Here is a 57237-nt window from a genome sequence, read left to right as displayed (position 1 = left end):
GCCTAGGTACGCCCTCTTTCTAACTTCAAGCAGGGGATAACCACTATATTCGCACCCTACCGCTCATTTGGAGTAGATCGCAATGGTCCTTTGAGAATAACCACCCGCTTACCCCCTCGACAGAGGCTTATTAAGCCGAGTACAGTGTTACATGCAGTAAAATTATAGTTGTATTAGCCCCCCCCCACTTTTATACAATAAGGCGTTGCATCGTGAACATTGTCTTTAATGTAAATGGGAAGAAAGTTCCGCTCAAATCCTTAAGGTTCATAAGTAAAGAAAATCAGCTGGAGGTAATGCGGGGTTGGTTCTTTGATAACTTCGAGGATCCCGTAGAGTCATGTCCTTATAATGGGCGTGAAGGAGGCTATGCTTATATTTATGGTGGACCATATGATGCAAGCGACGAGCTGCAAGAGATGTTTGGACAGTATGTAAAAGAAAACTACATTGATGAGTTAACAGAAGAGCTTCAAGATCAATGCTACGAATGGTCAGGTAACTCTAATAATATTGATGATTGGTACGATGAAGACTTGTATGATGCAGTGACGTCTTCTGGAGAACCTTTTGTTAAATTCGTTGATAATATTGAAAGTATAAAAGCACTAGCAAAAGATAAAAACGAACAGCAGCAGAAAAATCATCTACTTAGTATTCTGTACACAAATGTCATTACAGCCTTAGAAACGCTTTATGTTGAGTTATTCATCAACTCTATAGAGAAAGATGACTCCTATATAGCTGATTGTATCGAAAAAGGTAAGACGGAGTTCAAAGTAAGCAAAGAGATCGCTGCTTTACCTTTCAAGGGGGAGCCTATTGAAAGGATAAGGGAGGAGCTCATTAAGGCAATTAAAGAACACTTGATTAGTGCAAGCTGGCATAGCACAAGCAAAGTTATTAGTCGTTACAAAGCAACGTTCAATATTGAAGTTAAGAAAGACTGGCCAATTGACGAGATTGAACTGGCAACAATTAATCGAAACCATTTAGTGCATAGGGGTGGAAAGGATAAAGAGGGCAACCCTGTAATAATTACGGAGCAGGACCTTGCAACACTAGTAGAGAGTGCAACAAGTCTTGCAAATTCACTCTACAATAGCTTGAATACAGCTATTGGAAAAAACAACACTCTACAGCTAGATGAAAGACCATTTATGCTTGAGCTTTAATATAATAAAAATGCCGCCCTCGGGCGGCATTTTCAATTAGAGATAACGGGCTAAGCAGAATTACCAGCCGGTCACTTCACGCAGAGCTTTGCCGATATCGGCCAGGGAGCGCACGGTTTTTACGCCGGCATCTTCCAGGGCGGCAAATTTCTCGGCCGCGGTGCCTTTACCACCGGCGATGATGGCGCCCGCATGACCCATGCGCTTGCCAGCCGGGGCGGTGACGCCCGCGATGTAGGAGACCACCGGCTTGGTGACATGGGCCTTGATGTAGGCCGCCGCGTCTTCCTCGGCGTTGCCGCCGATCTCGCCGATCATCACGATGGCTTCGGTCTGCGGATCGTTCTGGAACATCTCCAGGATGTCGATGAAGTTGGAACCCGGGATGGGGTCACCACCGATACCGACGCAGGTGGACTGGCCGAAGCCCTCGTCCGTGGTCTGCTTGACCGCTTCGTAGGTCAGGGTGCCGGAGCGGGAGACGATGCCCACCTTGCCAGGCTTGTGGATGTGGCCAGGCATGATACCGATCTTGCACTCACCCGGGGTGATGACGCCCGGGCAGTTCGGGCCGATCATCCGCACGCCGGTTTCCTGCAGCTTCACCTTGACGTCCAGCATGTCCAGGGTCGGGATGCCTTCGGTGATGGTGACGATGAGCTTGATGCCGGCATCGATGGCTTCCAGGATGGCGTCCTTGCAGAACGGGGCCGGTACATAGATGACGGAGGCGGTGGCGCCGGTGGCTTCCACGGCGTCACGGACGGTGTTGAACACCGGCAGGCCCAGGTGAGTGGTGCCGCCCTTGCCCGGCGACACGCCGCCGACCATCTGGGTACCGTAGGCAATCGCCTGTTCGGAGTGGAAGGTACCCTGACCGCCGGTAAAGCCCTGGCAGATCACCTTGGTGTCTTTGTTGATCAGAACGCTCATTATTTGGCCTCCGCTGCTTTTACCACTTGCTGAGCTGCGTCAGTCAGACTCGTTGCGGCGATGATATTGAGGCCGCTGTCGGCCAGTTTACGGGCACCCAGTTCGGCATTGTTGCCTTCCAGACGCACCACCACGGGCACTTTCACCCCGACTTCCTTCACGGCACCGATGATGCCTTCCGCGATCATGTCGCAGCGCACGATGCCACCGAAGATGTTGACCAGCACGGCTTGTACCTTGCTGTCGGACAGGATGATCTTGAAGGCCTCGGTCACGCGCTCCTTGGTGGCGCCGCCGCCGACGTCCAGGAAGTTGGCAGGGGAACCACCGTGCAGGTTGACGATGTCCATGGTACCCATGGCCAGGCCCGCGCCGTTGACCATGCAGCCGATGTTGCCATCGAGCGCCACGTAGTTCAGCTCCCACTGGGCGGCGTGCGCTTCACGGGGGTCATCCTGAGACGGGTCGTGCATCTCGCGCAGCTTGGGCTGGCGATACAGGGCGTTGGCGTCGATGTTGATCTTGCCGTCCAGGCAGTGCAGGTTGCCCTTGTCGGTGATGACCAGGGGGTTGATCTCCAGCAGGGCGAAGTCGCAGTCCAGGAACATCTGGCCCAGGCCCATGAAGATCTTGGTGAACTGCTTGATCTGATCGCCGACCAGACCCAGCTTGAAGGCCAGCTCGCGCGCTTGGTAAGGCTGCGGACCCACCAGGGGATCGATGGCGGCCTTGTGAATGAGTTCCGGGGTCTCGTGGGCGACTTTCTCGATCTCCACGCCACCTTCGGTAGAGGCCATGAAGACCACGCGGCGAGAGCCACGGTCAACCACGGCGCCCAGGTAAAGCTCCTTGGCGATGTCGGTGCAGGATTCAACCAGGATCTTGGTGACAGGCTGACCGTTGGCGTCAGTCTGGTAGGTTACCAGGTTCTTGCCGAGCCACTGCTGGGCAAAGGCGCGGATCTCGTCCTTGCTCTTGGCCAGCTTGACGCCGCCCGCTTTACCACGGCCACCGGCGTGGACCTGGCACTTGACGACCCAGGTGTTGCCGCCAATCTTGTCGGCCGCTTCGGCCGCTTCCTGCGGAGTGGCGCAGGCATAACCTTCGGAGACCGGCAGGCCATACTCGGCAAACAGCTGTTTTGCCTGATATTCATGCAGATTCATAGATGCTCTATCCGTGTTGTAGGTATTTCCGTCCGGGGCTCGTGTTTCTCAATCCCCTGTGAATGGGGGCCTGGGCGGCCCCTCGTTATCTTTCAGTCAGTCGCTCAGACATCCAGCAGCAGACGGGTCGGGTCTTCCAGCAGCTCCTTGACGGAAACCAGGAAGCCCACGGACTCGCGGCCGTCGATGATGCGGTGATCGTAGGAGAGCGCCAGGTACATCATCGGCAGGATCTCGACCTTGCCGTCGACGGCCATGGGGCGGTCCTGGATCTTGTGCATGCCCAGAATGGCGCTCTGGGGCGGGTTGATGATGGGGGTGGACATCAGGGAGCCGAACACGCCACCGTTGGTGATGGTGAAGTTGCCACCGGTCAGTTCGTCCACGGTCAGCTTGCCGTCACGGCCCTTGCCGGCCAGATCCTTGATGGCCTTCTCGATGTCCGCCAGGCTCATGCTGTCGCAGTCGCGCAGGACCGGGGTCACCAGACCACGGGGGGTGGAGACGGCGATGCTGACGTCGAAGTAGTTGTGGTAGACGATGTCGTCACCGTCCAGCGCCGCGTTCACTTCCGGGTAGCGCTTGAGGGATTCGACAACGGCCTTCACGTAGAAGGACATGAAGCCGAGCTTGATGCCGTGCTTCTTCTCGAAGATCTCGCCGTACTGCTTGCGCAGCTTCATGATGGGCGCCATGTTGATCTCGTTGAAGGTAGTCAGCATGGCGGTGGTGTTCTTGGCCTCCAGCAGACGCTCGGCGATGCGCTTGCGCAGACGGGTCATGGGCACGCGCTTGTCGGTACGACCGGCCAGGGTCGCCACGGGAGCGGCAGCTACAGGGGCGGCGGCAACCGGAGCAGCCACGGGGGCCTTGCCCAGGTTCTTGATGAAGGCATCCACGTCTTCCTTGGTGACGCGACCACCCTTGCCGGTGCCGGTCAGCTTGGCGACGTCGATGTCGTGCTCAGCCACCAGGCGGCGCACTGAGGGGCTCAGGCCCTCGGTCGCGTCATCGGCCACAACCTCTGCCGGCTTCTCGCTGGTCGCTTCACCGGCCACGGGAGCCGGCTTGAGCATGGCGATCAGCTGACGGGAGAGCACGGTCGCCCCTTCGCTTTGCAGGATGTCGCCAAGCACGCCGGCTTCCGGCGCCGGCACTTCCAGCACGACTTTATCGGTTTCGATGTCAACCAGTACTTCGTCACGGGCAACCAGATCACCCGGTTTCTTGTGCCAGGTCGCGATGGTGGCGTCCGCCACGGATTCCGGCAGGTCCGGTACCTTGATCTCGATAGTCATGTAATCAGTTCCTTGTTACTTCTTGGCCAGCGGGCTGGTTCCAGGTCAGAGAGGGCCCGCCATCCGGCGCCCCTCTCATCCACAACTCGTTTATTCCAGGGTAAGCGCGTCTTCCACCAGGGCTTTTTGCTGCTTGGTGTGGACGGACATGTAACCGACGGCGGGTGACGCCGAGGCCGGACGGCCGGCATAACGCAGGCGGGCATGGCTCGGCAGCACGCTGTCATAGTGGTGACGGGTGCTGTACCAGGCGCCCTGGTTCTGCGGCTCTTCCTGACACCAGACGAAGTCGGTGACATGGCTGTAATCGGCCAGGATGGCGCGCACTTCCTCTTCCGGGAAGGGATAGAGCTGCTCGATCCGCACCAGGGCCACGTCCTGCTGCTCCGCCTTGCGGCGGGCATCGAGCAGGTCGTAGTAGACCTTGCCGGAGCAGAAGACCACGCGCTTGACGCCCTTCGGATCCAGCGCATCGATCTCGCCGATGGCGTTCTGGAAGGTGCCTTCCGCCAGCTCTTCGAGCTTGCTCACCGCCAGCGGGTGGCGCAGCAGGGACTTGGGCGTCATCACGATGAGCGGACGGCGCATCGGACGCACCACCTGACGGCGCAGCATGTGGAACACCTGGGCCGGAGTGGAAGGCACGCACACCTGCATGTTGTGCTGGGCGCACATCTGCAGATAACGCTCCAGACGGGCGGAGGAGTGCTCCGGACCCTGCCCCTCGTAACCGTGAGGCAGCAGCATGGTCAGGCCGCACATCCGGCCCCACTTCTGCTCGCCGGAGGAGAGGAACTGGTCGACCACGACCTGGGCACAGTTGGCAAAATCGCCGAACTGGGCTTCCCAGATGGTGAGGCCGGCAGGCTCCGCGGTGGCGTAGCCGTATTCAAACGCCAGCACCGCGTTCTCGGTCAGCACGGAGTCGTAGACTTCAAACGGACCTTGCTCGTCGTGCAGGTTGCACAGCGGGGTGTAGGTGCTGGCATCGCTCTGGTTGTGCAGCACGGCGTGGCGGTGGAAGAAGGTGCCACGGCCGGAGTCTTCCCCGGTGAAGCGGATGCGGGAACCCTTGTCCACCAGGGTGGCGTAGGCCAGGGTCTCGGCAAAGCCCCAGTCCACCAGCTTCTCGCCGGCGGCCATCAGGCGGCGGTCTTCGTAGATCTTCTCGACCTGGCGCTGCAGCACGTGGGTAGCCGGGTACTGGCTCACCCGCTCGCCCAGGGCCTTCAGGTGATCCATCGGCACTGTGCTGTCATAGGGCATGGCCCAGTCGTGGCCCAGATACGGAGTCCAGTCGACGGAGTGCAGCTCCATCGGGCGCCACTCCTTGCTCACGCGCTCGCCCCGATCCAGGGTGTCGCGGTAGTCGTTGACTAGCGTGGTGGCCAGCTCCGGTGTGATGGTGCCTTCGGCGATCAGCTGATCGGCGTAGATCTTGCGCGGGGTCGGGTGCTGCTTGATCTTCTGGTACATCAGCGGCTGGGTGGCGCTCGGCTCGTCGGCCTCGTTGTGGCCGTGACGGCGGTAGCAGACCAGTTCGATCACCACGTCGCGCTTGAAGGTGTTGCGGTAATCCAGGGCAATCTGGGTTACCAGCACCACGGCTTCCGGGTCGTCCCCGTTGACGTGCAGCACGGGCGCCTGCACCGCCTTGGCGATGTCGGTGCAATATTCGGTGGAGCGCAGGTCACGGATGTAGGAGGTGGTGAAACCGACCTGGTTGTTGATGACGATGCGCACCGTCCCGCCCACGCCATAGGCACGGGTCTGGGACATGTTGAAGGTCTCGGCAACGACCCCTTGCCCCGCGATGGCGGAGTCACCGTGGATGGTGATGGGCAGGACGCTGGAGCCGTCCTTGTCGCCACGGCGGTCCATACGGGCACGCACGGAGCCGATCACCACGGGGTTGACGATCTCGAGGTGAGACGGGTTGAAGGCGAGCGCCAGGTGGACGTTGCCGCCCGGGGTGGCGAAGTCGGAGGAGAAGCCCATGTGGTACTTCACGTCACCCGTGCCCCAGGACTCGCCGTGCTTGCCGGCAAACTCGTCGAACAGGTCCTGGGCGCGTTTGCCCAGCACGTTGATGAGCACGTTCAGGCGACCGCGGTGGGCCATCCCGATGACGGCCTCCTTGCAGCCCTGCTCACCGGCGCGGCGGATCAGCTCCTTGAGCATGGGCACCATGGCATCGCCCCCTTCCAGGGAGAAACGCTTGGCCCCCGGGAACTTGGCACCCAGGTATTTTTCCAGCCCTTCGGCGGCGGTCAGGCTCTCGAGGAAGCGGGTCTTCTCTTCGAGGGTGTAGGTCCCCTTCCCTTCGATGGATTCGAGCCTGTCTTGCAGCCAGCGCTTCTCCTCGGTGGAGGTGAGGTGCATGTAGTCGGCACCTATGCTGCTGCAGTAGGTCTTCTTCAGGGAGGTGTAGAGATCGGAGAGCACCATGGTCTCGCGACCGATGGCATAGGAGCCCACGTTGAAGGTGGCCTCCATGTCGGCCCCCTGCAGATTGTGAAACGCGGGGTCGAGCTCGGCGACCGGTTCACGCTGCCACAGGCCCAGAGGGTCGAGGTTGGCATTCTGGTGGCCACGGAAGCGGAAGGCGTTGATCAGTTGCAGTACGCGAACCTGCTTGGCATCCACCTGGGGATCGGAAACGGGGGCGCTGTAACGGGAGGGGTCCTTGGCCAGGCGGCGGAAATAGTCGCGAACCTGGGAATGGGGTTGTTCTACTGCATGTCCATTGACCTGGGGCAGCGACTGGAACAGATTGCGCCATTCGTCGGCCACGGACTCGGGGTTTTCCAGGAAGGATTCGTACAAATCCTCAATGTAGCTTGCATTCGCACCAGCCAGGTGAGATGACTCCAACCAGGCCTTCATCACGCCGTTATGCATTTCTATCCCTTTGTACATCTTGTTCGCTGCAGTGCAGCTTGTAGGGTCATAGCCATCCCACCAGAGACGGGATGGCTATCCAGAGGTCGGGCCCGGCGCGAGGCGTCCTGGCCCTGATACTAAACAGCCCGGTTGAGCAGCATCGACTTGATCTGGCCGATGGCCTTGGTCGGGTTCAAGCCCTTGGGACAGACGTTCACGCAGTTCATGATGCCGTGGCAACGGAACACGCTGAAGGCGTCGTCCAGGTTACCCAGGCGTTCGGCAGCCGCAGTGTCGCGGCTGTCCGCCAGCCAGCGGTAGGCGGCGAGCAGACCGGCAGGGCCGATGAACTTGTCCGGGTTCCACCAGAAGGAGGGGCAAGAGGTGGAGCAGCAGGCACAGAGTATGCACTCGTACAGGCCATCCAGCTTGGCGCGCTCTTCGGGGGATTGCAGGTGCTCACGCACGGGCGGCAGTTTTTCTTCGTTGATGAGGAAGGGTTTGACCTTCTCCCACTGGGTGTAGAACTGGGTCATGTCGATCACCAGATCGCGGATCACCGGCAGACCGGGCAAGGGTCGAATGACGACCTTGCTGCCCTTCTTCAGCAGATCGGAGAGCGGGGTGATGCAGGCCAGACCGTTCTTGCCATTCATGTTGAGACCGTCGGATCCACAGACCCCTTCGCGGCAGGAGCGGCGGAAGGCGAGCGTGGGATCCAGCTCCTTGAGCTGGATCAGTGCATCGAGCACCATCATGTCGGAACCTTCAGGAATATCAAGACGATAATCCTTCATATACGGGACGTTATCAACGTCCGGATTGTATCTGTAGACAGAGAATGTGACGTTCATTGTGCTTGGCTCCGCAATCAGTAAGTCCGGACCTTGGGCGGGAACGCCTCACGGGTCTTGGGTGACATGTTGACAGCGCGACGGGTCATGGACTCGGTGTCCGGATGATAGAGGCTGTGGCACAGCCAGCTCTCATCGTCACGCTCCGGGAAGTCGAAGCGGCTGTGGGCGCCACGACTCTCGGTACGGAAGTTTGCCGCCACCGCGGTGGCATAGGCGGTCTCCATCAGGTTGTCCAGCTCCAGGCACTCGATGCGCTGGGTGTTGAACTCCTTGGAGGTGTCGTCCAGACGGGCGTTCTTGAGGCGCTCGCGGATGAGTTTCAGCTCGGCCAGCCCTTCTGCCATGGCATCCCCTTCCCGGAACACGGAGAAGTTGTTCTGCATGCAGCGCTGCAGGTCCTTGCGGATCTGGGCCGGGTCTTCCCCGTCACGGTTGTTTTCCCAGCGGTTGAAGCGCTCGAGCGCCTTGGCGATGTCGGCGTCGGTGGCTTCCACGCCGTGCTCCATCGAGCCCAGGGTCTCCACCAGGTGCATGCCGGCGGCACGACCGAACACCACCAGATCCAGAAGGGAGTTGCCGCCGAGGCGGTTGGCGCCGTGCACGGAGACGCAGGCGATCTCGCCCACCGCGAACAGGCCGACCACCGGCACGTCGTTGCCATCCTTGTCCTGGGTCAGACACTGGCCGTTCACGCTGGTCGGCACGCCGCCCATCATGTAGTGGCAGGTCGGGATGATGGGAATGGGTTCCTTGACCGGATCCACGTGGGCGAAGGTGCGAGAGAGCTCGCAGATGCCCGGCAGGCGGGATTCCAGGACCTCTTTGCCCAGGTGATCCAGCTTGAGCTTGATGTGCGGGCCCCAGGGACCGTCACAGCCACGACCTTCGCGGATCTCGATCATGATGGAACGAGCCACCACGTCGCGACCGGCCAGGTCCTTGGCGTTCGGCGCATAACGCTCCATGAAGCGCTCGCCGTCCTTGTTCAGCAGGTAGCCGCCTTCACCGCGGCAACCCTCGGTCACCAGCACCCCTGCCCCGGCGATGCCGGTGGGGTGGAACTGCCAGAACTCCATGTCCTGCACGCCGACCCCGGCGCGCAGCGCCATGCCGACGCCGTCACCGGTGTTGATGTGGGCGTTGGTGGTGGACTGGTAGATGCGACCGGCGCCGCCGGTGGCCAGCACGGTGGCCTTGGCCTTGAAGTAGACGACCTCGCCGCTCTCCATGTCGATGGCGGTACAACCGACGATGTGGCCGTCCTGGTTCTTCACCAGATCCAGCGCATACCACTCGGAGAAGACGGTGGTCTGGTTCTTGACGTTCTGTTGATACAGGGTGTGCAGCAGGGCGTGGCCGGTACGGTCGGCAGCCGCCGCGGTACGGGCAGCCTGCTCGCCACCGAAGTTCTTGGACTGGCCGCCAAACGGACGCTGATACACGGTACCGTTCTCAAAACGGGAGAAGGGCAGGCCCATGTTCTCCAGTTCATAGATGGCCTCGGGGCCGGTCTTGCACATGTACTCGATGGCTTCCTGATCACCGATGTAATCGGAGCCCTTGACGGTGTCATACATGTGCCACTGCCAGTTGTCGTCGTGGGCATTGCCCAGGGCGACCGTGATCCCGCCCTGAGCGGAAACGGTATGGGAACGAGTCGGGAAAACCTTGGATAACAGGGCGCAGCTCTTGCCGGACTGGGCAATCTGCAGCGCGGCGCGCATGCCGGCACCACCGGCACCGATCACGACCGCATCAAATTCACGAGTTGGAATAGTCACCTTACACACCCCACAGCACGACGAAACCAGTCATCACATAGACAAACAGCACCACGATCAGCAGGAACTGCAGCGCACCGCGCAGCCCGACCGGCTTGATATAGTCGGTCAGCACCTGCCACAGACCGATCCAGGCGTGGATCAGGACGCACACGAGCGTCAGCAGGGTAAAGACCTTGGTGAAGGTTTTGGCGAAGAAGCCGGTCCACACCTCGTAGGTGATGTCATTGAAGGCGACAAAGCCCACCAGATAGAGGACGTAGCACGTCATGATGAGGGCGGTGGCGCGGATCAGGATGTAATCGTGAACGCCGCTGCGCCCGAAAGTTGCAGAATTGGTTACCATACCAGCACCCCCGCCAAAACCGCCAGAACCGCAGTGATCACGAAGGCCACGCGGGCGCTCTGATTACCGGATTCCAGCTCTTCCCAATAGCCCATGTCCATGACCAGGTGACGCAGTCCGCCCACAATGTGGTAAGCCAGCGCGGTCAGGATCCCCCACAGCACGAATTTGACCAGGAAGTTGTCCATGATGGACACCACGGTTTCAAATCCTTCGGGAGAGGCGAGTGAAGTACCAAGCATCCACAGCAAGATGGCCAATGCCACAAAGGTGATGACCCCTGAGACACGATGCAAGATGGAAGCGATGGCGGTGACAGGAAAGCTGATCGTCTGTAGGTCGAGGTTTACAGGTCTCTGTTTGTTTTTCACGGCTTTGCCCACTCAGCTCCATTGAGCACGTTAGTTATTGTTTTCACACGCTTTGAGGGCTAGGAGTGGCATTTGTTAGGTTTTTGTTACCAAAACAACTCGGGAAAGCCAAAAATAGCATTTTTGATGTCACATCTGGCTTTGCGAAAGCGTTTCAAACACCGACGACCATCACCCACGTGGCGCAGTATATCGGCGGCCTTAACCAATGACAATCAAATAGCTACACAGAAAACCCAAAACCGTAAACCAGATCCCACAACAGCTTTAACAAGTCATTAATGATCATCCAGCAAAATTGACAAAGCTGTGAATCTCTGGTTCAAATAGGGCGCTCCAGCCGCCGTGGTACGGGTAAGAACCTTTGCCAGCGTTATGAAAGTCGTAATAAAGTAGGACTGGAACCAAATTATAAAAGAGCAAAGGAGACGTGCTATGGCTGATAAGATAGCCACCCTACACCTGCCCGGAAAAGAGCCGGTTGAACTACCGATCCTCTCCGGTACCGTTGGACCCGACGTGATCGATGTCAGAAAGCTGGGCACGCAAGGATATTTCACCTTCGACCCCGGTTTCATGGCCACCGGTTCTTGCAAATCATCCATTACCTACATCGATGGCGACCAGGGTGTCTTGCTGCACCGCGGTTACCCCATCGCCCAGTTGGCCACCCAGGCCAGCTACCTCGAAGTCTGTTACATCCTGCTGTACGGCGAAGCCCCGACCAAGACCCAATACGCGGAGTTCGAGCGTCTGGTGACTCGTCACACCATGGTGCACGAGCAGATCGCCTTCTTCTTCCGCGGCTTCCGTCGTGACGCCCACCCCATGGCCGTCATGTGCGGCGTGGTCAGCGCCCTGTCTGCCTTCTACCACGATGCCCTCGACATCAACAACGAGGAGCACCGCGAGATCTGCGCCTTCCGTCTGCTCTCCAAGATGCCGACCCTGGCCGCCATGTGTTACAAGTACTCCATCGGCCAGCCCTTCATGCAGCCGCGCAACGCCCTCTCCTATGCCGGCAACTTCCTGCACATGATGTTTGGCGTGCCGACCGAAGAGTACAAGGTCAACCCCATCGTCGAGCGCGCCATGGACCGCATCTTCACCCTGCATGCGGATCACGAGCAGAACGCCTCCACCTCCACCGTGCGTCTGGCGGGCTCCTCCGGTGCCAACCCGTTCGCCTGTATCGCCGCGGGGATCGCCTCCCTGTGGGGTCCGGCCCACGGCGGTGCCAACGAAGCCTGCCTCAAGATGCTCGAGGAGATCGGCTCCGTGGATCGCATCCCCGAGTACATTGCCAAGGCCAAGGACAAGAACGATCCGTTCCGTCTGATGGGCTTTGGTCACCGGGTCTACAAGAACCACGATCCCCGTGCCACCGTGATGCGCGAAACCTGCCACGAGGTACTGACCGAGCTGCAGATCAAGGATCCGCTGCTGGACGTGGCCATGGAGCTGGAGCGCATCGCGCTGTCCGACCCCTACTTCATCGAGAAGAAGCTCTACCCGAACGTGGACTTCTACTCCGGCATCATCATGAAGGCCATCGGCATCCCCATGTCCATGTTCACCGTGATCTTCGCCATCTCCCGCACCATCGGCTGGATCGCCCACTGGAACGAAATGCACTCGGATCCGGACCAGAAGATCGGTCGCCCGCGTCAGCTCTATACCGGTCAGGCGCAGCGTGAATTCACGCCCCTCGACCAGCGTTGATTGAAAGGGTCGACATGGTTTGTTACAAAGGCGGTCATTGACCGCCTTTTCATTTGCGGGTTTAATCGCGCCCCTTTACGCCAAGGACACCCATCATGAAATCTCCCCTGCTCCTCAGCACCGCCCTCCTGCTCAGCGCCTGCCAGAGCGCCCCGGCCCCCACGGCGGGCGAGACCCTCTACGTCAACAGCCAGCTGGTACACTGCGTCGGCGTCGGCCCCATGCAGTGCATGCAGGTGCGCAGCCAGCCAGGCGAGAGCTGGAGCCTCTTCTATCAGCAGATTGAAGGCTTCACCTTCGAACCCGGTTTCCGCTACCAGCTGGAAGTCAGCAAGGAGCGGCTCACCAATGTGCCGGCGGATGCGCCCTCCCTGCGCTACCAGCTGATCAAGGTGGTCAGCAAAGAGGCCGCTCGCTGAGCACGGCGCCAGTTTTTGTCACAGATTGACCCGGGGCCAGTCCCCTGAACACGATGATCACGATCCGAACCATCCGGGCCCCCGACTGGCCCGCCATCATGGCCATCCAGCGCGAGTGTTATCACCAGCTGGAGCCCGAGCCCCTCGAGGTGATGCAGAACAAGTCCGAGCTGGCCCCGGCCTCCTGCTGGGTGGCCGAACGCCGGGGCCGGGTGCTGGGCTACCTGCTCTGCCACCCCTGGCGTGCCCACCAGCCTCCGCCCCTCTCGGTGCCCATGCAGGTACTGGCCGGGCGTGACGAGTTCTATCTGCATGATCTCGCGGTCTCTGGCGAGGCCCGGGGCCTCGGGCTGGGTCGGCGGCTCCTGGCCAAGGCGCTGGATTTCGCGAGTCGCGAGGGGTATCGCCATGCCGGTCTGGTGGCGGTGCAGGATGCCCCCGCCTTCTGGCGCAAGCAGGGATTCCTCGTGGCGGAGACCCGCAAGTCGCTGGCGGAGTATGGGGATGGCGCCGTCTATATGCGCCTGCCTCTTGCCGAACCCGTTCAGGCTCAATGACATAGTCCAATAAAAAAGGCGCCTTGCGGCGCCTTTTTCTATTTCGCTTGTCTATCCCGAGGGCATCAAGCCTTGAACTTGCTGAACACCAGGGAGGCGTTGGTGCCGCCGAAACCGAAGCTGTTGGACATGACGGTATTGAGGTCAGCCTCTTCGTACTCGCGCACGATGGGCAGGCCTACCGCCTTCTCGTCCAGGTTCTCGATGTTGATGCTGGGGGCGATGAAGCCGTGTTCCATCATCAGCAGGGAGTAGACGGCCTCGTGCACGCCGGCAGCGCCCAGGGCGTGACCGGTCATCGCCTTGGTGGCAGACAGCTTGGGCGCATCCGCACCGAACAGGGTCTGGATGGCTTCCAGCTCCTTGGTATCACCGACCGGGGTGGAGGTGCCGTGGGTGTTGATGTAGTCCACCTTGCCGACACCCTGCATCGCCATCTTCATGCAACGCACGGCGCCTTCACCGCTCGGAGCCACCATGTCATAGCCATCGGAGGTCGCACCGTAACCGGTGATCTCGGCATAGATGTGGGCACCACGGGCCAGGGCATGTTCCAGCTCCTCGACCACCAGGATACCGCCGCCACCGGAGATGACGAAACCGTCGCGGTCGGCGTCATAGGTGCGGGACGCTTTTTCCGGGTTGTCATTGTACTTGGTGGACAGGGCGCCCATGGCGTCGAACTGAATGGTGGAGGACCAGTCCAGCTCCTCGCCGCCGCCGGCGAAGACGATGTCCTGCTTGCCAAGCTGGATCAGTTCCAGTGCGTGACCGATGCAGTGGGCAGAGGTGGCACAGGCGGAGCTGATGGTGTAGTTGACACCCTTGATCTTGAACGGGGTGGCCAGGCAGGCGGAGGTGGTGGAGGACATGGTGCGCGGCACCATGTAGGGACCCACGCGCTTGACCCCTTTCTCACGGGCGATGTCCGCGGACTCGGAGGTGTTCTTGCCGGAGGCGCCGCCAGAGCCGGTCACGATGCCGGTACGCTCGTTGGAGACCTGATCTTCCGGCAGACCGGCGTCTTCGATGGCCTGCTGCATGGAGAGGTAGGCATAGGCCGCAGCGTCACCCATGAAACGCATGACTTTACGGTCGATCAGTTCAGACGGATCGAGTTTGATGTTACCCCAGACACGGCTACGCAGGTTGTACTGTTCAAACTGCTCGGAATAGGTGATGCCGGATTTGCCTGCTTTCAGGGAGGCCAGCACCTCTTCCTTGTTGTTGCCGATACTGGAGATGACGCCGATACCGGTGATCACTGCTCTTCTCATTAATTCATCTCGTCTGGAAAAACTGGCACCGAGTCTACCCGCTTTCGGCTGCCAAACTGGTCTGCTTTCACGTAGAATGCCCGCGATTTTGTGACGCGAGCCGAGGAAAACGTGAGTCAAACATCCTTACATCATGCCCGATTGGACTGGAATGAAGCGGGAACTCCAGTCTCCAGTGAGTTCGGGGATGTGTACTTTTCCAATGATAACGGTCTAAGTGAAACCCGCTACGTCTTTTTGCAGCAAAATCGGCTGCCAGCGCGATTTTCACACCACGATAGTGACAGTTTCGTGATAGGTGAGACAGGTTTCGGCACAGGTCTTAACTTTCTGGCGACAATGGCCGCCTTTCTGGAACAGGCGCCCCAAACTGGCAACGGCTCCCGGCTGCACTTCATCAGTTTCGAAAAATACCCCCTCACCCAGGCCGATCTGCGCAAGGCGCTCGCGGCCTGGCCCGAGCTCGCGTCCTTGAGCCAGCCTCTCATCGACCAGTGGCCGCTGCCGGTCTCCGGCTGCCACCGCCTGCTGTTTGCTGGCGGTCGCATCCACCTCGACCTCTGGTTTGGCGATATCAAAGAGATGCTCCCCCAGGTGCCCCATCAGGCCGACGGCCTGGTGGACGCCTGGTATCTGGACGGCTTCTCGCCGGCCAAGAATCCCGAGATGTGGACCCAGGATCTGTTTGACGGCCTCGCCCGCCTCGCCCGCCCCAGTGCGACCCTCTCCACCTTTACCTGCGCCGGTTTCGTGCGCCGGGGGCTGATTGCCGCGGGCTTTGCCATGAAGAAGGTGAAGGGCCACGGCAGCAAGCGGGAGATGCTGGCGGGCGAGCGCGCAGACAAGCTGCCGCAGCAGACCATAGCCCCCTGGTATGCCCGCCCCGTCGGGCGGGAGGGGGAGGTGCTCATCATCGGCGGTGGCATCGCCTCGGCCATGACGGCGCTCTCCCTGGTGGAGCGGGGCCGCAAGGTTCGGCTGCTGTGCGAGGATGGCGAACCGGCCGGCGGCGCCTCCGGCAACCGCCAGGGGGCGCTCTATCCGCTGCTCAACGGTGAGCACGACGCGCTCTCGCGCTTCTATGCGCTGGCCTTCGGCTTTGCCAGAAGCCGGCTGCTGGCCCTGGCCGGGCGCCATCCCGTCGCCTTCTCGCTGTGTGGCGTCACCCAGCTCGGGTATGACGACAAGTCCGCCACCAAGCTCACGAAGATGAGCCAGGGCCCCTTCCCCTCGGACCTGATGCGCCCCCTGAGTGCCGACGAGGTCGAGCAGGTGGTCGGCCTGCCTTGCGGCGTGGGGGGCGTCAGCTATCCGCTGGGAGGCTGGCTCTGCCCGGCGGATCTGACCCGCGCCGCCATCAAGGAGGCGCAGGCCAGCGGGCGGCTGGAAGTGGAGTTCAATGCTTCTGTGACCCACATAGCCGAGCAGGCCGACGGCTGGCATGTGGAGAGTCAGGACGGCCGCCACTGGCAGGCCCCCAATCTGGTGGTGGCCGCCGGCCACCGATTGCCCGCCCTCCTCCCCTTCGCCGAGCTGCCGCTCTACCCGGTGCGCGGCCAGGTGAGCCATGTGCCGACCACGGCTGGCTTGAGCCAGCTGAAAACCGTGCTCTGCTACGACGGCTACCTCACCCCGGCCCACGATGGCGCGCACTGCATCGGCGCCAGCTATGGCCGCAACCAGACCAGCCTGGCATTCAGTGCCGAGGAGCAGGCCCAGAACCGGGCTCGGCTGCAGGCCTGCCTGCCGGCGCAGGCCTGGCCTGCTGAGGTCGAAGTGAGCGGCGACCAAGCGCGGATCGGCGTGCGCTGCGCGAGCCGTGATCACCTGCCGGTGGCGGGGCCAATCGCCCGGTTGGCGGCGCTGGCGGATCACGACGTCAACGCCCCCGCAGATCAGCAGAGCGCCCTGCCCCTCTACCCCGGCCTCTATGTGCTGGGCGCCCTCGGCTCCCGGGGTCTGTGCTCGGCGCCGCTGTGCGGCGAGCTGGTCGCCAGCGAGATCTGCGGGGAGCCGCTGCCCCTGTCCAGCGATCTGCTGGAGGCGCTCCACCCGGCTCGCTACTGGGTGCGCAGGCTGCTCAAGGGCAAGCCCCTGCGCGACTAGGTTCTCCAGACCCAAACAAAAACGGGCTGCCCACAGGGGCAGCCCGTTTTTGTTGTCAGCCAGGGGGGATCAGCTGCGCATTGGCCAGATGACTCCCAGCTTGCGCCCCTGCTCGGTCTGTTTTGCCAGGGTGGCAAAGCGCTCCCGGGTCGCCTCCAGGGCTGCCTGCCCCTCCTGCCAGCCCTGATGCTGCAAGGCCTCGCAGCTCGTGGTCACCGGCATCTGGGCGAGCCGGATACCGAGCTGGCTGACGCTCTCCAGCAGGATATCCTTGTGACGGCTCTCGTAGTCGAACATGGCCGCCACCAGCTTGTCCCACTTCTGCCGCTCCTTCTCGGGCGCTCTGGCCTTGTCCATCCAGTTCGGCACCCGGACCTTGATGCGGACCGTCACGTCGGCCTGATCCAGCTCGCAACGCGCCGGTGTCGGCCTGGTCTGCAGTTGCCAGGAGAGCTGGTAGCTGGCCCTGCCGATGTGTCCGTCCGCCTGGGCGGGGGACAGGGCGGTGATCTGGCGCATCACGGCGGCCACATCGGCGCCGGAGACCCGATAAAACTGAAAGTCGACCTTGATGTCGGGCACCACCCGAATACCGCTATAGTGAGATGGCGCTGCCCCGATTGAGGCGGCATACATGAGGGCCGCCACCACCCCTGTCTTGCTAAAGAGTCCCATCTGCTTGTGGCCTTGCCCCTTGTGAGTCCCAGCTTAATTTCAATTAATAATCAATGAATTAATAGTCAGAATGGAGAGTAACCGCGATCCCGGGCGCTGTCACCTGCTGTCGGTCACCGGGCGCGGCAAACGTGCGTAATATCACCCGGGCCGCATCGGGATTTGCAGGCGAGATCACAGGCAGCCATCGAACTCGTGGTGAAATACTCCTTATGAGGTAATAATCTCGGCGTTTTTGTTGGTGCATGTCGACCTAACCAGTGCAATCCCCGGTTATCCCGTGCAGGCCCAGCGTCACTACACACTCAGGAACCTGTTTATGATGGAACTCCTTATTGGCACCCTGGTCACCCTGGCCGTGGGTCGCTACATCTTCAAGGGCTATTCGGCCACCGGGGTATTGCTCAGCGGCGGTCTGCTGCTGCTGGCGATCACCGCCCTGATGGGCAAGGCCGTGCTGCCCGCCAGCGTCACCTCCACCGGCCACGTTGCCACCGACGTGTTCGAATACGTGCGCTTCCTGCTGGTGGATCGGGGCGGCGGCCTCGGCATGCTGATCATGGTGCTGTGCGGCTTCGCCGGCTACATGAGCCACATCGGAGCCAACACCATACTGGTGAAGCTCGCCAGCAAACCCCTTGGCATCATCAAGTCCCCCTACATCCTGCTGGTGGCCGCCTACCTGGTGGCCTGCGCCATGTCGCTCGCGGTCAGCTCCGCCACCGGCCTCGGGGTACTGCTGATGGCGACCCTGTTCCCGCTGATGGTCAACATGGGGATCTCCCGTGGCGCCGCGGCCGCGGTGTGCGCCTCCCCGGCCGCCATCATCCTCTCCCCCACCTCGGGGGACGTGGTAATGGCCGCCCAGGCCGCCAACATGGAACTCATCGAGTTTGCCTTCAAGCTGACCCTGCCCATCTCGCTGACTGCCATCGCCGCCATGGCGGTGACCCACTTCTTCTGGCAGCGCTACCTGGATCGGAAATCAGGTGAACACAACGCCGCCGTCGCCCCGAGCGATCTCGTCACCGATGCCCCCGGCTTCTACGCCATCCTGCCCTTCACCCCCATCATCGGCGTGCTGCTGTTTGACGGCAAGCTGGGCCCCAAACTCGACATCGTCACCATCATCGTCATCTGCCTGGTGCTGGCAGCCCTGCTGGAGCTGGTACGCAAACGCAACGGCCGCGAGCTGCTGGACGGACTGCAGGTGTGCTGGCGCAGCATGGCCGACGCCTTCGCCGGCGTGGTGATGCTGCTGGTGGGGGCCGGGGTGTTCGCCCAGGGTCTGATGGGGCTCGGCTTCATCGCCAACCTCCTGGATCTGGCCCAGAGCTTTGGCACCGGCGGCATCGTCATCATGCTGATGCTGGTGGTCATCACCACCCTGGCCGCCTTCACCACGGGCTCCGGCAATGCTCCTTTCTACGCCTTTGTGGAGCTCATCCCCCACCTGGCCACCAGCCTTGGCGTCAACCCCGCCTACCTGGTGATCCCCATGCTGCAAGCCTCGAACCTCGGCCGGACCATCTCGCCGGTCTCCGGGGTGGTGGTCGCCTGTGCGGGCATGGGCAACCTCTCCCCGTTCGAGGTGGTCAAGCGCACCTCCCTGCCGGTCGCCGTGGGCCTGCTGGTGGTGATCCTCGCCACCCAGATCATGGTGCCCGCCTGAGGCAACGGGCACCCGACCGGGTGCCCGTCCATCCTTTCTCCCCAGCCAGCCCGCTCTTCACCGGGCTGGCATCCCCCCCTCCCCATGCAGTAGACTCGGTGCTCTTTTTCTCTAAGGAGGACCGAAATGAGTATCACGGTTCAACTTGCCCACTTCAGCGATTGCCACTCCCATTTCGATGGCGCCCCCATGCGCTTCTCCCCCGTCGGCGAATCCGAGTGGCGTACCCAGTGCGGCGGCTATGGGCGCATCCTGAGCCGGCTCACCGCCCTGCGCCGGCAGGCCGGCGCGGCGGGCCAGACCTGCCTGTTCCTGCACGGCGGCGACACCTTCCAGGGGTCTCTCTACTTCAACCGCTTCAAGGGGCGGGCCAACGCCGATCTGCTCGGTCTGCTCAAGCCCGATGCCATGGTGATCGGCAACCACGAGTTCGATCTGGGCAACGGTCCCCTGGTGGAGTTCCTGCGTCAGCTCGATTTTCCCGTGCTGGCCGCCAACATCGACAACCGCCAGGAGCCCGCCGATACCCCGCTGCGGCTGCAGGGCCTGCCGCAGCTGTTTGACGCGAGCCGCCCCTGGCACAGGCGCGTCATCGACGGCGTCCCCTTCGCCCTGCTCGGCATCACGCTGCCGCAGATGGCCGCCATCGCGAGCCCCGATCCCCACACCCGTTTCCACGGCATCGAGGAGACCCTCAGTGCCGCCCTCGCCGAGATCAAGGCTGCGGGGATCCACCACATCATCCTGCTGAGCCACCTGGGGCTTGAGCAGGACAGGCGGCTGGCCGCACGCTTCCCCGAGATCAGCCTCATCGTCGGCGGCCATACCCACAGCCTGCTGGGGGATCTGGCACCCCTCGGGCTCGAGAGCGAGGGGGAGTATCCCCTGATGGTGAACGGCGTTGCCATCCTGCACGCCGCCCACAGTGCCCTCTGTCTCGGGGTGTGCGAGCTGGAGTTTGACCCCCTCGGCCGGGTCACCCGCAGCCGTGGCCAGCTGGAGTGGCTGCCCTGGCAGCCCTGGCCCTTTGCCTCCCAGCCGCCTGCAGGCCTGCACTTCTGCGAGCCGGCCCCCGAACTGGAGCAGCACCTGGCCAGGCGTTATCGACCCGAACTCGAGACCATGACCCGGCGCGTGGTGACCCACCTTGGCGGGCCCCTGCACCACCAGCGACTGCCCGATGCCAGCCTGCCCGCCGGCAGCCAGGTCGCCCCCCTGGTGGCCGGCGCCATGCTGGCCGCCGCCCGCGAACAGGTCGGTCAGGTGGACTTCGCCCTGCACAACGCCGGCGGCGTGCGCTGCTCCCTCGAACCCGGGCCGCTGAGCGAAGCGGACATCGCCGGGCGCCTGCTGCCCTTTGCCATCCCCCTCACCCTCTACCGGGTGCACGGTCACGAGCTCGCCGAGGCGCTGGAGGGCGCCATCGACAACGCCACCAACAACGGTGTGGTCGGCAATGGCAGCGGCAGCTTCCCCTACACCGCCGGGGTGCGCTTCTGCTATCGCGCCGACCGGCCCAAAGGCAGCCGGATCACCCGCCTGGAGTGGGAGGCCAGCCCGGATCACTGGCAAGCGGTCGAGCCAGAGGCCATCTATCGTGGCGTCTCCAGCGCCTATACCGCCTCCGGCAAGGAGGGCTACACGGCCCTGGCCCGCACCCTGACCCAGCACAACCAGGAGCTCGGCATCACCCTGGCGGATGCCTTCATCCGCTGGGCCCGCCACCTGCCCGAGCTCGCCCCCCTGCCGCCGCTGGTGGAGTACCAGGGGCAGCCCGCCCACTGAGGGGGGTGCCGGGGCCGCACCGGCACCGGGTATTCTCTTGTCAGAACACGGGCCGCACCTTCCCAAAGGCGCGGCCCGTCTGCCAGATCCGCCGGCCTGCACAGAGAGCACAGTGGCACAAGGCATCAGGCCGGGACTCGGCAACCGGCCCCGCTGTTTCAGCGTGCCAGGCGTCTGAAAACGTTACTTTTACGAATTATTTCAAGCCCCTTCCCTTGCCCCATTGCATCATGGGGCCAGGGTCGGCAAGATAAGCCCGCTTTTTCAGTCTTTCCCGCAGGAACAGGTCACCCATGAATCACGCCATCCGTTTTACCCCGCAGCGCCACAATCCCGGGCTCAGGCCGCTGGTTATCCTGCTCACCGCCCTGATGGCGTTGTTGTTCTGCCTGCGCAACCCGCTGTTTCACGGCATGGCACCGGGGTTCGATGCCTCCCTGTTCGCGGTGATGGGCAAGATGTGGAGCGAGGGGGGCGTGCTCTACCGGGACATGATCGACATCAAGGGGCCCATGATCTTCGCCCTCGATGCCCTCGGTTACTCCCTCGGCGGCTTCTTCGGGATCTGGCTGCTGGAGTGGGGGCTCTGCTGGCTGGGGCTGCTGGCAAGCTGGCAGGCCTTCGCCCAGCTCGGGCTTTCCCTGCGCGCCCGCCTCGGCAGCATGCTGGCGTTGCTGGCGCTCTACAGCACCCGCTACTACTACGGCAACATGACCGAGGACTGGACATTCCATCTCGCCCTCATCGCCCAGTGGGCCTTCATCACCCTGCTGCTGGACAAGCGTTTCAGTTGGGGGCCGGCCCTGGTGGCCGCGCTCACCTTCGCCATCGTGGCCTGGATGCGCACCAACAATGGCGCCTTCTGGGGCGCCTGGTATCTGGTACTGTTCTGTCACTGGTGCCTGCGCGAGCAGTGGCGCGCAGCCTTCGCCCTGCTCTTCTCCAGCCTGCTGGGGCTGGCCCTCGTCGGCGGCCCCCTGTTCGCCTACTTCCAGCACCACGGGCTGCTGGAAGAGTTCAAGTACTATGCCTTCGGCATCTTCTTCGAAGGAAGCTACGGCAACGGCTTCTCACCGGAGGTGGGGGCCGTCGGCCTGCTGCGCACCGGCCTCATCATGCTGCTGCCCCCCTTTATCGTGCTGATGCTGGGCCGCCGCCAGGAGTGGTACCTGCCCGCCCTGTGCGCCACCCTGTTCGGCGTGCTGTTCACCCTGATCGCCAACTCGGTTTCGGGCCATGTGTTCGATCACTATGACGTGCTCTATCTGCAACTGGCCCTGCTGCCGCTCGCCTGCCTGCTGGACAGAAGCGAACAGCGCTCCGATGCGCTGGGTCTGTTCTGCATCTCCCTGGTGGTGCTGACCGCCAGCTGGCTGCTGGCCCAGCAGCTCGGCTACGGCTGGAGTACCAAGGAGTGGTCCCTTGAGCGGGTGCGCGAGGTACTCGGCAACAGCCTGCTGTGGGCCCTGCCTGTGCTGATCCTGGTGCCGCTCTGGCGCGCCTGGGACGTGCGCAGCGCCACCCCCTGGCTCGCCTCGCTGGCCATGCTGGCACTGCTGGTCAACAACGCCTGGGAGGGCAATCTCAAGGGCAGGCCGTTCAATCCGCCGGCCCAGGTGCGGGTAGACAGGATCAAGGCCGAGACGGCGCCGACCGACAGGATCTGGGTCGATGGCATCCAGCCCCAGTACTATCTGTGGACCGATCGCCAGCCAGCCTCCGCCTACCTGTTCTTTGCCAACGTCAACCCGCCCTATGACGTGCGTGAACGGGTGCTGGCGGATGTAAAACGTCAAGCTCCCAAGTTCATCATCGCCAAGCCGGAGCGGGTGGCAGAGGGGCTGAAGCAGCCGGCCTCCCCCTCCACCCTCGCCTTCTACCAGTATCTGACCGAGCACTATGAAGAGGTAGACCCTGGCCTCTATCGCCGGCGCTGAGCCAGAGAGTGATACTCATCGGGGCCGCCATGGATGACCATGGCGGCCCCGAACGTTTCGACGGTGTTCAAAGAGGCGCATCCTCTCTACAATGGCGCTCTTTTTCGTGGAAGAGGGAGCAATCATGGCGGAACTGACCTATCTGGGGGGCTACCCGGATCCGCTCAAGGCCCAGGTGCAGCAGTTGATCGCGGCGGGCAAACTCGGCGAGATGCTGGCCAAACGCTACCCGGAGACCCACCTCGTCCAGAACGACAAGGCGCTCCTGGCCTACACCATGGAACTGAAGAACCGCTATCTCAAAAGCTCGGCACCGCTTGCCAAGGTGATCTTCGACGGCAAGATCAACGTGATCAAGGATGCCCTCGGTCTGCACACCTACGTCAGCCGGGTACAGGGCAGCAAGCTCAAGGCCAAGAACGAGATCCGCATCGCCGCCCTGTTCAAGGAGGCCCACCCCGCCTTCCTCAAGATGATAGTGGTGCACGAGCTGGCCCACTTGCGGGAGAAGGAGCACAACAAGGCCTTCTATCAGCTCTGCCTGCACATGGAACCTGACTATCATCAACTGGAGTTCGATCTCCGGCTCTGGCTCACCTGGCGCGACCTCGAGCGCACCCGCCGCTGATCCCGCGTTTGCAAGGAGGCAACATGCGCCCATGGCAAAGCCGTTCCCGCTCTGCTCGCCCCCGGGCCTGGCTCGTCCGGGGGCTGGCGCTCTGGCTCTTGTCCCTGCCGATTTGCGCGGCGGAGCGCTGGCAGCGCGAGGAGTACCTGATCCAGAGCTTCATGGAGATCGCCATGAAGCGGGAGTATGGCCACGAAAAGACGGTGCGTTTCTCCCGCTGGCATGCCCCCATCCGCTTGAAGCTCATCAACGAATTTGGCGACAAGCCGCTGCAGGCCGAGATGGTCAGGGTGCAGAGCCGGCACCTGGCCAGGATCACCGGGCATCCCATCGAGATGGTCAGCAGCAACCCCAATCTCACCCTCATCATGACCCGCCACCAGCAGATGGCGGAGTGGGCCCGCCGCACCATGCGCCAGGACGCCTCGGTGCGCATCGCCCTCAAGGAGGGGATCTGCCTGGCCAACTTCGCCACCAACGATCGCCACGAGATAGCCCGTGCCACCATCATCATCCCGGTGGATTACAGCCGGGCCAAGGGCCGCTTCCTGGACTGCGTGGTGGAAGAGCTCACCCAGGTGATGGGGCTGCCCAACGACTCGGACAAGGTGTTCCCTTCCATCTTCAACGACCGCAGCGTCGACAGCTTCCCGAGCGGGCTCGATTACCTGCTGCTCAAGCTTGCCTATCACCCCGCCCTCCATAGCGGCATGACGGCCGACGAGGTACGCAAGGCCCTGCCCGCCGCCCTCAAGACGCTGCGCGCCAACGGTGACATCGCACAGGCCAATCAGCGGGTCCAGGTCGACAGCCTCAGGCGCTGGGCCGGGCTGTGAATCCGGCCTTTACGCCCCACTTCCCCTAAACACAAGACGCAGCACCTGGCTGCGTCTTGTTCATTTTTCCACTCTTCCACTCTCTCCCCTTTCTTTCCACCCTGCTCGCTGGTGCGAAACCCGGGGCCGAGGTGGTCACTCATGGGGTGAGCACCGATCAGGCTTCCTCGGTTTCGGCCTCCGGCATCCAGCTGTCGGCGTTCTCCCACACCTCCTGCACCATGGCTTCGGCCAGATCCTTGTCCTCCTTGCTGGCGCGGCTGACCGTCAGGGCCATGGCACTGCCCGGCGCCACCCGCACATGCAGATCGGGGAAACGCTCCCCCAGTTGCTTGAGCAACTCCTGGCGCAGCGCCTCCATGGTCGAGGTGGGGATCTGATGTTTTCTGTCGATGATGATTTCCAGGCGCATAGGGTACTTCTCCGTGATATTTACTGTATTTTTATACAGTAAAATTAAAAAGTAAAGACGGATCCGCGCTTTGTCTGCCGCAACATCGCAGCCCCTCCCGACTTGTACCATCCCACCTTCTTGATGATCCGGTGCTCTCTGCCTCTTCGCACGGTCAGGCGAGAAAAACAGTTGATATTGATTCTCATCCATTGCATCATTTGGTTATGTTACAACATAACAAACAAGGTCATCATGCGTCCCCATATTCACCCTGAATACCGCAAAGTTCTGTTCCACGATCTTGCCAGCAACACCTACTTTCTGATCGGCTCCACGCTGGCCACCGACCGCACCAAGGAGTGGGAAGATGGCAACACCTACCCCTATGTGACGCTGGATGTCTCCAGCGCTTCTCACCCCTTCTACACCGGCAAGCAGAAGCAGGTCGGCAAAGAGGGACAAGTCGCCCGCTTCGGCCAGCGATTCGGTCAATTCTTCGGCAAAGGAAAAGAGCAAAAATGAAGGTTCTCGCCTCCCTGAAATCCGCCAAGTCACGTCACCCGGACTGCCAGGTCGTGCGCCGGCGCGGCAAGCTGTTCGTCATCTGCAAGAGCAACCCCAGGTTCAAGGCCCGTCAGGGCTGATAGCCTCCCTCTGTCCCGAAACAACAAAGCCCTCATCACGAGGGCTTTGTTGTCTGAATGGCCGCCTCACAGCGGGGTGGCGCACTTGCGATATTCGGTGGGGCTGACCCCGACCCGCTTTCGGAACACCCGGGAGAAGTAGAGCTGATCGTCATAACCCACCTGCTGGCCTATGGTGGCCACCGACAGCGGCGTGGTCTGCAACAGCAGCTTGGCCCGCATGATGCGCTGATCCTCGCGCCAGCGCACTATGCTCACCCCCACCTGCTCGCGAAACAGGTGCGCGAGGCGCGAGGGGGACAAAAACACCTGCTCCGCCAGGGCCTCCACGGAGATCTCGGCCGAGAGCGACTCGCTCAGGATCTGGCACGCCTCGTGAACCCGGTGATCGATGGCGGGATAAGCGTCCTGGGAGGAGGCCTCGTAGCAGCGAATGAGCAGCCGCTCAAGCAGGTTCATGGCCAGCTGCTCCGACATGGGCCTCAGCTGCTTGTGGGTCTCCTCGATGTCGAGGAAGAGGGCATCGAACTCGGCGAGCAGCTGGCTGTCTGGCAGTTGCAAGCGCCCCACCCGCTCCGTCACCTGGGGCCACTTGAGCCAGTCCGCCCAATAGGCCCGCGGCCGGAAATAGACCCAGCGGTGATACCACTCCCGGGCATCCGGCGCCCGGCCGTAATGGTGCACGGCGGCGGGCGGGAACAGCAGCAGGTCGCCAGGCTCCACGGTGAAGGCATGCTCTCCCTGGAAGATCTGCCCCTTGCCCCTGATGGTCAGATTGACGATGAACCCCTTCATGCCGTGGGGCCTGTCGATGGTGAAATCGAGCGCACTCCCCTGCTCGATGGGGGTCATGCCCGACACCAGAAAGACATCGAACGCGTAACCGGGCAGCAGGGGATTGAGTTGTTTCGGCTTCTCTTTTTGCATCGAGGACATGGCGGAAAACAGGGTTTCGGTAAAAAAGTCGACATGGGCCATTGTAGAGATCCGGGGTAGGAACCCCCTAAGTTCGCACGCAGCCTGTTGTGAAATTGTTGAACTGGCTCACAGCTTGCCCGAGGGGAGCACCAGGCCGGCGCACATCCGGCCTGGTGAGGAGGAGAAAAACCACTCAGAGACGGGCCTTGCGCACCTGCTTGTAGCGGTCGAACAGCACGGCGGCGAGCAGGATGAGACCGCGCACCACGTACTGGGCAAACGGGGAGATATTGAGCAGGTTCATGGCGTTTTCCATCAGCCCCAAAATCAGCACCCCGGCGATGATGTAGGAGATCTTGCCGATGCCCCCCTTCATGGAGACGCCACCCAGCACGCAGGCCGAAATCACCACCAGCTCGAAGCCGATGGAGGTCATGGGCTGGCCCGAGGTCATGCGCGACGCGAGTATGATGCCCGCGATGGAGGCAATCAGCCCGGTCATGGTGAAGATGATGATCTTGGTGCGTACCACGTTGACCCCGGCAAGGCGTGCCGCCTCCTCGTTGCCCCCCATGGCCAGGGTATTGCGGCCGAAGGTGGTCTTGTTGAGCAGCAAGCCGAAGAGTACGAAGCAGACGGCGGTCAGCCAGATGGGCGTCGGGATGCCGAGCAGGGCGGAGTTGCCGAGCTCGAAGAAGCCCTCCTCGACGATGCCCACCGCCTTGCCGTCGGAGATGATGTAGCCCACCCCGCGCGCCATCTGCATGGTGGCCAGGGTGGTGATGAGGGCGTTGATCTTGAACTTGGCCACCACGATGCCGTTGATGAGACCAAAGAAGACCCCCACGAAGAGGCCGGCCAGGATGCCGAGGGTGATGCTCTCGGTGGCGTTGATGCCCACCGCGCAGGCGACGCCGGAGCAGGCCACCACGGAGCCGACAGACATGTCGAACTCGCCGGAGGCGAGGCAGAACAGCATGCCGCAGGCCACCATGCCCGACATGGAGACGGCGAGCCCGAGCCCTCGCATGTTGATAAGGCTGGCAAAGTTGGGGACCAGCACGCAGGCCAGCAGGAACAGGATGGCGAAGATCACCAGCATGCCGTACTGATCCCAGATGCGGGCCAGCTGCAGCCGGGAGCCGCTGGCTGCCGCGGTGCCGACCTGGCCGGCAGAAGTCGTTGTTGTCATGGTATTTCTCCTGAAAATTCCGGGTGCTATCTCGTTGCGGTCAGAGGGGTCAACGGGCCGGCATGGCCAGATTGAGCGCCTTGACCTCGTTGGCGTCGTCGTGGGAAAGCTCGCCCGCGATCTCCCCCTCCCGCATGACCATGATCCGATCCGCGATGCCCAGCACCTCCGGCAACTCGCTGGAGACCACCACCACGGCGATGCCGACCCTGGCCAGATCGTAAATCACGTTGTAAATCTCGTTTTTCGCCCCGACGTCGATGCCGCGGGTCGGCTCGTCGAGCAGGATGACCTTCATGTCCTCCGACAGCCAGCGCCCCAGAATGGCCTTCTGCTGGTTGCCGCCGGAGAGGTTCATGATGGCCTGATGGGGGGACGGGGTCTTGACCCTCATGTCGCGGATCCGCAGCCGCGCGTTCTCGTCCTCCCACTTCTGGTTGATCCAGAAGCCCCCCCACGCCTGATGGCGGCGGGCGCTGATGTTGATGTTCTCCTGCACCGAGTGGATGGGGATGATGCCGAGGGCCTTCCTGTCTTCGGTGCAGAGCATGATGCCGCTGCGAATGGCGTCGATGGGGTTGCGAACGACCACCTCCTTGCCAAACACCGAGATCTCGCCGCCGCGGGGCGTCTCGGCGCCGAAGATGAGCTTCATCAGCTCGCTGCGCCCGGCCCCCACCAGGCCGAAGATGCCGAGGATCTCCCCGCGCTTGACCTCAAGCGACACCGGCGCCTTGAGGCCGGGTCCCATCAGGTTCTTCACCCTAAGGCCCACCTCCCCATGTGCTCTGGGGCTGTAGCCATAGATGTCGGTGAGCTCGCGCCCCACCATGGTCTTGACCAGCAGATCCCGGTCCACCTCGGCCATGGAGGCGAAGGTGCGCACAAACTGGCCATCCTTGAACACCGTGATGGCGTCGCACAGGGCGAAGATCTCGTCCATGCGGTGAGAGACGTAGAGGATGACCTTGCCCTCGTCCCGCAGCTGGCGGATGACCCGAAACAACTGTTCAATCTCGCGCGACGACAGGCTGCTGGTCGGCTCGTCGAAGGCGATGACGCTGGCATCCCGGGTCAGGGCCTTGGCGATCTCCACCATCTGCCACTGGCCCAGCGACAGGTACTTGAGCGGCGTCTCGGGGGAGACGTCCATCCCCAGGCGCGCAAGCTGCTTCGCCGCATCCTGGTAAAGCTTCTCCCGATCGATGACGCCGCGTCGGGTCGGCAGCTGGCCGAGGTAGATGTTCTCGGCCACCGTCATCTCGGGCACCAGGTGCAGCTCCTGATAGATGATGGCGATCCCGCTCTCCAGGGCGTCGACCGTGTTCTGGAACACCTTCTCCTGGCCGGCCAGCTTCACCACCCCGCGGGTCGGTGCCTGAAAACCGCTCAGGATCTTGAGCAGGGTGGACTTGCCGGCACCGTTTTCCCCCATCAGGGCGTGCACCGTGCCCCGCTGGCAGGAGAAGGAGACGTTCTGCAGCGCCTTGACGCCGGGAAACTCCTTGCTGATGCCGCAAAACTCCAGATATGGAACGTGATTCATGGAATGACTCCAGTCAGCCGACATGACGCGGGGCGCCATGCCGGCATGGGTACCAGGGGTGGGCGATTACAACCCTTTCTTCTGCAGCTCGGCCTTGAAGTTGTCGCGGGTGATGAGCACCACGTCGGTCACCTCGGTGAATTTGGCGGGCTCGGCGTCGTTGACGACCCAGTCATGAAGCATCTGGATGCTCTTGTAGCCGTGCACGTCCGGGCTTGGCAGCAGGGAGCCGAGGAAGCCGGTGGCGCTGGACTTGGAGAGCTCGTTCACCGCATCCACCCCGTTGATGCCGATGCCGATGACGTTCTCCGGCTTGAAGCCCTGCCCTTCGGTGGCGCGCACGCCGCCCAGCACTGTGTTGTCATTCATGCCGACGATGAGCCAGTTCTTGACCTCGGGGTGCTGTACCAGCATGGAGTTGGCGGCATCCAGGGCCCCCGGAATGTCGTTGCTCTTGGTGGGGGCGCGATGGATCTGGCCTTCGGGGAAGCCGGCGGCCTTCAGGGCACCGAGGGAGCCTTCAACCCGGCGACGGGCGGTATCCAGCTCGTCAGCGGTGATGGCGAGCACGGCGCTGCTCTTCGGATCCCACTGGCGCTTCTGCATCTCCTTGTAGAGCTCCTGACCCTGACGCTCGCCAATCTTGGTGGCGGCCATCATCACCAGGGGCACCTGCTCCATGGGCTGGCCCTTGGCATTGACGAACTGGTCATCCACCGTGATGACCTTCAGATCCATGCTCCTGGCCTTGGCCATGATGGCCGCACCCAGCTTGGGATCCGGGGTACAGATGACGAAGCCCTTGGCCCCGTTGGCCGCCAGGCTGTCGATGGCGTTGAGGGTCTTCTCCCCATCGGGCACGGCTATCTTGATCACCTCGAAGCCGAGATCCTTGCCCGCCTTGTCGGCGAAGTTCCACTCGGTCTGGAACCAGGGCTCTTCCGGCTGCTTGACCAGGTAGCCCAGCTTCAGCGTCTCGGCGGCGAAAGCAGAATTTGCCATACCAAGGGCGACGCCCATCGCGATCATGCCTTTAACGATTTTGTTCATGCGAATGTCTCCAACGGTTCTATCAATCCATGTATCCACGCAGTGCCACTCATTGAGCCAGTCAACTCGCAGCCTATAAAAACATGCTTAAACAGGACGTTATTGTTGTTGCTATGTAAGCGAACAAAGTTGTAATCGTTTTCACCATCAAAAATGGAGAGCAGGATCACGCCATGAAATTGCAGCCATTTCGTCCATGGAATTAGCAATTTCGTCACATATTGAATTTTCGATGGTCGTCACCCTCTCTTGCTGACAGCGTTTAAATCCATATTTACAGCAGCCGATGGCTAACCGCCCCGCCCGCCCATCTCCTATGGTTCCTCCCCAGTTACCCCCATTGATGGTCAGGAGCACTTATGTCTGAGCACATCGTCATCGGACTCGATTTCGGCAGCGACTCGGTCAGGGCACTCGCCGTGCGCTGCCAGGATGGCGCCGAGCTGGCGACCCACGTCGTCTATTACCCCCGCTGGCAGGCAGGTCTCTACTGCCAGCCGGTCAACAACCAGTTCCGCCACCACCCCCTCGACTACCTGGAATCCATGGAGCAGGCGGTGGTGGCAGTGGTGAGCCAGCTCACCCCGGACCAGCGCGCCGCCGTGCGCGGCATCGGGGTGGACAGCACGGGCTCCACCCCCGCCCCCATCGATGAGGAGGGCCGGGTGCTGGCCCTGCGTCCGGAGTTCGCCGACAACCCCAACGCCATGTTCGTGCTGTGGAAGGATCACACCGCCATCGAGGAGGCGGAGGCCATCACGGCCCTGTGCCACAGCGGCCAGTTCCCCGACTACAGCCGCTACATCGGCGGCATCTACTCCTCCGAGTGGTTCTGGGCCAAGATCCTCCACGTCTCCCGCAGCGATGCTGCGGTACGCGCCGCCGCCTGCAACTGGGTCGAGCTGTGCGACTGGGTCCCCGCCATCCTGAGCGGCACCCAGGCCCCGGCCAGCCTCAAGCGCGGGCGCTGCGCCGCCGGCCACAAGTCTCTCTGGCACCCGAGCTGGGGCGGCCTGCCCCCGGCCGACTTCCTCAATGCCCTGGATCCCCTGCTGACGGAGGATCTCGACTTCCCCCTCTTCACCGACAGCTGGACCGCCGATCTGCCGGTCGGCACCCTGACGCCGGAGTGGGCCGAGCGCCTGCACCTCTCCTGCGAGGTGGTGATCGCCGGCGGCGCCTTCGACTGTCACATGGGAGCGGTAGGGGCCGGGGCCGGCAAGCACGCCCTGGTGAAGGTGATAGGCACCTCCACCTGCGACATCCTCATGGCCGACGAGGCCAGCATCGGGGAGCGGGCGATCAAGGGGATCTGCGGCCAGGTGGATGGCAGCGTGGTGCCGGGCATGGTGGGACTGGAGGCGGGACAATCGGCCTTCGGCGACATCTACGCCTGGTATCAGCGCCAGCTCGGCTGGCCCCTGGACCAGCTCGCCGCCCAGTATCCGGAGCTTCGCACCGCCATCGAGGCCCACAAACAGGCGCTGTTGCCGAGCCTGGCCGCCGCCTGGGAGCAGCAGCGGGATCTCGCCCACCTGCCGGTGGTGCTCGACTGGTTCAATGGCCGTCGCACCCCCTATGCCAACCAGCGCCTGCAGGGCACCCTCACCGGGATCAACCTCGGCACCGATGCCCCCGACCTCTTCGGCGCCCTGGTGGCGTCCACCGCCTTCGGCGCCCGCAGCATCATGGAGTGCATGACGAGCCAGCAGGTGCCGGTGGAGCAGGTGATCGCCCTTGGCGGCATCGCCCGCAAGTCGGCGACCGTGATGCAGACCTGCGCCGACGTCATGAACAGACCCATCCAGGTGGTGGCCTCGGATCAGTGCTGTGCCCTGGGGGCGGCCATCTTCGCCGCCGTGGCGGCCGGGCTCTACGCCGATGTGGCGCAGGCGCAGCAGCAGATGGCGAGCGCCGTGGAGCGCACCCACCAGCCGGATCCGGTGCGGGTCGCCGAATACGAACACCTCTACCAGCGCTACCTCGCCTGGGGCGCCGCCGCCGAACCGCTCTACAACCGGGGGACACTGGCATGAATATCGACACCCTCAAGGAGCAGGTGCTGGCCGCGAACCTGGATCTGCCGCGCCACGACCTGGTGACCTTCACCTGGGGCAACGTGAGCGGCATCGACCGAGAGCGCAACCTGGTGGTAATAAAACCGAGCGGCGTCAGCTACGAGCGGATGCGAGTCGAGGACATGGTGGTGCTGGATCTCGCCGGCAAGCAGGTGGAGGGGGCCCTGCGCCCCTCCTCCGACACCGCCACCCACCTGGTGCTCTATCGCACCTACCCCGAGCTTGGCGGCGTGGTGCACACCCACTCCACCCACGCCACCGCCTGGGCCCAGGCCGGACGCCCCATCCCCATTTTCGGCACCACCCAGGCCGACTACTTCCACGGCGAGATCCCCTGCTCCCGCCTGCTCACCCCGGGAGAGGTGGAGGAGGACTACGAGGGGCTGACCGGCCACCTCATCGTCGAGACGCTCAGACAGACCCCCATCCTCACCATGCCGGGGGTGCTGCTGGCCAGCCACGGCCCCTTCAGCTGGGGCAAGGACCCCGAAGACGCGGTGCACAACGCCGTGGTGCTGGAAGAGGTGGCCCGCATGGCCTGGCTCACCGGCCAGATCAACCCGGCAGCCCGCCCCCTGCCCGATTACCTGCTGGAGAAGCACTACCAGCGCAAGCATGGCAAACACGCCTATTACGGCCAGACAAAAGCCTAACGAGAGGACACCAAGATGGAATTGATGAAACAGCTGGAAGTGTGGTTCCTGGTCGGCAGCCAGCACCTGTATGGCGCCACCACATTGAAGCAGGTGGCCGATCACGCCCACACCATCACCAGCCAGCTCAACGAGGGGGCGGGCCTGCCCCTCAAGATAGTGCTCAAACCCACCGGCACCACCCTGGATGAAATCAGCGCGGTAGCCCGGGATGCGAACCACGACGAGCGCTGCGTCGGGCTCATGGTGTGGATGCACACCTTCTCCCCCGCCAAGATGTGGATCCCGGCCCTCAGCCAGCTGCAAAAGCCCCTGCTGCAGTTCCACACCCAGTTCAACCGAGATCTCCCCTGGAGCGAGATCGACATGGACTTCATGAACCTGAACCAGACCGCCCACGGCGGGCGCGAGTTCGGCTTCATGGGGGCCCGTCTGCGCCTGCCCCGCACCGTGGTGGTGGGCCACTGGCAAGAGGAAGAGGCCAGGCAGAAGATAGGCAACTGGATGCGGGTCGCCGCCGCCATCCACGACAGCCGCCACCTCAAGATCGCCCGCTTTGGCGACAACATGCGCAACGTGGCGGTCACCGAGGGCGACAAGATTGAGGCCCAGATCCAGTTCGGCTATCAGGTGAACTACCACCCGGTGGGGGATCTGGTGAAGGTGATCGCCGCCGTGCCCGACAGCGACATCGAGGCGCTGCTGGCCGAATACGAAGAGACCTACACCCTGACCGAGGCGGTGCAGGCGGGAGGCCCGCTGCGTGACTCCCTGTATGAGGCGGCGCGCCAGGAGTTGGGGATGAAGAAGTTCCTCACCGACGGCGGCTTCGGCGCCTTCACCACCACCTTCGAGGATCTCTATGGCCTGCACCAGCTGCCGGGTCTCGCCTGTCAGCGCCTGATGCAGCAAGGCTTCGGCTTCGGGGCGGAAGGGGACTGGAAGACGGCGGCCCTGCTGCGCACCCTCAAGGTGATGGGGGCTGGCCTGCCGGGGGGCACCTCCTTCATGGAGGACTACACCTACCACCTGGAGACGGGCAACAACCTGGTGCTGGGGGCCCACATGCTGGAGGTCTGCCCCTCCATTGCCGCCGGCAAACCCGTGCTGGACGCCCAGCACCTGGGGATTGGCAAGAAGGCCGATCCGGCCCGCCTGCTGTTTGCGGCGCCAGCCGGCAAGGCGGTCAACGCCAGCCTCATCGACATGGGCAACCGCTTCCGTCTGGTGGTCAATCAGCTGGAGGTGGTGGACTTGCCAGAGGCCATGCCGAAACTCCCGGTGGCCAGCGCCCTGTGGAAACCCCTGCCTGATCTGCAGACCAGCGCCGAAGCCTGGATCCTGGCGGGCGCGGCCCACCACGCCGTCTTCACCCAGGCGGTGGACATCGAGCAGCTGCGCACCTTCGCCGACATCCTGGGCATCGAGTTCGTGGTGATCGACGAGCACACTCGCATCCCCGCGCTCAAGGAGCAGCTGCGCTGGAACGAGGTCTACTACAAGATCTGCAACTGACCCCTTCCCGTCACCCCACGAAACAGCCCCGCCCGCGGGGCTGTCTCTTTTTCTGGCCTGTCAGGGCTTGGCGCCCCCCGCCAGCAGCCAGTGACAGACCCTCTCCACCCCGTGGCGCTGGCTGTCGGGGCGGGCGATCAGGGCGTATTCGTGATCCGTCTCCAGCACGGGGGCGAAGGGGGCCACCAGGGCGCCGCTCTCCAGCTCCTCGGCCACTATGGTGGGATCCCCGAGAGAGAGGCCAAACCCCTGCAACGCGGCATTCATCGCCAAGTCCAGGGTATCGAACAGCTGCCCCCCCTGGGGCTGCCAGGGGGTCGCAATGAAGGTGGCAAACCAGTTTCGCCAGTCCCGCCGATCGACGCTGGCATGGATCAGGGGGAGCAAGGGGAGCTCCTCCAGGGAGCGCTCGAACAGACGGTGCTTGGCGGCAAACGCCGGGGCGCAGACCGGGGTCAGCCGCTCCCGGAACAGGGGCTGGCTGTTGGGATAGCGCCCCAGGCAGGGCTGGTAGACGATGGCGAGATCGAACGGCTCCCGGGAGAAGTCGATGCCGTGGTGGTGGCTGCCGCGCACCTCCACCGCCTCCCCCTCGAACGCCTGCAGCCGCCGCAGCAGCCAGCGGCTGGCGCAGGAGGGCACCTTGATGCTGATGGCCTGCTCGTGGGGCAGGGCCTGCAGGGCGCTGAGCCCCTCCCCCATGCGCACCAGTCCCTCCCGGATGAAGGGCAGCAGGCGCTCGGCGGCCGGGGTCAGGGTCAGGCTGCGGGTACCGCGCACGAACAGCAGGTGCCCCAGGCGCGCCTCCAGCTGGGCGATCTGCTTGCTCACGGCCCCCTGGCTGACGCACAGCTCGTCGGCGGCCAGGGTGAAGCTCAGGTGACGGGCGGCGCACTCGAAGACCTGCAAACCGTAGAGGGGCAGCTGGGTACGCGGCGGGGTGAACAACATGACAAGCCTCCATGCTTGAGAAAAACTCATGCATACCATGCCGAATAATCCGTTGTCCGGCAAGCGTCCAGGGGGCTAAAACAGGACCTCATTCCCACACTCAGGTGACGGCGCCATGTCCATCCCCCAGGTTTCCAGCAAACTGCCCCAGGTGGGCACCACCATCTTCACCGTGATCGGGGATCTGGCCGCCCGCCACCCCAGCATCAACCTCTCCCAGGGGGCGCCGAGTTTCCCCTGCGATCCCGAGCTCATCCGGGTGACCCATGAGGCCATGCTGGCCGGCGAGAACCAGTACGCCCCCATGACCGGGCTGCCCGCCCTGCGCGAACAACTGGTGGCCAAGATTGCGACCAGCTACGGCCACCACTATGACGCGGGCGAGGAGATCACCATCACCGCCAGCGCCAGCGAGGCCCTGTTCTGCGCCATCACCGCCCTGGTTCACCCCGGTGACGAGGTGATCATGTTCGAGCCGGCGTTCGACAGCTACCGCCCCATGATCCAGCTGCAGGGTGCCACCCCGGTGGTGATCGCCCTCAAGGCGCCGAACTTTGCCATCCCCTGGGAGGAGGTGGCCGCCCGCATCAATCCCCGCACCCGCATGATAGTGCTCAATACCCCCCACAACCCGACCGGCACCGTCTGGCAGGCGGCGGATCAGGAGCACCTCGCCCGCCTGGTGCGCGGCACCGACATCCTGATCCTCTCGGACGAGGTCTATGAGCACGTGGTGTTCGACGGTGCCCTGCACCAGAGCGTCATCCGTTACCCGGAGCTGGTGGAGCGCTCGGTCGCCGTCTTCTCCTTCGGCAAGACCTTCCACGTCACCGGCTGGCGCGTGGGGTACTGCGTGGCCCCCCGTCCCCTGATGGAGGAGATCCGCAAGGTGCACCAGTTCGCCATGTTCGCCGCCGACACCCCCATGCAGTACGGCTTCGCCCACCTGTTGCAGCAACCGGCCCACTACCAGGGGCTGGCGGCCTTCTACCAGCGCAAGCGCGACTTGCTGACCTCGGCCCTGGCAGAGTCGCGTCTGACCCTGCTCCCCTCCGCCGGCAGCTTCTTCATGCTGGCGAGTTACGAGCGCATCAGCGACGAGCCGGACAGCCTGTTCGTGCAGCGGCTGATCCGCGATCACGGGGTCGCCACCATCCCCGTCTCCGCCTTCTATCACGACGGCACGGATCAACGGGTCATCCGCCTCTCCTTCTCCAAGGATGACGACACCCTGCTGGCGGGCGCCGAGCGCCTGTGCCGCGTCTAGGAGGCCACATGGACAGCGTACGCGTTGCCGTGCTGCAGATGGTCTCCGGGGATGACCTCGACCACAACCTGACCCAGGCCGAGGTGCTGCTGGGCCAGGCGGCGGCCGAGGGAGCCGAGTTCGCCCAGTTGCCCGAGTACTTCTACCTGATGCCAGAAGATGAGCGGGCACGGGTCGCCCTGGCCGCCCCCGTCGGCGATCACCCCCTGCTGGCCTGGGTACAGGGGCTGGCCCGGGAGCTCGGGATCTGGATCCTGGCCGGCACATTGCCGCTGGCCAGCCACGAGCCCGGCAAGATGCACAACAGCAGCCTGCTCGTCGACCCCGAGGGCAACCTGGCCTGCCGCTACGACAAGCTGCATCTGTTTGGCTTTTGCACCGGGCAGGAGCAGTATGACGAGGCCGCGACCATGACCCCGGGGGAGGCGGTGGTGAGCCACCCCCTGCCCTGGGGGCTGCTTCGCCTCGGGATCTGCTACGACCTGCGCTTCCCGGAGCTGTTCCGGCTGGGGCCGGCCCCCGACATCATCGCCCTGCCCGCCGCCTTCACCCACACCACGGGGCTCGCGCACTGGGAGCTGCTGCTGCGGGCCCGGGCAGTGGAAAACCTGGCCTTCGTGCTGGCCTCGGCCCAGGGGGGACACCACCCCGGTGGGCGGCGCACCTTCGGCCACAGCATGATCATCGACCCCTGGGGCCGGGTATTGGCCCGGGTCGAGGAGGGTCAGGGCATGGCCATCGCCACCCTGGATCTGACGGCCCAGCGCACGGTGCGAAGCCAGCTGCCGGCCCTCGCCCATCGCAAGATAGCCGTCGGCCCCTAGGCCGACATCCGTTACGACCATCGACATGACGCCACACTCAAGGGACTGACTATGAAACTCAACACCGCAATGATGCTGGTGGCCCTGGCCACCACAGGCCAGGCTGCCGCCAAACCCCTGGTGATCGCCACCGACGCCACCTACCCCCCCTTCGAAATGGTCGACAGCAGCGGCAAGCTCGGCGGCTTCGAGGTCGAGCTGGCCTACGCCCTGTGCGCGGCCATGAAGACCGAGTGCGAGGTGATCAACCAGCCCTGGGATGCCCTGCTTCCCGGCCTGCAGGTGCGCAAGTACGACGCCATCATGTCCTCCATGAACATCACCGATGAGCGACGCCAGAAGGTGGACTTCAGCCAGGTCTACTACATGATGCAGAACCGCTTCGTGGGGCGCAGCGACAAGGCCGCCGACTTCGCCGACGAGCCGGCGCACTTCAAGGACAAGGTGATCGCGGTGCAGGAGGGCACGCCCCAGGACAACTTCGTCACCGCCCGCTACGGCGACGTGGCCAAGATCAAGCGCTACGTCAACGCCCAGTCCCCCATGCTGGATCTGCAGTCCGGCCGCGCCGACTACACCTTCGGCAACATGGTGCAGTTGAAGGTCGGCTTCCTCGACAAGGAGATGGGCAAGCAGTTCGCCTTCGTCGGTCCCCAGTTCAACGGCACCCAGGACAAGATCCTGGGCGAAGGGGTCGCGGTGGCCCTGCGCAAGCACGACGACAAGCTCAAGGCTCGCTTCGATGCCGCCATCGACAGCGTCAAGGCCGACGGCACCTTCGACACCCTGCTCAAGAAGTACCAGCTCGAAGACCTGCTCTGATCCCGGAATCCGTCGTCCATCAAAAATGCCAGTCGACATCGACTGGCATTTTTTATCCCGGGTGTTCTGCTGACACAGGCCCCCCTCCCCTTCAAGGTTCTGGCAGAGCGTGCCATGCTCCCTGTATTCCTGCGCCGTTCACGCCGCGTCGCGCATCCGCGCTCCACACACTGCGCAGGCAAGGAGGCACGCCATGACCCCGTCCCCCCTCATCCGCCGCTTTTCCCCCAATCTTCTGGGGCGCGATCTGGCGGTGGGCGATATCCACGGCTACTTTGCGCTGTTGCAGCAGGCACTGGACAGCATCGACTTCAACCCCGAGCGGGATCGCCTCTTCAGTGTGGGGGATCTGACCGATCGCGGGCCCGAGTGCGCCAAGGCCCTGGACTGGCTGGCACGCCCCTGGTTCCATCCGGTGTGCGGTAATCACGACGACTACGTCTGCCGCCATGAGAGCTGCGATCGGGAGAACTGGATCCAGAATGGCGGAGGGTGGTTTGCGCAACTGAGCCAGGACGAGCAGGCCCTGTTCGCCGCCCGCTACCGCGCCCTGCCCCTCGCCATCGAGGTGCAGACCCGCCGCGGGCCCGTCGGCCTGCTCCACGCCGATTGCCCCTTCCCCACCTGGCAGGGCCTGCTGGACCAACTCGATGCCGGGGTAAGCGGCGGGACGCTTCGGGCCATCAAGAACGTCTGCCTCTGGTCACGGCGCCGCATCGAGCTGCTGGACGAGAGCGGCATCGAGGATCTGGTCGCCCTGGTGGTGGGCCACACCCCGGTAAGCGTCCTGGTGCGCCTCGGCAATGTCTACTACATCGACACCGGCGGCTGGTATCCCCACGCGGGCGGCTATTTCACCCTGCTGGATCTGGACAGCCTGACGCCCCTCTTTCCTAAGCGGTAGAGGCCGGACCATCGCCAGGTCGCGCCACGCTGCTCGTTAAACCGCCAGGCAGGCGCACCGGACTTCGCTCTGCCTGCGCTATGGTTTACCATGCTGACCATTGTGGTGCCTGGCACCCCCACCCCGGCGCCTGACGCCGCCGTCACCGGATACCCCATCTCGAACAACATGAGCAACACAGCGCACCCGGGCAGCGGGCCCACCTTCTACTTCCACGACTACGAGACCTTCGGCATCAGCCCGGCGAAGGACAGACCGGCGCAGTTCGCTGGCATTCGCACCGACGCGGATTTCAACGTCATCGGCGAGCCGCTGGTCATCTATTGCAAGCCGCCGGCGGACTATCTGCCGGAGCCGGAGGCCTGCCTCATCACCGGCATCACGCCGCAGAAGGCGATGAAGGATGGGCTGTGCGAGGCGGACTTCATCCGCCAGATCCACGGGGAATTTGCCACCCCGGGTACCTGCGTGCTCGGCTACAACAGCATCCGTTTCGATGACGAGGTGACCCGCTACACCCTCTATCGCAACTTCTACGATCCCTACGCCTACGCCTGGCAGAACGGCAACTCCCGCTGGGACATCCTCGACATGCTGCGTGCCTGCTATGCCCTGCGCCCTGAGGGGATAGAGTGGGCCTTTGACGAGGAGGGCAAGCCGAGTTTCAGGCTGGAGAAGCTCACCGTCGCCAACGGCGTATCTCACGCCAACGCCCACGATGCGCTCTCCGACGTCCTGGCCACCATAGAGATGGCCAAACTGGTGAAAAAGGCCCAGCCCAAGCTGTTCGGCTATCTCTTTGACCTTCGCAACAAGAACAAGGTCAAGGCGCTCATCGACGTGGTGACCATGAAGCCCCTGGTGCACGTGTCCGGCATGTTCTCCCCCTGGCAGGGCTGCGCAAGCTGGGTGTCACCGCTGGCCTGGCACCCCACCAACCAGAACGCGGTGATCATGGTGGATCTCACACGCGATCCGACCCCGCTCATCGAGCTGTCCTGCGAGGAGATCAGAGAGCGCCTCTACACCAAAAAAGAGGAGCTGGGGGATCTGGCGGGCATTCCGGTGAAACTGGTGCACATCAACAAGTGCCCCGTGCTGGCGCCGGCGGCCACCCTGACGGCGGAGCGCGCCGACGAGCTCGGCATCAATCGGGAGCAGTGCCGCAAGAGCCTGGATCTGCTGCGCGCCCACCCCGAGGTGCGGGAAAAGCTGGTGGAGGTGTTCAACCAGGAGTTTGCCGGCAGCAACGAGAGCGACCCCGATACCCAGCTCTACGCCGGTTTCTTCGGCCACGGCGACAAGGCCACCATGGATCTGGTGCGCGCCACCCCGCCGGATCTGCTGGGGGAACGGGAGTTCGCCTTCAGCGACCCCCGCCTGCCCGAGATGCTGTTCCGCTACCGCGCCCGCAACTGGCCCCACACCCTGAGCGAGGCGGAGCAGAAGCGCTGGCGCCTGCACTGCAGCGACTACTTCAGCAGCCGCCTGCCCGACTACGCTCCCCGCCTCGAGGCGCTGGCAGAGCAGAATCAGGGTAACGAACGAAACTTTGCGATTCTAAAGAGTCTCTACCACTACCTGGAAGATCTGTGAGATGTGAGCCGTTTCACAGTTAAACTCCTGTGCCCGCCTCGCGGGCACGACATAATGAGCAGGGAGCCCAGGCTCCTGATAGTTTGATAATTATTCGCGCTATCGGTATGGATGCCGTGCTCTCGACTGTTGGGGATCTCTCGTCTTATGCGTTTAGCACTGCCTGCTGTCATGCTTGCCGCCGCTGCCTTGCTGCCTTCGCTCGCCCAGGCCGGCGTGCGTTTCGAAGTGCCGGACTATCTGCTGCGTCTGCCGGAGCAGACCTATCAGCTCATCGAACGCAACTTCAACACCCTCTACCAGCAGACCGACTTCACCCCCCAGATCACCAACAGCTACTTCAACCACTCGGATCTCTACCGCTTCGCCGGCATCCCCCTCGCCATCACGCCGCAAAACGGCTTCCAGATGGAGGTGTTCGGCCAGCTCTACAACAAGTCGTCCCAGATCTACGCCCAGATGAGCCAGGATCTCTCCCTCTACCGCACCCTGCGGGTCGACATGATGGGGGATCAGAGCGATGCCATCGCCATCGGCATGGGGCTCGGCATTCCCCTCAGCAACCGCCTGACCGTCAAGGCGCTGGCCTCCAGCAACCAGATCCCGGGCTATGGCTCCGCCAACTACGCCGTCGGCGTGGAGTGGCACTTCTAACGAAGCACGCCCAACACGCTCCCTACATGGAACAAGGCTCCCGATGGGAGCCTTGTCGCTTTTGACGGGGAGGATCAGCCGTAGCGGATCACCCGCCCCTGGCCTCCCTGCAGCACCAGTTCCTCCCCCTGAGGGGCCTCATTCCAGAAATCCGTGCCTCCCGCCGGCAGCGCGACCCGGGCCTCCTGCTCGCCCCAGTTGAACAGGCAGAGCAGCTCGCCGCCCCCGGGCAGCGCCACCCGCCCGCGGCTGAAACGCATGTCGTCGAAACGGGCCGCCGGGGCGCGCCCCTCGCACAGGGCCAGCAGCTTGTGCAGCCTCGTTCCCTGTTGCTCGTCCAGATCCTGCAGCCTGTCGCCGACCAGCACCATGCCCCCGCTCGCCACCAGGGCGGCCAGGTGGAAGTCATACTCGGCGGCGCTGGCCCGCTGGCTCGGCAGATCCCGCTGGCAGACGCAGTCGGGATCCAGCGCCCAGAGCCGGTCGTTCTGCCAGGCGCGGCAGAAGGCTTCCCGCGCTATCTGGCGAAAACGCGGGCCATGGCGCTCCACGTCGTCGCTCACCCGCATGCCGTGCACCAGGCCCAGGCTCGGCCAGATCGGGGCGTTGCAGCCGAGCAGGAAGGCCCCCTCCCCGGCGCCGCGCAAGATGGCGGCCATGCCGCGACGATAGGCCTCCACCCGGGTCGCGTCGGGATCGTGGAAACGACCGCCGTGGATGGCCCCCCAGAAATTGGCATCCAGCTTGAAGTAGTGGATGCCCCACTGCTCGCGCAGGGTACGGAACAGCTGCTCGAAGTGCGCCTGCACCTCGGGGTGGGTACCGTCCAGCACGTACCAGGGGGTGCAGCGCCAGCCGCCGTAGGTGACCCGTTCGGAGGGGAGCGGCAGGCCGTCGTCCCCCTTTACGAACCACTCCGGGTGCTGCTGGAACACTTGCGAGCCGGGCTCGGCGATAAAGGGGGCGACCCAGAGCGCAGGCTCGCAGCCGGCGGTGCGGATCTCTCGGGCAAGGGCCGCCACCCCCTCCTCGAACTTGGGAGACGGGGTGAGCCAGTCCCCCATCCTGGCCTGATAGCCGTCGTCTATCTGCACGTAGCGCAGGGCGGGGAAGCGCTCGGCCCGCACCGCCAGGTTTTCGCGAATGTCGTCCGCGCTCACCTGGGCATAGTAGTGATACCAGGAGCACCAGCCGCTCGGACGCGCCGCCATCTGGTCCACCAGGGTGCCGTGCTCCCTCTCGATGAGGCGGGCCAGTTCGGCCAGCAGGGCCTCCCTGTCCGGCCCCTCCAGGCAGATCAGCGCCTCGCTCTGCCAGTGTGTCTGTGGTGCCAGCACCCGCCCCTCGGTGTTCATCACTATGGCCAGGCGGCCATCCGGGTAGAGGCGAAACTCGCCGCCAAAGCGGTGGCAGCTCGCAAACGCCAGGAGCAGCCAGCCCCCCTCCTGTTCCACCAGCAAGAGGTTGTGGACGGTGTGATAGCCCTCGTCCTCGGTGATGCGATAGACGCCGGCATCGGGGCAGCGCCCCACCGGCTGCGGCGATTGCCAGCTGCCCATGGTCTGGGCCAGCATCTGGAACCCCTCGCCATAGATGGCGGCGGCGGGCGAGAGGCCGAGATCCCCCTCGAACAGCCGCCAGTGATGCACCGGCGCCGGGGTGCTCCCGGTGTTGTCGAGCCTCACCCGGCACAGGGGTCCGTCCCACTGGCGGGTCTGCAGCAGCTGGGGAGAGAGGGCGGGATCGGCTGACAGCTGGCGCAGCCTGGCCAGGAGAGAGGGGTACGACATGGGATCTCCTACTTGTGGGGGAACGACGGGAAGCGCCATTGTATCCCCTGCGGGCCAGTTGACCCTGTTCCGTGCCCCCCGTGCCTGTTAAACTGCGACCTCGCTCACAGTTGCCAAGATGAGGCCCCCGTGCTGCTCCGACGCACTCTGCTCTACCTTCGTGATTTTCTGGTCATCATCGCCTGCCTGCTGGCGGGCAAGGCCCTGGCCGCCATCCTGCCTTTCGCCTTCCCCGGCAGCATCCTCGGCATGCTGCTGCTGTTCGTGCTGCTCTCCCTGCAGCTGGTCCGTTTCTCCTGGGTCGAGCTGGGGGGTGGCCTGCTGCTGCGCCACATGGGGGTGCTGTTCGTGCCGGTGGCGGTCGGCCTGGTGGCCTGGCTCGAGCCCCTGCGCCAATCCTTCGGCCTCATCATGCTCTGCGTCGTGCTCGGCATCGTGCTCATTCTGGGTGCGGTCGGCCACCTCTATCAAAGGATGAACAAGCCATGATGTTCTGGTTTGCCCTGCCCCTGACCCTGGCGCTCTATTTCATGACCCGGGCCCTCTATCGTCGCCTCCCCTGGCCCGTCATCAACCCCGTGCTGATCCCCACCGCCGCCATCATAGGCCTGCTGCTCTGGCTGGATCTGCCGCTGGATCAGTACCAAGGGGGCACTGCCCCCCTCACCGCCCTGCTGGAGCCGGCCGTGGTGGCCCTGGCCCTGCCCCTCTACCAGCAGGCGCGCCAGATCCGGGACAAGCTCAAGCCCATTCTGATCTGCACCCTCAGCGCGGTATTCATCTCGGTCTGCACCACCCTGGGTATCGGGCACCTGATGGGGGCGGATCCGGCGCTGCTGGCCTCCATCGCCACCAAGTCCATCACCACCCCCCTCGCCATGAGCGTCAGCCAGTCCCTGGGCGGCATTCCCGCCATCGCCGCCGCCGTGGTGGTGGTAGTGGGGATCCTGGGGGCCCTGGTGGGCTTTCCCCTGCTCCGGCTGATGCGGGTGACCGACCCCGAGGCCCAGGGGCTCGCCATGGGGGCCTGCGCCCACGCCATCGGCACCGCCGCCTCCGCCGAACAGGGGATCACCCAGGGGGCCTTCTCGTCGCTCGCCATGGTGGTGTGCGGCGTGCTGACCGCCGCCGTCGCCCCCCTGCTGTTCGCCCTCTACCACTGGCTGACCTGAGCCTCGGGACACCCGGCCATGGCCCTCTGGGCCATGGCACCTTCCTTCCCTCTTCAATCATACCCAGGCGACACCGACGGTCCCGTCACGCTGCGAGCCCGCGCACAGATTGCGAAAGACAAACGTTTCCTTTACCATCCCCGGCTCTTTGCCCATCAAGGCGTGAGCGCGCTCACATATTTCACCGCGCTTGCTCCCTACAATGGCCCCCCAATTGGCCTTTGAGGACACAGTATGCATCCCCGCTTTGCCAAGCCATTCGAGACCCTTTCTGCCCCGCTCCAGGACGCCCTGCGCCCCATGCTGGGGGACGATTTCCAGGCCCGTTTCACCCCCGCACAGGTGGCGACCCTGAAAGCCGCCACCGGGCTGGATGACAGGGCCCTGCGCCTGGCCCTGCTGCCACTGGCGGCCGCCTGCTCGGTCGCCCCCATCTCCAAATTCTTCGTCGGTGCCATCGCCTGCGGCCTGAGCGGCACCTGGTACTTCGGCGCCAACATGGAGTTCGCAGGCCAGGGGCTGTTCCACTCGGTGCACGCCGAGCAGTCCGCCATCTCCAACGCCTGGCTCGGCGGCGAGACCGGGATCTCCGAGATCACCGTCAACTACACCCCCTGTGGCCACTGCCGCCAGTTCATGAACGAACTGAGCACCGCCAAGACGCTCAAGGTCTCCCTGCCGGACGACTTGAGCGAGCTGCAGGCCTTCCTGCCTCACTCCTTCGGCCCCGCCGATCTCGAGATCACGGACGCCCTGATGAGCCCCCAGGCCCACGACGAGCTGGTGCTCGAGAGCGACGACCCCTTGTGGCAGGCCGCGCTCGCCGCCGCCCGCCAGAGCTATGCCCCCTACAGTCAGGGCTATGCCGCGGTGGCGCTGCAGTTCGAAGATGGCCGCATTTTCTGCGGTCGCTACGCCGAGAACGCCGCCTTCAACCCGAGCCTCCCCCCCATGCAGATGGCCTGCGCCCATGCGGTGCTGAATGGCGAGGATCTCGCCACCGTCCGCCGCGCCGTGCTGCTGGAGAGCAAGGATGGCCAGATCAGCCAACGGGACTCCGCCCAGTCCACCCTGAGGGCCCTGGGCTCGGTCGAACTGGAATACAACGCCGTCTAACGCCGTGCAACGACCATAAAAAGGGGAGCCATCGGCTCCCCTTTTTCATCTGTCTTGCAACCCAGTCCCCTCTCAGGACTCCCACAGAATGCGTTGACTGCCGGACCAGCGCTCGCCGATGTCCGCGTACTTCTGCTCCAGCAGGTGGCGACGGATCTTCATGGTAGGGGTCAGCACACCGTTCTCGATGTTCCAGGGCGTCTTGACCACCAGGATGCCCCGCAGGCGGGCATGGGACTCCAGCTTGTCGTTGACCCGATTGAGGGCGCTCTCCAGCTGGGCATCCACCCTGGCCCTGTCCCCCTTCATGGCGCTCTCGGCGAGCTGCACCAGGGCGACCGGCTGCGGCATGCCGTAGCCGATGACGCACAGCTGCTCGATGATGGGCTCCTGCCCGAGCATCCCCTCGATGGGCACCGGGGCCACGTACTTGCCCTTGGCGGTCTTGAAGACGTCCTTCATGCGGCCGGTGATGGTGAGGTAGCCCTCCCTGTCCAGCTTGCCCATGTCGCCGGTATGGAGCCAGCCGTCGGCGTCGATGGCCTCGCGGCTGTGCTCGGGATCCTTGTAGTAGCCCACCATCATGCCCTCGCAGCGACAGAGGATCTCCCCCTCGTCGGAGATGCGGATGGTCACCCCGGGCCCCGCCTTGCCGACGGTGCCAATCTTGTCGGCCCTAAACGGGAAGTTCAGGGTGGAGAAGGCGTGGTTCTCGGTCATGCCCCAGGCCTCGGTGATCTCGAGGCCGATGCTGTGGTACCACTCCAGCAACGCCGGGGCCACGGGGGCCGAGCCGCAGCCCAGCACCCGCGCCTGATCCAGCCCCAGCCCCTGCTGCAGCTTGCGTTTGATGAGGCCGGAGACGAGGGGGATCTTGAGCAGCAGCGCCAGCTTCTTCTGGGGCAGCTTCTCGTGGATCTTGATGCGGAACATGGCCCAGAGCCGCGGCACCGAGATGAAGACGGTGGGCCGGCAGCGTTTGACGTCCTCGATGAAGGTGTCGAGAGACTCGGGGAAGGCAATGGTGGCGCCGCTGAACAGGCTGCCGCCGTAGATGTAGACCCGCTCCGTGATATGGGCGAGCGGCAGGTAGGAGAAACCGCGATCCTCCGCCGTGAGGGCAACCGCCTCCACCAGCTTCTCGCAAGACCAGGCGTAGCGCTCCACGCTCAGCATGGCCCCCTTGGGCTTGCCGGTGCTGCCGGAGGTGTAGACCAGGCTCAGCAGGGCATCCGGCGCCTGCACCGGGCTATCCGGAATGGGGTCGTATTGCGCCAGCAGATCGTCCCACTGGTGCGCCGCCGGCATGGTGTCATAGGGCAAGGCGATGCGCAGCAGATCGCCGGGCACCCCCGCCTCCTGGCTCTTCCAGTCGTCCAGCTTGCCCACGAAGATCGCCTTCGCCTCGCTGTGGCGCAGCACGTACTCTATGGTGTCGACGTTGGCGGTGGGATAGATGGGAACGCTCACGTAGCCCCCCATCTGCATCGCCAGATCGGCGATGAACCACTGGGCGCAGTTCTTGGAGAGCAGGGCTACCTTGTCGCCGGAGACCAGTCCCAGCGCACGCAGTGCCGCCACCATGCGCCGCGCCTCGTCGGCGACCTCACCCCAAGTGAAGTCGACGTATTCGCGGTGGATGGTCTGACGAAGATAGATCCGGTCGGGACACTGCCGCTCCCAGTGATAGAGCATCTCGAGCGGCAGTCTGGTGGCAATGCGTGAGGAGGAGGCCATGGTTTAATCCCTGAAACAAAAGGCGAGCCTCATTATTAACCTTTTGATAACACTCAGGGAAGCAGAATACTTAAACTTGTGTTTGAACTGCGAATGGGATCAAGCTTCCGCCTCTTGCTGCAGACGCTTCCACATCTCCTGCACCAGGGCCTCGTCCTGCTCCGAGAGCTCTCCCTGCAGGATGGCCTCGTTCAGGCTGCGCAGCACATAGCTCTTCACGTCCCGCACCAGGGTCTTGCCCTCCAGCTCGGCCCGGGCGACCGCCAGCGAGATATGGCCACGCAGATAGCCGCCCGCAAACAGTTCGTCTTCGCTGGCCGTGGCGACCATGGCGTCGATCAGTCCCAACAACTTGTGTTCAAAATCGTGAATCGTCATTTAACGCAGCCTCATTTCCGGGGTTGCCGGCAAAAAATTCGGGGGAGTGGAACCGCGATCCGGTTGATCGCGGCTCTCTGGCGCCAGGCCAGCCGCATCCTTGATGTCCTATTCCGGGTTGGCCACCGGGTAGATGACCTGGTCCTTGTATCCCGTGGTTATGCGCAGATAACCACTTAACGACCGGTTCAGTGCAGGATCGTCGGTATCCACCAGCAGTGGACGGCCTTCTAGTGCCGCCAGCTTGGTCTTGGTGGCGAGCACCTGGATATGCTCTCGCCCGACGGCCCGGATCACGTCTGGACTCAATTGCTGATTTCCGCGCCCGAACAGATGTCCCTGACCGCCGATCAGGGTGATGATCAGCCGGCAGCGACGGCCGCGGATCCGGGTCAGGATCTCGGCGGCGGACAGATCCTGCCCGATAAGCCGGCCATTTTCCACCAGATCCACACCGAGCAATGTATTTTCGAGACCGAGCTCCGCCATGCAGGCCGCCACCGTGCTCCCCGACCCCATCAGGTAGAGGGTATCGGGTTCCATCTGCTCCACCACGCCGGCGGCGAGATCCGCCAGCACCAGCTCCTCGGACTCCTTGCCCCCCTGCTTGACCGCCTGTACATAGCGCAGATCCCCGGGCACCAGGAGCTGGCCGTAATGGCGGGCACGGACCTTGCCTGCCCGAAACGCCTCTTCGTCGATGTCCATCACCTCCGCATCCACCAGGCTCAGGAGCTCGCCGGCGATCATCCTGGCCGCCACCCGGCCGCTCGCCGCCGGCGTCACCCCGTAGACCCCGGAGTGGATCTTGCACCCCGCCGGAATGCCGAGCACGTGGCAGGACTCCCCCACGGCGGCGCAGATGTCACGGGCTGTGCCGTCGCCGCCGGCAAAGAGCAGCAGATCCACCCCGGCATCGCGCAGGGCCAGGGCGGCGGCACGGGTGTCCTCGGCGCTCGTCTGCACTGCGGCGGGTTGATGAACGATGCGGTGGGGCAGCGCCAGCTCGGCGGCAAGGTCGGCCCCCATCTCCCCGGCCACCGTCAGCAGCTCGAACGGCGTGGTCAGCTCGCACAGGGGCGCCAGCGCCTGACGGGCCCGCTCCCGAGACCTGGCCACGGCCCCTCGTGCCAGCGCTTCGGCCACCCTGCCGTCGCTGCCCTTGAGACCGACGGCCCCGCCGATACCGGCGATGGGGTTGATGATAAGCCCTAATCGAAACATGTTGTCCTCCCGTTGACCGGTCGCCATTTTTATCTTTTCCCGCCACTGGGACAAGCCATGACCCCCTGCTAAAATGCGCGACTTCAACCTCAACCAATGTTCAACCAAGGTTCAATCATGCTGGAATGGATTGCGGACCCCTCCGCCTGGGTCGCGCTCGCCACCCTGACCCTGCTCGAGATCGTGCTGGGTATCGACAACATCATCTTCATCTCCATCCTGGTGGGGCGACTGCCGGAAGCACAACGCCAGAAGGCGCGCATCCTGGGACTCGGCCTCGCCATGGGTACCCGCATCCTGCTGCTGCTGTCGCTCGCCTGGGTGATGCGCCTCACCGAGCCGCTGTTCAGCGTGCTGGGGGAAGCCATCTCGGGACGGGACCTGATCCTGCTGGTGGGGGGCCTGTTCCTCATCGCCAAGAGTACCCACGAAATCCACCAGAGCCTGGAAGGGGCCGCCGATGAGCAGAGCACGGTGAGCAAGACCGCCGGCTTCCTGTCGACCCTGCTGCAGATCGCCATCCTCGACATCATCTTCAGCCTGGACTCCGTCATCACCGCGGTCGGCATGGCGGATCACGTGCCCGTCATGGTGCTGGCCATCGTCATCGCCGTGGGCGTCATGATGTTTGCCGCCAAGGCGATCGGCGATTTCGTCGACACCCACCCCACCATCAAGATGCTGGCCCTCTCCTTCCTCATTCTGGTCGGGGTTGCCCTCATGGCCGAGGGGCTGGATCTGCACATTCCGAAGGGTTACATCTACTTCGCCATGGCCTTCTCGCTGGTGGTGGAGATGATCAACATCCGCCTGCGTGGCCACCAGGAGCGGGCCAAGTAAGCCCCCTCTTCAAGAGCCAACAAAAAGCGCGACCCCGGGTCGCGCTTTTTTATTGTGTTCATTGCCTGGGCGCACCGCCCATAGGCTCAGAGTGCGTTGCGGGTGGCCACCGCATCGGCCAGGTTGCGCAGCAACACTTCGGTATCGGCCCAGCCGATGCAGGCATCGGTGATGCTCTGACCGAAGGTGAGTTCGCACCCGTCCACCAGATCCTGACGCCCTTCCACCAGGTGGCTCTCTACCATGACGCCGAACACCGCCTTGCTGCCGGCGCGCAGCTGACCGGCCACATCCTCGGCCACCAGCATCTGGTTCTTGAACTGCTTGCTGCTGTTGGCGTGGCTGAAGTCGATCATCACCTTCTGGGGCAGACCGGCCTTCTCCAGCCCCTTCACCACCTCACCCACGTGGGCGGCGCTGTAGTTCGGCTCGCGGCCGCCGCGCAGGATGATGTGACAATCCGGGTTGCCGGCGGTCGAGACGATGGCGGAGTGACCGTACTTGGTCACCGACAGGAAGTGGTGCGGTGCGCTGGCGGCGCCGATGGCATCGATGGCCACCTTGATGGTGCCATCGGTGCCGTTCTTGAAGCCCACCGGGCAGGAGAGACCGGAGGCCAGCTCGCGGTGTACCTGGGACTCGGTAGTGCGGGCGCCGATGGCCCCCCAGCTCATCAGATCCGCCACATATTGCGGGGTGATCATGTCGAGGAATTCGGAGGCGGTCGGCAGCCCCATGTCATTGAGATCCAGCAGGAGCTTGCGCCCCAGGCGCAGGCCGTCGTTGATCTGGCAGCTGTTGTCGAGGTAAGGGTCGTTGATGAGCCCCTTCCAGCCCACCGTGGTGCGCGGCTTCTCGAAGTAGACCCGCATCACTATCTCCAGCTGATCTTTCAGCTCGTCGCGCAGCACCTTGAGGCGCTTGCCGTATTCCAGGGCGGCAACCGGATCGTGGATGGAGCAGGGGCCGATCACCACCAGCAGGCGCTGATCCTCACCGGCCAGGATGTTGTGAATGGCCTGACGGGATTCAAACACGGTATTTGATGCGGTCTCGGTCGCCGGAAACTTCTCAAGCACCGCAACCGGGGGCAATAACTCTTTGATTTCACTGATACGTACGTCGTCGGTTTGATGCTGCATGACCAAGTTTCCTGCTAGATGACTGCGATGAAGAGATCCCAATCTAGCCCTCTGCCGGGACGGTGTAAATAGAAAATTACATCCTCATTAAAAGAATTTTGTTACGCGACCTTGCAAGTTTAAACAATGCTGCTAAGCGGTCGGAAGGAGGCAGGGAGCAGAAACGAAAAGGCCCGCACCAAGGCGGGCCCGACGGGCTTAAACGGCCTGGCTGATACTGGCCAGTTTGTCGAAGTAGTCCGGGAAGGTCTTGGAGGTACAACCCGGATCATTGATGGTGACCGGGGTGTCCGACAGCGCCACCAGGGAGAAGCACATGGCGATGCGGTGATCGTTGTAGGTGTCGATGGCCGCATGCTTGAGCTGCTCTGGCGGGGTGACGGTGATGAAGTCGTGCCCCTCCTCCACCTCCACACCCAGCTTGCGCAGCTCGGTCGCCATGGCGTGCAGGCGGTCGGTCTCCTTCACGCGCCAGTTGTAGATGTTGCGAATGGAGGTGGTCCCCTTGGCAAACAGCGCCGTGGTGGCGATGGTCATGGCCGCATCCGGGATGTGGTTCATGTCCATGTCGATGCCCTTGAGCGGCCCCTGCTCCGCCTCGATGAAGTCGTCACCCCAGGTGATGCGGGCGCCCATCTTCTCCAGCACGTCGGCGAAGTGGATGTCCCCCTGGATGCTGTGCTTGCCGATGCCGGTGACCCGCACCTTGCCCTTGATGGCCCCCGCCGCGAGGAAGTAGGAGGCGCTGGAGGCATCCCCTTCCACCAGGAAGTCGCCCGGGCTGACATAGGTCTGGTTGCCCTTGATGTAGAACACCTTGTAGTCGTCGTGCTCGATGACCACCCCGAACTGCTTCATGATGTGCAGGGTGATGTCGATGTAGGGCTTGGAGACCAGCTCACCCTTGATGTGGATGCGGGTGTCGCCGGCCGCCATGGGGGCTGCCATCAAAAACGCCGTCAGGAACTGGCTGGAGACGGAGCCGTCCACGTGCACGTCACCACCCCAGAGCCCCTTGGCATCCACCACCAGGGGCGGATAGCCGTCTTTCTTCAGATACTGGATATGGGCACCCGCTTCGCGCAGGGCATCCACCAGATGGCCGATGGGGCGCTCTTCCATGCGCGGCTCGCCGCCCAGGGTGTACTCGCCCGAGCCCAGGCAAAGGGCAGCGCAGAGGGGGCGCATGGCGGTGCCGGCGTTGCCGAGGAACAGGTTGACCGGCTCTTTCACCGCGAAGCTGCGACCCAGGCCGTGCACGGTGCACTCGGTCTTGTCGGCGGAGAGCTTGTACTTCACGCCGAGCTGGGTCAGCGCCGCCAGCATGTGGCGGATGTCATCGCTGTCGAGCAGGTTGGTCAGCCGGGTGGTGCCGCGCGCCAGGGCGGCCAGCAGCAGGGCCCGGTTAGAGACACTCTTGGAGCCAGGCAGATTGACTACCCCGGCCACGCTAGAAATGGGTTCCAAACGCAACGAATTCATAGACTTCCTGTACGATCTCAAGTAAATCACCTGACCGGACGTTAACAGCCCGCGCCCCGCACGGCAAGTTCGGCGGTGGCACAACTGCGGGACCCGGACGCCGGGGTCAGGATAGGCCTGAAAAACAGACGCCGGGGAGTCCCCGGCGTCTGGCAATGGGGAGACACGCCTCAACCGTGGCGTTTGGCAAACTCATCCATGAAGCTGACCAGGGCCTTGACCCCTTCCAGGGGCATGGCGTTGTAGAGGCTGGCACGCATGCCGCCGACGATGCGGTGCCCCTTGAGCGCCAGCAGGCCAGCCGCTTCCGACTCGGCCAGGAACAGCTTGTCCAGGGCCTCGTTCTTCAACTGGAACGGCACGTTCATGCGGGAGCGGCAGGCCGCGTCCACCTTGTTGCCATAGAAGCTGGACTGATCGAGGTAGCCGTAGAGGAAGTCGGCCTTCTCCTTGTTGCGCGCTTCCATGGCCGCCAGGCCCCCCTGCTCTTTCAGCCACTCGAACACCAGGCCGGCCAGATACCAGGCGTAGGTGGGCGGCGTGTTGAACATGGAGTCGTGCTTGGCGGTGAGCTGGTAGTCGAAGATCGACGGCACGTCGGCACGAGCCTGGTTCAGCAGGTCGTCGCGCACGATGGCGATGGCCAGGCCCGAGGGGCCGATGTTCTTCTGGGCGCCCGCATAGAGGATGCCGAAGCGGCTCACGTCGAGGGGACGGGAGAGGATGGTGGAGGAGAGATCCGCCACCAAAGGCACGTCGCCAGTGGCCGGGATGTCGAACATCTCGATGCCGTCGATGGTTTCGTTCGGGCAGTAGTGCACATAGGCCGCGTCGGCGCGAAACGCCGGGGTCGACAGCAGGTGGGAGACCCCCTGCTCGTTCTTGGCAACCCCTTGATAAGTCTGGATATCACCATATTTCTGCGCCTCATCCACAGCGCTCTGGGCCCAGACGCCGGTCACAAGGTAATCGGCCTTCTTGTTGGCGCCACCCAGCAGGTTCATGGGCACGGCGGAGAACTGGCCGCGGCCGCCACCGTGCATGAAGAGCACCTTGTAGTTGTCCGGCACCGCCAGCAGATCCCGCAGATCGGCTTCGGCCTTCTCGGCGACCGCCATATAGGGCTTGCCGCGGTGGGACAGCTCCATGACCGAGGCTCCCAGCCCCTGGAAATTACAAAATTCGCGCTGGGCGCGCTCCATGACTTCAACCGGCAACATGGCGGGGCCGGCGCAGAAGTTGTAAATCTGTTTGCTCATGACGCTTTCCGTGAGTGGATGAGTGTGATCGATGACTCGAACGTTTTTACACGACAGGCCCCCGTGGGGGCAAAGGCTTTTTGGGATCTGGCGCAAGCTTTTGCCCCGGTGCCACCGGGCACCATTCAGACAAAAGCCCTGAACGGGTCAGGGCTTGCAGAGAATATGCATGGAAACGGGGGCGAGACAGCACGGACGGCTTTCTTCGCCCCTTTGTAGCAAATTTACAGCTTGGCGGTGAGTTCAGGCAGCAGGGTGAAGAGATCCCCCACCAGGCCGTAGTCTGCCACCTGGAAGATGGGCGCCTCGGCGTCCTTGTTGATGGCGACGATCACCTTGGACTCCTTCATGCCCGCCAGATGCTGGATGGCGCCCGAGATGCCCACCGCGATGTAGAGCTCGGGTGCCACCACCTTGCCGGTCTGCCCCACCTGCAGATCGTTGGCCACGAAACCCGCATCCACCGCCGCCCGGGACGCGCCGACGGCGGCCCCCAGCTTATCGGCCAGGGCGTCAATCAGGGCAAACTGCTCCCTGGAACCGAGCGCCCGTCCGCCGGAGACCACCACCCGGGCCGCCGCGAGGTCGGGCCGTGCCGAGCGCACCGCACGCCGCTCGATGAGCCGGGTGCGACACGCCACCTCGCTCACCGGCAGCCGCTCTATCTGTGCCTGTGTGCTGCCGGACGCCGCCTTGGTGAAGGCGGTGGACCGCACGGTGAGCACCTTGATGGGGGCCGAGCTCGCCACCCGTGCAATGGCGTTGCCCGCATAGATGGGGCGCAGGAAGGTGTCTGGCCCCTCGATGCCGGTCACCTCGGCGATCATCTCCACCCCGAGCCTGGCCGCCACCCGTGGCAACAGATCCTTGCCCTGGCTGCTGGCCGCCATCAGGCAGTGCCGGTAGTCCTGCACCACGCTGACCAGCAGCTTGTCGACCCCGTCGTTCAACTCTTCCGCGAGCATGGGGTGTTCGGCCAGGAGCACCCGGCTCACCCCCTCGAGGGAGGCGGCCTGCTCCCCGGCCTCCGTCAGCCCCTGCCCCAGCAGCAAGACATGCACCTCGCCCCCCAGCAGACCCGCCGCCGTAACCAGCTGGGCCAAGTTGTCGGCGATCCGCCCCTGATGATGTTCCGCAATCACGAGTACGCTCATGGCAGCACCTTAATGTCATCCATTGATCCTGTCCCTCTCAGGGTCCTTGTTTCGCCCAAGGCGGCGTTCCCTGTGGAGAGCTTCCTCTTCCAGCCCGTGCCCATCAGATCACCCCGGCTTCGTGCTTGAGCTTGTCCAGCAGCTCGTCCACCGAGCCGACCTTGATGCCGGCCCGGCGCACCGGCGGGGCCATCACCCCGAGCAGCCGGGTCTGGCCGGCCGGCTCGACCCCGAGGGCCACAAACGGCTGGCTCTCCAGCGGCTTGCGTTTGGCCTTCATGATGTTGGGGAGCGAGGCAAAGCGCGGCTCGTTGAGGCGCAGGTCCACGGTCACCACGGCGGGCAGTGCCATGCCGAGGGTCTCGAGGCCGCCGTCTATCTCGCGAGTCACCTGCAACTCCCCCTCCACCAGCCTGACGGCGGAGGCGAAGGTGGCGAGGGGCCAGTCATTGAGGGCCGCGAGCATCTGCCCCACCTGGTTGTTGTCAGAATCGATGGACTGCTTGCCGAGCAGCACCAGATCGGGCTGCTCCTGCCCGCACACCGTTTGCAGGGCCCGGGCCACGGTGAGCGGAGTCAGGGTTTCGTCGGTGATATAGTGCAGCGCCCGATCCGCCCCCAGCGCCAGGGCGTGGCGCAGCTGCTCGGCCGCGGCCTCGGGGCCGAAGGTCACCACCACCAGCTCGCTCGCCACCCCGGCTTCCCGCAGCCTGACCCCCTCCTCCACCGCGATTTCACAAAACGGGTTGATGCCCATCTTCACGTTGGCGAGCTCCACATCGGAGCCATCGCCCTTGACCCGGATCCTGACGTTGTAATCAACGACCCGTTTGACTGCGACCAGCAGCTTCATGGCGGTCATCCCTCGTACCTGTTGTGTGGGTCCACTTTGTCACCACTCACTTTTCTGCTGACAAAATGGTTTACGTTTACGTAAACTACCAGCACTACCCTAGGCCAAGTCGAGCGCAGAGGCAAGATGGAACGCGAAGCAATGGAATTTGATGTCGTCATCGTCGGTGGCGGCCCGGCAGGCCTGAGCGCCGCCATCGCATTGAAGCAGCAGGCCCCGGCCCTCTCGGTCTGCCTGCTGGAGAAGGGGGCCGAGATCGGCGCCCACCTGCTCTCCGGCGCCCTGCTCGACCCCGTCGCCCTCAAGGAGCTGCTGCCGGACAGCTGGCAGGAGGCGCCCCTCGGCGTGCCAGTAACGGATGATCAGGTCCACCTGCTGCAAAGCGACAGCCGCGCCCTGCAACTGCCCCACTGGGCGGTGCCGCCGCGCATGCACAACGACGGCAGCCATATCATCAGTCTCGGCAACCTCTGTCGCTGGCTCGGCAAGCAGGCCGAGGCCCTCGGCGTCGAAATCTACCCGGGTTTCGCCGCGAGCGAGCTGATCGTGGAAGCGAACAGGATACGAGGGGTGGTGACCGGCGATCTTGGCCTCGACAAGGAGGGCAACCCCAAGCCGGATCACGTGCCCGGCATGGCGCTATATGGTCGCTACACCCTGTTTGCCGAGGGGGCCCGCGGCCACCTCGGCAAGCAGCTGATCGCCCGGTTCGACCTGGAGAGCGCCATCCAGCCCCAGCACTACGCCATCGGGTTCAAGGAGCTGTGGCAGGTGCCTGCCGGCCAGTCCCACCCCGGCCGGGTGCTGCACGGCAGCGGCTGGCCCCTGGGAGAGAATAGGGGCAACAAGAGCCAGGGAGGCTTCTATCTTTACCACCTGGCGGAGGATCAGGTGGCAGTCGGCCTCATCGTCGACCTCAACTATCAGAATCCCTGGCTCAGCCCCTTTGACGAGTTCCAGCGCCTCAAGCATCACCCCCTGATCGCCCAGACCCTGCAGGGGGGCGAGCGCATCAGCTACGGGGCCCGCGCCATCGCCAAGGGGGGCTGGCACTCCCTGCCGCGCATGCACTTCCCCGGCGGCCTGCTCATCGGCTGCGACGCCGGCACCCTGGATTTCTCCCGCATCAAGGGGATCCACACCGCCATGAAGTCCGGCATGCTGGCGGCGAGCACGGTCGCCATGGCATTGCGCGGCGGGGACGAGGGGGGACGGGATCTGGCCGAATTCAACGACGCGCTGCACCAGAGCTGGCTCGCGAGCGAGCTGAAGGCTGCCCGCAACTTCGGCGCCGCCCTGCACCGCTTCGGCCCCTGGCTCGGCGGTGCCTTCAACTGGCTGGAGCAGCGCCTCTTTGCCCGCACCTCCCCCTTCACCCTGAAGGATCGGGAGCCGGACTATCGCCAGCTGCGCATGGCAAGCCGCTGCGAGCCCATCGACTATCCCAAGCCGGACGGGCGGCTCAGCTTTGACAAGCTCTCTTCGGTCTATCTGGCCAACACCAGCCACGACGAGGATCAACCCTGCCACCTCACACTCCAGGACGCGCGCATTCCGGTCGAGGTCAACCTGCCCACCTGGGCCGAACCCGCCCAGCGCTACTGTCCGGCCGGGGTGTTCGAGATCCTGGATGGGGAGACGCGGCCAAGGCTGCAGAT

51 protein-coding genes (1 of these 51 cut by a window edge) are annotated in these 57237 nt (G+C 63.6%); 26 read left to right on the top strand and 25 right to left on the bottom strand.

Annotated features, from left to right (window positions below; genetic code table 11):
* The first annotated feature begins 212 nt into the window (after window positions 1-212).
* Window positions 213-1175 carry a hypothetical protein gene (locus BN1136_RS19860; protein WP_081843761.1) on the top strand — a complete coding sequence of 321 codons (963 nt, stop codon included), beginning with the start codon at window positions 213-215 and terminating at the stop codon, window positions 1173-1175.
* Between the two features lie 60 nt (window positions 1176-1235).
* On the opposite strand, the gene sucD is transcribed toward BN1136_RS19860, so the two are convergent.
* The 8 genes from sucD to sdhC form a co-directional block, all read right to left on the bottom strand.
* Complete coding sequence (sucD, locus tag BN1136_RS09705; protein ID WP_005300222.1) at window positions 1236-2108, bottom strand: succinate--CoA ligase subunit alpha; 873 nt, start codon at window positions 2106-2108, stop codon at window positions 1236-1238.
* Window positions 2108-3274 (bottom strand): ADP-forming succinate--CoA ligase subunit beta, encoded by a 1167-nt coding sequence (gene sucC, locus BN1136_RS09700; protein WP_043761071.1) that lies wholly within the window; start codon window positions 3272-3274, stop codon window positions 2108-2110. Before sucC ends, sucD begins: the two co-directional genes overlap by 1 nt.
* A gap of 104 nt (window positions 3275-3378) precedes the next feature.
* Entirely contained in the window at window positions 3379-4572 is a 1194-nt protein-coding gene (gene odhB / locus BN1136_RS09695; RefSeq protein WP_043761073.1) for a 2-oxoglutarate dehydrogenase complex dihydrolipoyllysine-residue succinyltransferase, read from the bottom strand.
* Between the two features lie 90 nt (window positions 4573-4662).
* Window positions 4663-7473 (bottom strand): 2-oxoglutarate dehydrogenase E1 component, encoded by a 2811-nt coding sequence (gene sucA / locus BN1136_RS09690; protein ID WP_043761075.1) that lies wholly within the window; start codon window positions 7471-7473, stop codon window positions 4663-4665.
* Between the two features lie 119 nt (window positions 7474-7592).
* The gene (locus BN1136_RS09685; protein ID WP_043761077.1) at window positions 7593-8309 is read right to left on the bottom strand and encodes a succinate dehydrogenase iron-sulfur subunit; all 717 of its coding nucleotides are present in this window, start codon (window positions 8307-8309) and stop codon (window positions 7593-7595) included.
* A gap of 17 nt (window positions 8310-8326) precedes the next feature.
* Window positions 8327-10093 carry a succinate dehydrogenase flavoprotein subunit gene (sdhA, locus tag BN1136_RS09680; protein ID WP_043761079.1) on the bottom strand — a complete coding sequence of 589 codons (1767 nt, stop codon included), beginning with the start codon at window positions 10091-10093 and terminating at the stop codon, window positions 8327-8329.
* Between the two features lies 1 nt (window position 10094).
* Window positions 10095-10439, bottom strand: a complete 345-nt coding sequence (gene sdhD, locus BN1136_RS09675; RefSeq protein ID WP_043761081.1) for a succinate dehydrogenase, hydrophobic membrane anchor protein — start codon at window positions 10437-10439, stop codon at window positions 10095-10097.
* Window positions 10433-10822 (bottom strand): succinate dehydrogenase cytochrome b556 subunit, encoded by a 390-nt coding sequence (gene sdhC, locus BN1136_RS09670; protein ID WP_043761083.1) that lies wholly within the window; start codon window positions 10820-10822, stop codon window positions 10433-10435. The genes sdhD and sdhC overlap by 7 nt, the downstream gene beginning before the upstream one ends.
* Before the next feature lie 423 nt (window positions 10823-11245).
* On the opposite strand from sdhC, the gene BN1136_RS09665 reads away from it, so the two are divergent.
* The 3 genes from BN1136_RS09665 to BN1136_RS09655 all read left to right on the top strand — a co-directional run bounded on the left by BN1136_RS09665 (window position 11246) and on the right by BN1136_RS09655 (window position 13508).
* A complete protein-coding gene (locus tag BN1136_RS09665; protein WP_043761085.1) occupies window positions 11246-12532 on the top strand; it encodes a citrate synthase in 1287 nt (428 codons plus the stop codon).
* Between the two features lie 95 nt (window positions 12533-12627).
* Window positions 12628-12951, top strand: a complete 324-nt coding sequence (locus BN1136_RS09660) for a DUF4377 domain-containing protein (protein ID WP_043761087.1) — start codon at window positions 12628-12630, stop codon at window positions 12949-12951.
* 53 nt (window positions 12952-13004) lie between these two features.
* A complete protein-coding gene (locus tag BN1136_RS09655; RefSeq protein WP_043761090.1) occupies window positions 13005-13508 on the top strand; it encodes a GNAT family N-acetyltransferase in 504 nt (167 codons plus the stop codon).
* Window positions 13509-13573: 65 nt separating this feature from the next.
* On the opposite strand, the gene fabB is transcribed toward BN1136_RS09655, so the two are convergent.
* Complete coding sequence (gene fabB / locus BN1136_RS09650) at window positions 13574-14785, bottom strand: beta-ketoacyl-ACP synthase I (RefSeq protein ID WP_043761092.1); 1212 nt, start codon at window positions 14783-14785, stop codon at window positions 13574-13576.
* 90 nt (window positions 14786-14875) lie between these two features.
* Between fabB and mnmC the strand changes: the two genes are divergently transcribed.
* A complete protein-coding gene (gene mnmC, locus BN1136_RS09645; protein ID WP_197068435.1) occupies window positions 14876-16891 on the top strand; it encodes a bifunctional tRNA (5-methylaminomethyl-2-thiouridine)(34)-methyltransferase MnmC2/FAD-dependent 5-carboxymethylaminomethyl-2-thiouridine(34) oxidoreductase MnmC1 in 2016 nt (671 codons plus the stop codon).
* A 69-nt stretch (window positions 16892-16960) separates the two neighbouring features.
* On the opposite strand, the gene BN1136_RS09640 is transcribed toward mnmC, so the two are convergent.
* The gene (locus tag BN1136_RS09640) at window positions 16961-17566 is read right to left on the bottom strand and encodes a DUF922 domain-containing protein (protein WP_043761126.1); all 606 of its coding nucleotides are present in this window, start codon (window positions 17564-17566) and stop codon (window positions 16961-16963) included.
* 319 nt (window positions 17567-17885) lie between these two features.
* Here BN1136_RS09640 and dcuC point away from each other — a divergent pair, with 319 nt between their 5' ends.
* The 5 genes from dcuC (at window position 17886) to BN1136_RS09615 (ending at window position 24424) form a co-directional block, all read left to right on the top strand.
* Window positions 17886-19238: an anaerobic C4-dicarboxylate transporter DcuC gene (dcuC, locus tag BN1136_RS09635; protein WP_043761128.1), complete on the top strand. Its 1353-nt coding sequence runs from the start codon at window positions 17886-17888 to the stop codon at window positions 19236-19238.
* A 126-nt stretch (window positions 19239-19364) separates the two neighbouring features.
* Window positions 19365-21023 carry a bifunctional metallophosphatase/5'-nucleotidase gene (locus tag BN1136_RS09630; protein ID WP_043761130.1) on the top strand — a complete coding sequence of 553 codons (1659 nt, stop codon included), beginning with the start codon at window positions 19365-19367 and terminating at the stop codon, window positions 21021-21023.
* Between the two features lie 293 nt (window positions 21024-21316).
* The gene (locus BN1136_RS09625) at window positions 21317-22960 is read left to right on the top strand and encodes a hypothetical protein (protein ID WP_043761132.1); all 1644 of its coding nucleotides are present in this window, start codon (window positions 21317-21319) and stop codon (window positions 22958-22960) included.
* 124 nt (window positions 22961-23084) lie between these two features.
* The gene (locus BN1136_RS09620) at window positions 23085-23588 is read left to right on the top strand and encodes a M48 family metallopeptidase (RefSeq protein WP_043761415.1); all 504 of its coding nucleotides are present in this window, start codon (window positions 23085-23087) and stop codon (window positions 23586-23588) included.
* 23 nt (window positions 23589-23611) lie between these two features.
* Entirely contained in the window at window positions 23612-24424 is an 813-nt protein-coding gene (locus BN1136_RS09615) for a DUF2927 domain-containing protein (RefSeq protein ID WP_043761134.1), read from the top strand.
* Window positions 24425-24581: 157 nt separating this feature from the next.
* Here BN1136_RS09615 and BN1136_RS09610 read toward each other — a convergent pair whose 3' ends face one another.
* A complete protein-coding gene (locus BN1136_RS09610; protein ID WP_043761136.1) occupies window positions 24582-24836 on the bottom strand; it encodes a DinI family protein in 255 nt (84 codons plus the stop codon).
* A 234-nt stretch (window positions 24837-25070) separates the two neighbouring features.
* Between BN1136_RS09610 and BN1136_RS09605 the strand changes: the two genes are divergently transcribed.
* On the top strand, window positions 25071-25340 hold the full coding sequence (locus tag BN1136_RS09605; protein WP_043761138.1) for a type B 50S ribosomal protein L31: 270 nt from the start codon (window positions 25071-25073) through the stop codon (window positions 25338-25340).
* The gene (gene ykgO, locus BN1136_RS09600; RefSeq protein ID WP_025326720.1) at window positions 25337-25462 is read left to right on the top strand and encodes a type B 50S ribosomal protein L36; all 126 of its coding nucleotides are present in this window, start codon (window positions 25337-25339) and stop codon (window positions 25460-25462) included. Before BN1136_RS09605 ends, ykgO begins: the two co-directional genes overlap by 4 nt.
* A 66-nt stretch (window positions 25463-25528) precedes the next feature.
* Here the strand turns inward: ykgO and araC are convergent, their stop codons facing one another.
* From araC to BN1136_RS09580, 4 genes are all read right to left on the bottom strand, one after another.
* Window positions 25529-26440 (bottom strand): arabinose operon transcriptional regulator AraC, encoded by a 912-nt coding sequence (araC, locus tag BN1136_RS09595; protein WP_043761142.1) that lies wholly within the window; start codon window positions 26438-26440, stop codon window positions 25529-25531.
* 133 nt (window positions 26441-26573) lie between these two features.
* A complete protein-coding gene (gene araH, locus BN1136_RS09590; RefSeq protein ID WP_043761144.1) occupies window positions 26574-27572 on the bottom strand; it encodes an L-arabinose ABC transporter permease AraH in 999 nt (332 codons plus the stop codon).
* 49 nt (window positions 27573-27621) lie between these two features.
* Window positions 27622-29118, bottom strand: a complete 1497-nt coding sequence (gene araG / locus BN1136_RS09585; protein WP_043808421.1) for an L-arabinose ABC transporter ATP-binding protein AraG — start codon at window positions 29116-29118, stop codon at window positions 27622-27624.
* A gap of 66 nt (window positions 29119-29184) precedes the next feature.
* Window positions 29185-30168, bottom strand: coding sequence for an arabinose ABC transporter substrate-binding protein (locus tag BN1136_RS09580; RefSeq protein ID WP_043761146.1), 984 nt, complete (start codon window positions 30166-30168; stop codon window positions 29185-29187).
* Window positions 30169-30527: 359 nt separating this feature from the next.
* On the opposite strand from BN1136_RS09580, the gene BN1136_RS09575 reads away from it, so the two are divergent.
* Genes BN1136_RS09575 through araA form a run of 3 tightly spaced genes read left to right on the top strand, consistent with a single transcriptional unit; the run spans window position 30528 to window position 34414 of the window.
* The gene (locus tag BN1136_RS09575) at window positions 30528-32204 is read left to right on the top strand and encodes a ribulokinase (protein WP_043761147.1); all 1677 of its coding nucleotides are present in this window, start codon (window positions 30528-30530) and stop codon (window positions 32202-32204) included.
* On the top strand, window positions 32201-32899 hold the full coding sequence (locus BN1136_RS09570) for an L-ribulose-5-phosphate 4-epimerase (protein WP_043761149.1): 699 nt from the start codon (window positions 32201-32203) through the stop codon (window positions 32897-32899). Before BN1136_RS09575 ends, BN1136_RS09570 begins: the two co-directional genes overlap by 4 nt.
* Window positions 32900-32914: 15 nt before the next feature.
* Window positions 32915-34414, top strand: coding sequence for an L-arabinose isomerase (araA, locus tag BN1136_RS09565; protein WP_043761151.1), 1500 nt, complete (start codon window positions 32915-32917; stop codon window positions 34412-34414).
* Window positions 34415-34474: 60 nt separating this feature from the next.
* On the opposite strand, the gene BN1136_RS09560 is transcribed toward araA, so the two are convergent.
* Window positions 34475-35365 (bottom strand): LysR family transcriptional regulator, encoded by an 891-nt coding sequence (locus tag BN1136_RS09560; RefSeq protein ID WP_043761152.1) that lies wholly within the window; start codon window positions 35363-35365, stop codon window positions 34475-34477.
* A gap of 115 nt (window positions 35366-35480) precedes the next feature.
* Between BN1136_RS09560 and BN1136_RS09555 the strand changes: the two genes are divergently transcribed.
* The 6 genes from BN1136_RS09555 (at window position 35481) to BN1136_RS09530 (ending at window position 41432) form a co-directional block, all read left to right on the top strand.
* Entirely contained in the window at window positions 35481-36632 is a 1152-nt protein-coding gene (locus tag BN1136_RS09555; protein WP_043761154.1) for a methionine aminotransferase, read from the top strand.
* Window positions 36633-36640: 8 nt separating this feature from the next.
* Entirely contained in the window at window positions 36641-37456 is an 816-nt protein-coding gene (locus BN1136_RS09550) for a carbon-nitrogen hydrolase family protein (RefSeq protein WP_043761156.1), read from the top strand.
* A 51-nt stretch (window positions 37457-37507) separates the two neighbouring features.
* On the top strand, window positions 37508-38278 hold the full coding sequence (locus tag BN1136_RS09545) for an ABC transporter substrate-binding protein (RefSeq protein WP_043761158.1): 771 nt from the start codon (window positions 37508-37510) through the stop codon (window positions 38276-38278).
* Between the two features lie 193 nt (window positions 38279-38471).
* A complete protein-coding gene (locus BN1136_RS09540; RefSeq protein WP_043761160.1) occupies window positions 38472-39182 on the top strand; it encodes a metallophosphoesterase in 711 nt (236 codons plus the stop codon).
* Between the two features lie 168 nt (window positions 39183-39350).
* Entirely contained in the window at window positions 39351-40778 is a 1428-nt protein-coding gene (sbcB, locus tag BN1136_RS09535) for an exodeoxyribonuclease I (protein WP_043761418.1), read from the top strand.
* 147 nt (window positions 40779-40925) lie between these two features.
* Window positions 40926-41432 carry a hypothetical protein gene (locus BN1136_RS09530; protein ID WP_043761162.1) on the top strand — a complete coding sequence of 169 codons (507 nt, stop codon included), beginning with the start codon at window positions 40926-40928 and terminating at the stop codon, window positions 41430-41432.
* 74 nt (window positions 41433-41506) lie between these two features.
* Here BN1136_RS09530 and BN1136_RS09525 read toward each other — a convergent pair whose 3' ends face one another.
* Window positions 41507-43222 carry a glycoside hydrolase family 36 protein gene (locus BN1136_RS09525; RefSeq protein WP_043761165.1) on the bottom strand — a complete coding sequence of 572 codons (1716 nt, stop codon included), beginning with the start codon at window positions 43220-43222 and terminating at the stop codon, window positions 41507-41509.
* Window positions 43223-43351: 129 nt separating this feature from the next.
* On the opposite strand from BN1136_RS09525, the gene BN1136_RS09520 reads away from it, so the two are divergent.
* From BN1136_RS09520 to cdd, 3 genes are all read left to right on the top strand, one after another.
* Window positions 43352-43711 carry a CidA/LrgA family protein gene (locus BN1136_RS09520; RefSeq protein ID WP_043761167.1) on the top strand — a complete coding sequence of 120 codons (360 nt, stop codon included), beginning with the start codon at window positions 43352-43354 and terminating at the stop codon, window positions 43709-43711.
* Entirely contained in the window at window positions 43708-44394 is a 687-nt protein-coding gene (locus BN1136_RS09515; RefSeq protein ID WP_043761169.1) for an LrgB family protein, read from the top strand. Before BN1136_RS09520 ends, BN1136_RS09515 begins: the two co-directional genes overlap by 4 nt.
* A 234-nt stretch (window positions 44395-44628) precedes the next feature.
* On the top strand, window positions 44629-45510 hold the full coding sequence (gene cdd, locus BN1136_RS09510; RefSeq protein WP_043761170.1) for a cytidine deaminase: 882 nt from the start codon (window positions 44629-44631) through the stop codon (window positions 45508-45510).
* 72 nt (window positions 45511-45582) lie between these two features.
* Here cdd and BN1136_RS09505 read toward each other — a convergent pair whose 3' ends face one another.
* From BN1136_RS09505 to BN1136_RS09495, 3 genes are all read right to left on the bottom strand, one after another.
* A complete protein-coding gene (locus BN1136_RS09505; protein ID WP_043761171.1) occupies window positions 45583-47247 on the bottom strand; it encodes an AMP-binding protein in 1665 nt (554 codons plus the stop codon).
* Window positions 47248-47346: 99 nt separating this feature from the next.
* Entirely contained in the window at window positions 47347-47625 is a 279-nt protein-coding gene (locus tag BN1136_RS09500; protein ID WP_043761173.1) for a YfcL family protein, read from the bottom strand.
* A gap of 108 nt (window positions 47626-47733) precedes the next feature.
* Window positions 47734-48849, bottom strand: coding sequence for an ATP-NAD kinase family protein (locus tag BN1136_RS09495; protein WP_043808425.1), 1116 nt, complete (start codon window positions 48847-48849; stop codon window positions 47734-47736).
* A 117-nt stretch (window positions 48850-48966) separates the two neighbouring features.
* Between BN1136_RS09495 and BN1136_RS09490 the strand changes: the two genes are divergently transcribed.
* Entirely contained in the window at window positions 48967-49689 is a 723-nt protein-coding gene (locus tag BN1136_RS09490) for a TerC family protein (protein WP_043761175.1), read from the top strand.
* Between the two features lie 86 nt (window positions 49690-49775).
* On the opposite strand, the gene aroG is transcribed toward BN1136_RS09490, so the two are convergent.
* The 5 genes from aroG to BN1136_RS09465 all read right to left on the bottom strand — a co-directional run bounded on the left by aroG (window position 49776) and on the right by BN1136_RS09465 (window position 55579).
* On the bottom strand, window positions 49776-50831 hold the full coding sequence (aroG, locus tag BN1136_RS09485; protein WP_043761177.1) for a 3-deoxy-7-phosphoheptulonate synthase AroG: 1056 nt from the start codon (window positions 50829-50831) through the stop codon (window positions 49776-49778).
* Between the two features lie 198 nt (window positions 50832-51029).
* Complete coding sequence (aroA, locus tag BN1136_RS09480; RefSeq protein ID WP_043761179.1) at window positions 51030-52313, bottom strand: 3-phosphoshikimate 1-carboxyvinyltransferase; 1284 nt, start codon at window positions 52311-52313, stop codon at window positions 51030-51032.
* A gap of 170 nt (window positions 52314-52483) precedes the next feature.
* Window positions 52484-53572, bottom strand: a complete 1089-nt coding sequence (gene serC, locus BN1136_RS09475; protein ID WP_043761181.1) for a 3-phosphoserine/phosphohydroxythreonine transaminase — start codon at window positions 53570-53572, stop codon at window positions 52484-52486.
* Window positions 53573-53796: 224 nt separating this feature from the next.
* Complete coding sequence (locus BN1136_RS09470) at window positions 53797-54726, bottom strand: electron transfer flavoprotein subunit alpha/FixB family protein (RefSeq protein ID WP_043761184.1); 930 nt, start codon at window positions 54724-54726, stop codon at window positions 53797-53799.
* A 103-nt stretch (window positions 54727-54829) separates the two neighbouring features.
* The gene (locus BN1136_RS09465) at window positions 54830-55579 is read right to left on the bottom strand and encodes an electron transfer flavoprotein subunit beta/FixA family protein (RefSeq protein ID WP_043761422.1); all 750 of its coding nucleotides are present in this window, start codon (window positions 55577-55579) and stop codon (window positions 54830-54832) included.
* A gap of 126 nt (window positions 55580-55705) precedes the next feature.
* On the opposite strand from BN1136_RS09465, the gene BN1136_RS09460 reads away from it, so the two are divergent.
* A protein-coding gene (locus BN1136_RS09460; RefSeq protein WP_043761187.1) for an electron transfer flavoprotein-ubiquinone oxidoreductase crosses the window boundary here: on the top strand, window positions 55706-57237 show its 5' portion. The gene runs 112 nt beyond the window's last position; the window shows 1532 of its 1644 coding nt (coding positions 1-1532); it begins with the start codon at window positions 55706-55708; the stop codon falls past the right edge of the window.

Origin of the sequence: Aeromonas taiwanensis, assembly GCF_000820165.1 — a bacterium.
Taxonomy (GTDB): domain Bacteria; phylum Pseudomonadota; class Gammaproteobacteria; order Enterobacterales; family Aeromonadaceae; genus Aeromonas; species Aeromonas taiwanensis.
The sequence above is the reverse complement of the archived record's forward strand: the minus strand, read 5'-3'. Positions and strand labels throughout refer to the sequence as shown.

Coding starts and splice junctions, on each gene's coding strand:
- BN1136_RS09665 (WP_043761085.1), top strand. CDS start 11,246: ATGGCTGATAAGATAGCCACCCTACACCTGCCCGGAAAAGAGCCGGTT.
- sbcB (WP_043761418.1), top strand. CDS start 39,351: ATGAGCAACACAGCGCACCCGGGCAGCGGGCCCACCTTCTACTTCCAC.
- BN1136_RS09495 (WP_043808425.1), bottom strand. CDS start 48,849: ATGTTTCGATTAGGGCTTATCATCAACCCCATCGCCGGTATCGGCGGG.
- araG (WP_043808421.1), bottom strand. CDS start 29,118: ATGAATCACGTTCCATATCTGGAGTTTTGCGGCATCAGCAAGGAGTTT.
- sucD (WP_005300222.1), bottom strand. CDS start 2,108: ATGAGCGTTCTGATCAACAAAGACACCAAGGTGATCTGCCAGGGCTTT.
- BN1136_RS09580 (WP_043761146.1), bottom strand. CDS start 30,168: ATGAACAAAATCGTTAAAGGCATGATCGCGATGGGCGTCGCCCTTGGT.
- BN1136_RS09640 (WP_043761126.1), bottom strand. CDS start 17,566: ATGGGACTCTTTAGCAAGACAGGGGTGGTGGCGGCCCTCATGTATGCC.
- BN1136_RS09575 (WP_043761147.1), top strand. CDS start 30,528: ATGTCTGAGCACATCGTCATCGGACTCGATTTCGGCAGCGACTCGGTC.
- cdd (WP_043761170.1), top strand. CDS start 44,629: ATGCATCCCCGCTTTGCCAAGCCATTCGAGACCCTTTCTGCCCCGCTC.
- BN1136_RS09620 (WP_043761415.1), top strand. CDS start 23,085: ATGGCGGAACTGACCTATCTGGGGGGCTACCCGGATCCGCTCAAGGCC.
- araH (WP_043761144.1), bottom strand. CDS start 27,572: ATGACAACAACGACTTCTGCCGGCCAGGTCGGCACCGCGGCAGCCAGC.
- BN1136_RS09685 (WP_043761077.1), bottom strand. CDS start 8,309: ATGAACGTCACATTCTCTGTCTACAGATACAATCCGGACGTTGATAAC.
- sucC (WP_043761071.1), bottom strand. CDS start 3,274: ATGAATCTGCATGAATATCAGGCAAAACAGCTGTTTGCCGAGTATGGC.
- BN1136_RS09560 (WP_043761152.1), bottom strand. CDS start 35,365: ATGTTGTTCACCCCGCCGCGTACCCAGCTGCCCCTCTACGGTTTGCAG.
- BN1136_RS09610 (WP_043761136.1), bottom strand. CDS start 24,836: ATGCGCCTGGAAATCATCATCGACAGAAAACATCAGATCCCCACCTCG.
- BN1136_RS09625 (WP_043761132.1), top strand. CDS start 21,317: ATGAATCACGCCATCCGTTTTACCCCGCAGCGCCACAATCCCGGGCTC.
- BN1136_RS09470 (WP_043761184.1), bottom strand. CDS start 54,726: ATGAGCGTACTCGTGATTGCGGAACATCATCAGGGGCGGATCGCCGAC.
- BN1136_RS09550 (WP_043761156.1), top strand. CDS start 36,641: ATGGACAGCGTACGCGTTGCCGTGCTGCAGATGGTCTCCGGGGATGAC.
- BN1136_RS09630 (WP_043761130.1), top strand. CDS start 19,365: ATGAGTATCACGGTTCAACTTGCCCACTTCAGCGATTGCCACTCCCAT.
- BN1136_RS09525 (WP_043761165.1), bottom strand. CDS start 43,222: ATGTCGTACCCCTCTCTCCTGGCCAGGCTGCGCCAGCTGTCAGCCGAT.
- aroA (WP_043761179.1), bottom strand. CDS start 52,313: ATGAATTCGTTGCGTTTGGAACCCATTTCTAGCGTGGCCGGGGTAGTC.
- BN1136_RS09490 (WP_043761175.1), top strand. CDS start 48,967: ATGCTGGAATGGATTGCGGACCCCTCCGCCTGGGTCGCGCTCGCCACC.
- BN1136_RS09540 (WP_043761160.1), top strand. CDS start 38,472: ATGACCCCGTCCCCCCTCATCCGCCGCTTTTCCCCCAATCTTCTGGGG.
- sucA (WP_043761075.1), bottom strand. CDS start 7,473: ATGCATAACGGCGTGATGAAGGCCTGGTTGGAGTCATCTCACCTGGCT.
- BN1136_RS09545 (WP_043761158.1), top strand. CDS start 37,508: ATGAAACTCAACACCGCAATGATGCTGGTGGCCCTGGCCACCACAGGC.
- araC (WP_043761142.1), bottom strand. CDS start 26,440: ATGGCCCATGTCGACTTTTTTACCGAAACCCTGTTTTCCGCCATGTCC.
- aroG (WP_043761177.1), bottom strand. CDS start 50,831: ATGCAGCATCAAACCGACGACGTACGTATCAGTGAAATCAAAGAGTTA.
- BN1136_RS09505 (WP_043761171.1), bottom strand. CDS start 47,247: ATGGCCTCCTCCTCACGCATTGCCACCAGACTGCCGCTCGAGATGCTC.
- BN1136_RS09605 (WP_043761138.1), top strand. CDS start 25,071: ATGCGTCCCCATATTCACCCTGAATACCGCAAAGTTCTGTTCCACGAT.
- BN1136_RS09615 (WP_043761134.1), top strand. CDS start 23,612: ATGCGCCCATGGCAAAGCCGTTCCCGCTCTGCTCGCCCCCGGGCCTGG.
- araA (WP_043761151.1), top strand. CDS start 32,915: ATGGAATTGATGAAACAGCTGGAAGTGTGGTTCCTGGTCGGCAGCCAG.
- sdhD (WP_043761081.1), bottom strand. CDS start 10,439: ATGGTAACCAATTCTGCAACTTTCGGGCGCAGCGGCGTTCACGATTAC.
- BN1136_RS09660 (WP_043761087.1), top strand. CDS start 12,628: ATGAAATCTCCCCTGCTCCTCAGCACCGCCCTCCTGCTCAGCGCCTGC.
- ykgO (WP_025326720.1), top strand. CDS start 25,337: ATGAAGGTTCTCGCCTCCCTGAAATCCGCCAAGTCACGTCACCCGGAC.
- BN1136_RS09655 (WP_043761090.1), top strand. CDS start 13,005: ATGATCACGATCCGAACCATCCGGGCCCCCGACTGGCCCGCCATCATG.
- serC (WP_043761181.1), bottom strand. CDS start 53,572: ATGAGCAAACAGATTTACAACTTCTGCGCCGGCCCCGCCATGTTGCCG.
- BN1136_RS09570 (WP_043761149.1), top strand. CDS start 32,201: ATGAATATCGACACCCTCAAGGAGCAGGTGCTGGCCGCGAACCTGGAT.
- BN1136_RS09500 (WP_043761173.1), bottom strand. CDS start 47,625: ATGACGATTCACGATTTTGAACACAAGTTGTTGGGACTGATCGACGCC.
- BN1136_RS09515 (WP_043761169.1), top strand. CDS start 43,708: ATGATGTTCTGGTTTGCCCTGCCCCTGACCCTGGCGCTCTATTTCATG.
- fabB (WP_043761092.1), bottom strand. CDS start 14,785: ATGAGAAGAGCAGTGATCACCGGTATCGGCGTCATCTCCAGTATCGGC.
- BN1136_RS09465 (WP_043761422.1), bottom strand. CDS start 55,579: ATGAAGCTGCTGGTCGCAGTCAAACGGGTCGTTGATTACAACGTCAGG.
- BN1136_RS09530 (WP_043761162.1), top strand. CDS start 40,926: ATGCGTTTAGCACTGCCTGCTGTCATGCTTGCCGCCGCTGCCTTGCTG.
- BN1136_RS09555 (WP_043761154.1), top strand. CDS start 35,481: ATGTCCATCCCCCAGGTTTCCAGCAAACTGCCCCAGGTGGGCACCACC.
- odhB (WP_043761073.1), bottom strand. CDS start 4,572: ATGACTATCGAGATCAAGGTACCGGACCTGCCGGAATCCGTGGCGGAC.
- dcuC (WP_043761128.1), top strand. CDS start 17,886: ATGATGGAACTCCTTATTGGCACCCTGGTCACCCTGGCCGTGGGTCGC.